The sequence below is a fragment of the Acinetobacter sp. CIP 101966 genome, from assembly GCF_000369725.1.
Classification (GTDB): Bacteria; Pseudomonadota; Gammaproteobacteria; order Pseudomonadales; family Moraxellaceae; genus Acinetobacter; species Acinetobacter lwoffii_Q.
Genome location: NZ_KB850160.1, coordinates 483,370 through 541,040 on the forward strand (window position 1 = coordinate 483,370; position 57,671 = coordinate 541,040).

At 42.6% G+C, this 57,671-nt stretch carries 53 protein-coding genes, 3 tRNA genes and 1 pseudogene (1 of these 57 running past the window's edge); 17 read left to right on the forward strand and 40 right to left on the reverse strand.

Annotation, left to right across the window (positions count from 1 at the left end):
- Positions 1–126: 126 nt before the first annotated feature.
- The 5 genes from F891_RS08285 to F891_RS08305 form a co-directional block, all read right to left on the reverse strand.
- Positions 127–714, reverse strand: coding sequence for a YceI family protein (locus F891_RS08285; RefSeq protein WP_004729881.1), 588 nt, complete (start codon positions 712–714; stop codon positions 127–129).
- A gap of 129 nt (positions 715–843) precedes the next feature.
- Positions 844–1,299, reverse strand: a complete 456-nt coding sequence (locus F891_RS08290) for a GNAT family N-acetyltransferase (RefSeq protein ID WP_004729882.1) — start codon at positions 1,297–1,299, stop codon at positions 844–846.
- A 175-nt stretch (positions 1,300–1,474) separates the two neighbouring features.
- Complete coding sequence (locus F891_RS08295) at positions 1,475–1,690, reverse strand: hypothetical protein (RefSeq protein ID WP_004729883.1); 216 nt, start codon at positions 1,688–1,690, stop codon at positions 1,475–1,477.
- Between the two features lie 134 nt (positions 1,691–1,824).
- On the reverse strand, positions 1,825–3,813 hold the full coding sequence (tkt, locus tag F891_RS08300; RefSeq protein WP_005263115.1) for a transketolase: 1,989 nt from the start codon (positions 3,811–3,813) through the stop codon (positions 1,825–1,827).
- 445 nt (positions 3,814–4,258) lie between these two features.
- Positions 4,259–4,642, reverse strand: a complete 384-nt coding sequence (locus tag F891_RS08305) for a pilin (protein ID WP_005263117.1) — start codon at positions 4,640–4,642, stop codon at positions 4,259–4,261.
- 473 nt (positions 4,643–5,115) lie between these two features.
- On the opposite strand from F891_RS08305, the gene metK reads away from it, so the two are divergent.
- The 3 genes from metK to F891_RS08325 all read left to right on the forward strand — a co-directional run bounded on the left by metK (position 5,116) and on the right by F891_RS08325 (position 8,436).
- On the forward strand, positions 5,116–6,282 hold the full coding sequence (metK, locus tag F891_RS08315; protein WP_004729886.1) for a methionine adenosyltransferase: 1,167 nt from the start codon (positions 5,116–5,118) through the stop codon (positions 6,280–6,282).
- A 331-nt stretch (positions 6,283–6,613) separates the two neighbouring features.
- Entirely contained in the window at positions 6,614–6,958 is a 345-nt protein-coding gene (locus tag F891_RS08320; protein ID WP_005104359.1) for a hypothetical protein, read from the forward strand.
- Between the two features lie 266 nt (positions 6,959–7,224).
- Entirely contained in the window at positions 7,225–8,436 is a 1,212-nt protein-coding gene (locus F891_RS08325; RefSeq protein ID WP_005263127.1) for a YeeE/YedE family protein, read from the forward strand.
- A 53-nt stretch (positions 8,437–8,489) separates the two neighbouring features.
- On the opposite strand, the gene F891_RS08330 is transcribed toward F891_RS08325, so the two are convergent.
- From F891_RS08330 to F891_RS08340, 3 genes are all read right to left on the reverse strand, one after another.
- Entirely contained in the window at positions 8,490–8,999 is a 510-nt protein-coding gene (locus F891_RS08330; RefSeq protein ID WP_004646660.1) for a hypothetical protein, read from the reverse strand.
- 63 nt (positions 9,000–9,062) lie between these two features.
- Positions 9,063–9,842 (reverse strand): TIGR03915 family putative DNA repair protein, encoded by a 780-nt coding sequence (locus tag F891_RS08335; RefSeq protein WP_004279976.1) that lies wholly within the window; start codon positions 9,840–9,842, stop codon positions 9,063–9,065.
- Positions 9,842–11,101, reverse strand: coding sequence for a putative DNA modification/repair radical SAM protein (locus F891_RS08340; protein WP_005263130.1), 1,260 nt, complete (start codon positions 11,099–11,101; stop codon positions 9,842–9,844). Before F891_RS08340 ends, F891_RS08335 begins: the two co-directional genes overlap by 1 nt.
- A gap of 207 nt (positions 11,102–11,308) precedes the next feature.
- Between F891_RS08340 and F891_RS08345 the strand changes: the two genes are divergently transcribed.
- Positions 11,309–12,352, forward strand: a complete 1,044-nt coding sequence (locus tag F891_RS08345) for an NAD(P)H-dependent flavin oxidoreductase (protein ID WP_005263131.1) — start codon at positions 11,309–11,311, stop codon at positions 12,350–12,352.
- A 55-nt stretch (positions 12,353–12,407) separates the two neighbouring features.
- Here the strand turns inward: F891_RS08345 and F891_RS08350 are convergent, their stop codons facing one another.
- The gene (locus tag F891_RS08350) at positions 12,408–13,085 is read right to left on the reverse strand and encodes a hypothetical protein (RefSeq protein WP_004729893.1); all 678 of its coding nucleotides are present in this window, start codon (positions 13,083–13,085) and stop codon (positions 12,408–12,410) included.
- Positions 13,086–13,334: 249 nt separating this feature from the next.
- On the reverse strand, positions 13,335–14,360 hold the full coding sequence (dusB, locus tag F891_RS08355; protein WP_004729894.1) for a tRNA dihydrouridine synthase DusB: 1,026 nt from the start codon (positions 14,358–14,360) through the stop codon (positions 13,335–13,337).
- Positions 14,361–14,440: 80 nt separating this feature from the next.
- On the opposite strand from dusB, the gene F891_RS08360 reads away from it, so the two are divergent.
- Together F891_RS08360 and F891_RS08365 are read left to right on the forward strand one after the other, a co-directional pair.
- The gene (locus F891_RS08360; protein WP_004729895.1) at positions 14,441–15,649 is read left to right on the forward strand and encodes a DUF1615 family protein; all 1,209 of its coding nucleotides are present in this window, start codon (positions 14,441–14,443) and stop codon (positions 15,647–15,649) included.
- Positions 15,616–16,269, forward strand: a complete 654-nt coding sequence (locus F891_RS08365; RefSeq protein WP_004729896.1) for an HAD-IB family hydrolase — start codon at positions 15,616–15,618, stop codon at positions 16,267–16,269. The genes F891_RS08360 and F891_RS08365 overlap by 34 nt, the downstream gene beginning before the upstream one ends.
- Before the next feature lie 193 nt (positions 16,270–16,462).
- On the opposite strand, the gene F891_RS08370 is transcribed toward F891_RS08365, so the two are convergent.
- Both F891_RS08370 and F891_RS08375 read right to left on the reverse strand, forming a co-directional pair.
- Positions 16,463–17,557 (reverse strand): fatty acid desaturase family protein, encoded by a 1,095-nt coding sequence (locus F891_RS08370; protein ID WP_004646650.1) that lies wholly within the window; start codon positions 17,555–17,557, stop codon positions 16,463–16,465.
- 14 nt (positions 17,558–17,571) lie between these two features.
- The gene (locus F891_RS08375; protein WP_034439545.1) at positions 17,572–18,636 is read right to left on the reverse strand and encodes a flavin reductase family protein; all 1,065 of its coding nucleotides are present in this window, start codon (positions 18,634–18,636) and stop codon (positions 17,572–17,574) included.
- Positions 18,637–18,789: 153 nt separating this feature from the next.
- On the opposite strand from F891_RS08375, the gene fabR reads away from it, so the two are divergent.
- Complete coding sequence (fabR, locus tag F891_RS08380) at positions 18,790–19,470, forward strand: HTH-type transcriptional repressor FabR (protein ID WP_004729898.1); 681 nt, start codon at positions 18,790–18,792, stop codon at positions 19,468–19,470.
- 62 nt (positions 19,471–19,532) lie between these two features.
- Here fabR and F891_RS08385 read toward each other — a convergent pair whose 3' ends face one another.
- From F891_RS08385 to F891_RS08410, 6 genes and pseudogenes are all read right to left on the reverse strand, one after another.
- The gene (locus F891_RS08385; protein WP_004729899.1) at positions 19,533–20,333 is read right to left on the reverse strand and encodes an alpha/beta fold hydrolase; all 801 of its coding nucleotides are present in this window, start codon (positions 20,331–20,333) and stop codon (positions 19,533–19,535) included.
- A gap of 136 nt (positions 20,334–20,469) precedes the next feature.
- On the reverse strand, positions 20,470–20,736 hold the full coding sequence (locus F891_RS08390) for a PAAR domain-containing protein (protein ID WP_004729900.1): 267 nt from the start codon (positions 20,734–20,736) through the stop codon (positions 20,470–20,472).
- A 144-nt stretch (positions 20,737–20,880) separates the two neighbouring features.
- Positions 20,881–23,718 (reverse strand): RNA polymerase-associated protein RapA, encoded by a 2,838-nt coding sequence (rapA, locus tag F891_RS08395; protein ID WP_034439398.1) that lies wholly within the window; start codon positions 23,716–23,718, stop codon positions 20,881–20,883.
- 143 nt (positions 23,719–23,861) lie between these two features.
- Positions 23,862–24,506 (reverse strand): RluA family pseudouridine synthase, encoded by a 645-nt coding sequence (locus F891_RS08400; protein ID WP_034439401.1) that lies wholly within the window; start codon positions 24,504–24,506, stop codon positions 23,862–23,864.
- 133 nt (positions 24,507–24,639) lie between these two features.
- Positions 24,640–25,347, reverse strand: a complete 708-nt coding sequence (locus F891_RS08405) for a phosphopantetheine-binding protein (protein WP_034439404.1) — start codon at positions 25,345–25,347, stop codon at positions 24,640–24,642.
- A 123-nt stretch (positions 25,348–25,470) separates the two neighbouring features.
- Positions 25,471–25,710 (reverse strand): annotated as a pseudogene (locus F891_RS08410) (GlcG/HbpS family heme-binding protein); the annotation flags it as partial.
- Between the two features lie 225 nt (positions 25,711–25,935).
- On the opposite strand from F891_RS08410, the gene F891_RS08415 reads away from it, so the two are divergent.
- Positions 25,936–27,168 (forward strand): transposase, encoded by a 1,233-nt coding sequence (locus F891_RS08415; RefSeq protein ID WP_004730312.1) that lies wholly within the window; start codon positions 25,936–25,938, stop codon positions 27,166–27,168.
- A gap of 48 nt (positions 27,169–27,216) precedes the next feature.
- On the opposite strand, the gene hemL is transcribed toward F891_RS08415, so the two are convergent.
- The 3 genes from hemL to F891_RS08430 form a co-directional block, all read right to left on the reverse strand.
- Positions 27,217–28,518, reverse strand: a complete 1,302-nt coding sequence (hemL, locus tag F891_RS08420) for a glutamate-1-semialdehyde 2,1-aminomutase (protein WP_004729908.1) — start codon at positions 28,516–28,518, stop codon at positions 27,217–27,219.
- Positions 28,519–28,556: 38 nt separating this feature from the next.
- A complete protein-coding gene (gene thiE / locus F891_RS08425; RefSeq protein WP_004729909.1) occupies positions 28,557–29,177 on the reverse strand; it encodes a thiamine phosphate synthase in 621 nt (206 codons plus the stop codon).
- A 780-nt stretch (positions 29,178–29,957) separates the two neighbouring features.
- Entirely contained in the window at positions 29,958–30,341 is a 384-nt protein-coding gene (locus F891_RS08430; RefSeq protein ID WP_005104473.1) for an Mpo1-like protein, read from the reverse strand.
- 329 nt (positions 30,342–30,670) lie between these two features.
- Between F891_RS08430 and F891_RS08435 the strand changes: the two genes are divergently transcribed.
- Positions 30,671–32,128 (forward strand): CYTH domain-containing protein, encoded by a 1,458-nt coding sequence (locus F891_RS08435; RefSeq protein ID WP_004729913.1) that lies wholly within the window; start codon positions 30,671–30,673, stop codon positions 32,126–32,128.
- 140 nt (positions 32,129–32,268) lie between these two features.
- On the forward strand, positions 32,269–33,723 hold the full coding sequence (locus F891_RS08440; protein ID WP_004729914.1) for a CYTH and CHAD domain-containing protein: 1,455 nt from the start codon (positions 32,269–32,271) through the stop codon (positions 33,721–33,723).
- A 22-nt stretch (positions 33,724–33,745) separates the two neighbouring features.
- Here F891_RS08440 and F891_RS08445 read toward each other — a convergent pair whose 3' ends face one another.
- Entirely contained in the window at positions 33,746–34,378 is a 633-nt protein-coding gene (locus F891_RS08445; RefSeq protein WP_004729916.1) for a hypothetical protein, read from the reverse strand.
- Between the two features lie 111 nt (positions 34,379–34,489).
- Between F891_RS08445 and F891_RS08450 the strand changes: the two genes are divergently transcribed.
- Positions 34,490–34,891 carry a DUF3144 domain-containing protein gene (locus tag F891_RS08450; RefSeq protein ID WP_004280011.1) on the forward strand — a complete coding sequence of 134 codons (402 nt, stop codon included), beginning with the start codon at positions 34,490–34,492 and terminating at the stop codon, positions 34,889–34,891.
- Between the two features lie 117 nt (positions 34,892–35,008).
- Positions 35,009–36,073, forward strand: coding sequence for an amidohydrolase family protein (locus F891_RS08455; protein WP_004729918.1), 1,065 nt, complete (start codon positions 35,009–35,011; stop codon positions 36,071–36,073).
- Between the two features lie 330 nt (positions 36,074–36,403).
- Here F891_RS08455 and F891_RS08460 read toward each other — a convergent pair whose 3' ends face one another.
- The 4 genes from F891_RS08460 to F891_RS08475 all read right to left on the reverse strand — a co-directional run bounded on the left by F891_RS08460 (position 36,404) and on the right by F891_RS08475 (position 42,535).
- Positions 36,404–37,708 (reverse strand): IS4 family transposase, encoded by a 1,305-nt coding sequence (locus F891_RS08460; RefSeq protein ID WP_004729329.1) that lies wholly within the window; start codon positions 37,706–37,708, stop codon positions 36,404–36,406.
- A gap of 101 nt (positions 37,709–37,809) precedes the next feature.
- Positions 37,810–40,581, reverse strand: a complete 2,772-nt coding sequence (locus F891_RS08465; protein WP_004729920.1) for a M16 family metallopeptidase — start codon at positions 40,579–40,581, stop codon at positions 37,810–37,812.
- Between the two features lie 144 nt (positions 40,582–40,725).
- Positions 40,726–41,547 (reverse strand): PhzF family phenazine biosynthesis protein, encoded by an 822-nt coding sequence (locus F891_RS08470; protein ID WP_004729921.1) that lies wholly within the window; start codon positions 41,545–41,547, stop codon positions 40,726–40,728.
- Between the two features lie 124 nt (positions 41,548–41,671).
- Entirely contained in the window at positions 41,672–42,535 is an 864-nt protein-coding gene (locus tag F891_RS08475) for an IS982 family transposase (RefSeq protein WP_004729973.1), read from the reverse strand.
- 116 nt (positions 42,536–42,651) lie between these two features.
- Between F891_RS08475 and F891_RS08480 the strand changes: the two genes are divergently transcribed.
- Both F891_RS08480 and gloB read left to right on the forward strand, forming a co-directional pair.
- Positions 42,652–43,239 carry a flavin reductase family protein gene (locus F891_RS08480; protein ID WP_004729923.1) on the forward strand — a complete coding sequence of 196 codons (588 nt, stop codon included), beginning with the start codon at positions 42,652–42,654 and terminating at the stop codon, positions 43,237–43,239.
- A 117-nt stretch (positions 43,240–43,356) separates the two neighbouring features.
- Positions 43,357–44,091, forward strand: a complete 735-nt coding sequence (gene gloB, locus F891_RS08485) for a hydroxyacylglutathione hydrolase (protein WP_004729925.1) — start codon at positions 43,357–43,359, stop codon at positions 44,089–44,091.
- A 429-nt stretch (positions 44,092–44,520) separates the two neighbouring features.
- Here the strand turns inward: gloB and F891_RS18545 are convergent, their stop codons facing one another.
- The 3 genes from F891_RS18545 to F891_RS08495 form a co-directional block, all read right to left on the reverse strand.
- Positions 44,521–44,784 (reverse strand): GNAT family N-acetyltransferase, encoded by a 264-nt coding sequence (locus F891_RS18545; RefSeq protein ID WP_212749801.1) that lies wholly within the window; start codon positions 44,782–44,784, stop codon positions 44,521–44,523.
- A complete protein-coding gene (locus tag F891_RS18160; protein ID WP_211100814.1) occupies positions 44,739–44,945 on the reverse strand; it encodes a hypothetical protein in 207 nt (68 codons plus the stop codon). Before F891_RS18160 ends, F891_RS18545 begins: the two co-directional genes overlap by 46 nt.
- Before the next feature lie 388 nt (positions 44,946–45,333).
- Positions 45,334–45,606 carry a hypothetical protein gene (locus tag F891_RS08495; RefSeq protein ID WP_004729928.1) on the reverse strand — a complete coding sequence of 91 codons (273 nt, stop codon included), beginning with the start codon at positions 45,604–45,606 and terminating at the stop codon, positions 45,334–45,336.
- Between the two features lie 433 nt (positions 45,607–46,039).
- On the opposite strand from F891_RS08495, the gene F891_RS08500 reads away from it, so the two are divergent.
- Positions 46,040–46,243, forward strand: coding sequence for a hypothetical protein (locus tag F891_RS08500; protein WP_004280022.1), 204 nt, complete (start codon positions 46,040–46,042; stop codon positions 46,241–46,243).
- Positions 46,244–46,395: 152 nt separating this feature from the next.
- Here F891_RS08500 and F891_RS08505 read toward each other — a convergent pair.
- The 3 genes from F891_RS08505 to F891_RS08515 all read right to left on the reverse strand — a co-directional run bounded on the left by F891_RS08505 (position 46,396) and on the right by F891_RS08515 (position 46,713).
- A tRNA-Leu gene (locus tag F891_RS08505) sits at positions 46,396–46,480 on the reverse strand.
- 39 nt (positions 46,481–46,519) lie between these two features.
- Positions 46,520–46,593, reverse strand: a tRNA-Trp gene (locus F891_RS08510).
- 35 nt (positions 46,594–46,628) lie between these two features.
- Positions 46,629–46,713: transfer RNA gene (locus tag F891_RS08515), tRNA-Leu, on the reverse strand.
- A 548-nt stretch (positions 46,714–47,261) separates the two neighbouring features.
- Between F891_RS08515 and F891_RS08520 the strand changes: the two genes are divergently transcribed.
- Positions 47,262–48,287, forward strand: a complete 1,026-nt coding sequence (locus F891_RS08520) for a site-specific integrase (protein ID WP_005263134.1) — start codon at positions 47,262–47,264, stop codon at positions 48,285–48,287.
- Between the two features lie 145 nt (positions 48,288–48,432).
- Positions 48,433–49,215: a hypothetical protein gene (locus F891_RS08525; protein ID WP_005263135.1), complete on the forward strand. Its 783-nt coding sequence runs from the start codon at positions 48,433–48,435 to the stop codon at positions 49,213–49,215.
- Positions 49,216–49,319: 104 nt separating this feature from the next.
- Here the strand turns inward: F891_RS08525 and F891_RS08530 are convergent, their stop codons facing one another.
- The 8 genes in view from F891_RS08530 to F891_RS08565 are tightly spaced (at most 53 nt apart) and all read right to left on the reverse strand, a layout consistent with a single transcriptional unit that may run on beyond the window.
- The gene (locus tag F891_RS08530) at positions 49,320–49,895 is read right to left on the reverse strand and encodes a glycoside hydrolase family 19 protein (protein WP_005263136.1); all 576 of its coding nucleotides are present in this window, start codon (positions 49,893–49,895) and stop codon (positions 49,320–49,322) included.
- Positions 49,892–50,110: a hypothetical protein gene (locus F891_RS08535; RefSeq protein WP_005263137.1), complete on the reverse strand. Its 219-nt coding sequence runs from the start codon at positions 50,108–50,110 to the stop codon at positions 49,892–49,894. Before F891_RS08535 ends, F891_RS08530 begins: the two co-directional genes overlap by 4 nt.
- On the reverse strand, positions 50,107–50,664 hold the full coding sequence (locus tag F891_RS08540; protein ID WP_005263138.1) for a coiled-coil domain-containing protein: 558 nt from the start codon (positions 50,662–50,664) through the stop codon (positions 50,107–50,109). Before F891_RS08540 ends, F891_RS08535 begins: the two co-directional genes overlap by 4 nt.
- Before the next feature lie 42 nt (positions 50,665–50,706).
- A complete protein-coding gene (locus tag F891_RS08545; protein WP_005263139.1) occupies positions 50,707–51,249 on the reverse strand; it encodes a DUF4376 domain-containing protein in 543 nt (180 codons plus the stop codon).
- The gene (locus F891_RS08550) at positions 51,246–55,901 is read right to left on the reverse strand and encodes a TipJ family phage tail tip protein (protein ID WP_005263140.1); all 4,656 of its coding nucleotides are present in this window, start codon (positions 55,899–55,901) and stop codon (positions 51,246–51,248) included. Before F891_RS08550 ends, F891_RS08545 begins: the two co-directional genes overlap by 4 nt.
- A 53-nt stretch (positions 55,902–55,954) precedes the next feature.
- On the reverse strand, positions 55,955–56,536 hold the full coding sequence (locus tag F891_RS08555; protein WP_005263141.1) for a tail assembly protein: 582 nt from the start codon (positions 56,534–56,536) through the stop codon (positions 55,955–55,957).
- Positions 56,520–57,269 (reverse strand): C40 family peptidase, encoded by a 750-nt coding sequence (locus F891_RS08560; protein WP_005263143.1) that lies wholly within the window; start codon positions 57,267–57,269, stop codon positions 56,520–56,522. Before F891_RS08560 ends, F891_RS08555 begins: the two co-directional genes overlap by 17 nt.
- Before the next feature lie 7 nt (positions 57,270–57,276).
- Positions 57,277–57,671, reverse strand: partial view of a phage minor tail protein L gene (locus F891_RS08565; protein ID WP_005263144.1) — the end only. It continues 400 nt past the right edge of the window; the window shows 395 of its 795 coding nt (coding positions 401–795); its start codon lies beyond the right edge, outside the window; it ends in the stop codon at positions 57,277–57,279.

The window sequence follows — 57,671 nt, forward strand, 5'->3', positions numbered from 1 at the left end:
ACTTTAAAAGCTTTATTTTCACCCGATAAAATACCCATAAAACAAGAGGAAGCTCAAATGAGCTTCCTCTTGTGAAAAATTGTGGGACAGCAATGCCCAGTTGGGTGCTTTTTTAATTTGTCATGCTTATTTTTTCGGAGCAGGTACAGAAGCCTCGGTAGTAATGTTTACTGTAATTTTATCGCCCACATTTGGAACATAACCGCCTACCCCAAAGGCTGAACGGTTAAATGAAGTGGTTGCATTGAAACCAATCGTTTGTAATTTTGTCATTGGGTGCACGCCTTGTTTATTTAAAACTGCGTCCAGTACCACAGGTTTAGTGACATCTTTTACGGTTAAGTTACCGGTGATTTTGTATTTGTTTTTGCCTAAAGCCTGAACTTTAGTACTTTTAAAAGTGATATTCGGATATTTGGCAGCATCAAAAAATTCTGCTGTCTTAATATGGTCATCCAGCGCTTTCACATTCGTATTAATGCTTGCAACCGGGATATTCACATTGACCGAAGAATTCGCAGGTTTTACATTATCAACATTAATCGTACCCTGGATGTCACTGAAGTTTGCAGATGGTGTAGAGAAACCAAAGTGGCTCCAAGAGAACACCGTTGCTGAATGAGTCGGGTCAATCGTATAGGCCACTGGTTTTGCCATAGAAACTGTTGCTACAGATGCGACCGCCAAGCCTAATGCTAATGTTTTGAAATTCATGTTTTTATCTCACGTTTTGGATGTTATTAAGTGTATAGAATCTGGAACTGTTTACAGCCCTAAAGATAAAACGTTTTGTTGCAGCGATGAAACGATAAAATTGTAAGTTATTTTTTTAATTTTTGAGCTTTAATCCATACGGTACTGGATGAATCCAGTTTTCTTGGCGACTTTGTTATACAACGCTTGTGCCTGATGGTTTAATTCATGAGTCAGCCAGTAAACCCGGTCGCAATTACGCTGCTGCGCGACCTGATAGACATGCTGAATCAGCTTGCGCGCCACGCCCTGTCCGCGATAATCAGGATGGGTAAATAGATCCTGCAAATAGGCATAGGGTCTTACTGTCCAGCTACTGTTATGTTCGATGACATGCACAATCCCTACGACCTTTCCATCAATCAAGGCCGCAAAACCGTACATTGAATCTAACTCATAATTAGTTAATTTATCCCAGGTATTTTTACTTACCTCATCCGAAATTTGGGTCTGATAAAAGCGTTGATAGTCTTGCCATAAAAATAGCCATTCCGGCTGTGATATTTGCTCTAGAGATTTGATCTGGATCTGGCACTGTATATTCATGTTTAACTGCTTCTTTGGCTTATTTCTTTAATTTAAGTCGTTTCAATAGTGGTCGCTGAATTTTTATAGCGGCCTAAACTTAGCTTTATCTCATCTGGTGCTCATAAGCAACCTGTCAGATGAAAATCATCCGGCATAAAAAAAGTCCCAATCAGGGACTTTTCATGCATTATGTTTAAAGTTTTTCAACCAGAATACGATCAACCTGTTTTAGGCCAGTCGTCTTTTCATGATTTTTACGACGCACTTTAATGACCTTTTCTTCGGCTAATTCTTGCAGCATTAAATCAACTGCAACCATCGCTTCAAGAGGTAATTCCTGTCCGATCCACTTGAGTTCGCCTGCATCCATTAAAGTAATTTCATCGTTAATTTGTTCATACAAGCTCATGTTCATCTCACTCTTTCATTTCGACTATGGGAGAACTTTCTAACGATTGCCACATGAAAACAACGCTAAAAAGCGAAAAAATAAAAGACGCCCCAAAAATGGAGCGTCTTTTAATAAACCGCCTAATCAGTTGATTATGCAGTAATCTCTTTTACAGCTGCAACCACTGCTTCAGTAGTAATACCGAAGAACTGGAACAGATCTTTTGCAGGTGCAGATTCGCCATAAGTGGTCATACCGATTACGCGACCATCAAGACCCACAAATTTCCACCAGTAATCAACATGTGCAGCCTCAACAGCAACACGTGCACGAATATTTGATGGAAGAACCGCTTCACGATAAGCTGCATCTTGCTTCATGAATTCTTCAGCACATGGCATAGACACGACACGCACGCCTTCAAGCTGTGCATAAGCTTCCATTGCCAGAGATACTTCAGAACCAGTTGCAATAATGATGGCTTTCAATTCGCCTTTTTCTTCAGCCAGTACATAACCACCTTTCGCAGCGTTCTCAATTTGAGCTTGAGTACGGGTTTGGAATGGCAAATTCTGACGGGAGAAGATCAATGCGGTTGGACCTTCAGCACGCGTTAATGCAGATTTCCAAGAAATTGCCGCTTCAACCGTGTCACATGGACGCCATGTGTTTAGATTTGGCGTACCACGAAGGGATGCGATCTGCTCAACAGGTTGATGCGTTGGACCATCTTCACCCAGACCAATTGAGTCATGCGTATACACATGGATCACGCGCTGTTTCATCAATGCAGACATACGTACGGCATTACGTGCATATTCCATAAACATCAGGAATGTTGCTACGTAAGGGATAAAACCGCCATGCAGTGCAACACCATTCGCGATTGCAGTCATACCGAATTCACGTACGCCATAGTGTACGTAGTTACCTGCCGGATTGTCCTGTACGCCTTGCGCGCCTTTCCAAAGGGTCAGGTTAGAACCTGCAAGATCCGCAGAACCACCTAGAACTTCTGGCAATAATGGAACAAGTGCTTGTAATGCATTTTGGCTCGCTTTACGCGTTGCGATCGTTTCAGCTTTGGCATTCACTTCTGCAATATAAGCATCCGCTTTTGCAACGAAGTCAGCCGGTAATTCACCAGATAAACGACGTTTAAGCTCAGCTGCTTCAGCTGGATATTTTGCAGCATAAGCAGCAAATGTTTCGTTCCAAGCTGCTTCTGATTCAGCACCTTTGGCTTTCGCATCCCAAGCTGCATAAACATCTTCAGGAATTACAAATGCTTCATCAGTCCAGCCTAGTGCTTCACGAGTCAAGACGATTTCGTCATGACCGAGTGGTGCACCATGACTGTCTTCTTTACCTTGCTTGTTTGGTGAACCCAGACCAATCACAGTTTTACAAATAATGATGGTTGGTTTAGCAGTTTCAGCTTTAGCTTCTAAAGTTGCCTGACGGATTGCATCTGCATCGTGGCCATCAACTTTAATCACTTGCCAGCCGTACGCCAGGAAGCGTTGTTCTGTATCGTCAGAGAACCAGCCTTCCACTTCGCCATCAATCGAGATGCCATTGTCGTCATAGTAAGCAATCAATTTGCCCAGACCCAATGTTCCTGCCAAAGAACATGCTTCGTGAGAAACACCTTCCATCAAACAGCCATCGCCAAGGAAGCAGTAAGTGAAGTGATCTACAACTTGGATATCGTCTTTGTTAAATTGTGCAGCTAGGGTTTTTTCAGCCAGTGCAAAACCAACAGCATTCGCGATGCCTTGACCTAAAGGACCAGTCGTCGTTTCAATTCCTGGCGCATAGCCCAATTCCGGGTGACCAGGTGTTTTAGAATGAAGTTGACGGAATGCTTTTAGATCTTCAATCGAAAGATCGTAGCCCGTTAAATGAAGAAGCGCATATTGAAGCATAGAGCCATGGCCATTTGACAATACAAAACGGTCACGGTTTGCCCAATTCGGGTTGGTAGGGTTGTGGTTCATGAATTCACGCCAAACCACATCAGAGATATCTGCCATCCCCATTGGAGCACCTGGATGTCCTGAGTTTGCTTTTTGCACAGCATCCATTGCCAATACACGAATTGCGTTTGCAATACGACGTTCATTAAGCGGGGTTGTCATAAATCAGAGTCCAAAATATTCAGAAATAGGAAATGATGAAAAGACTTTCAAAACTGCTGTCTATTGTCTTAAAAAAACAGCGAGGGGTAAAGACTAACCAACAATATTTATCAGTTTATTGAGTGTCTCTTGCCTTATCGTACAATTATTCCACATTTCTTCTTCGGCTTCGCTTCTCTCTACCGGTTTTCAGATTGAATTATCCCTCATTTCCTAGCTAACTTTATTGTCTGTATCTACAATTTAAGCAGATAGACAGGATTGAATTTATGCTGATTTTGTTTCTATTTCATATGTCTCACATCATTATTTTTGAAGAAAATCTATACAATTAACTAAACTAGTCATAATGTAATTTGTACTAAATTTTATAAAATATGGGTAGGATTTTTTGATATACAGGTGAAACCTAATTTGCTTAGGCTAATTTTCAACTTCGGGAGAGTTATTGCCCTTGGCAGTCTTTAGGCAAATAGCGCTGCTGAATATCAGTGGAATAACATTTGCCACTATGAACATCAAAAGCAACCGATTTCCCGCGAATCGCAGCATCTACTCCCTGCTCTCGTATCTTGAACTCTATCCGGCACGTAGCGTTAATGATCACTTTTTCGATATATTGACCATGCCCACCAATCTCGCGTCCGGCATCACAGTGCTGATCCGAAGCAATAAACTGGGTTCGATATGCTCCAGCTTGCTCAAATACTTCGGCCAATTGATTACGCACGACATAAGCTTGATAACTCATAAAAGCCATCGTTACTAAAATCGCGATGATGATGAGTACGATCAGTACTTCAATCAGGGTAAATGCCTTTTGATACATGATTTCTGATCTCCGTACAGTCTTGCTCCAAGAAGTCCATAGCAAAAGATGTCGCCACTCCTAACCAGCTAATGTGGAAGACTTAGCGCTAATATGAAGACACGCTTGAACATCGACAAGACAGTTGGTCGCAAGGCGCACAGTCTGAATCTGCTTTATTGATGTAATGATCACTTGCTTAAGTAAATTTTGAATTTTGAGCTTTGTATTTTTTCTATCGTCTATTTTTTTAAGATTTAATCGGAAATCTAAGCATTTAATTTTCTGACAGTCTGACAGATTAAAATATTGTTGCTTCATATTCCCCAATCAATAATGCTGCCTAAATAGACATATCAATTTTTTTAATTCTATTAATCAATTAAAAACACAATAATTTGAAACAATTTCGACCAATTTTGTCCTGTTAAGCTAGTCCTAGAGCGCAACTCGATGTAACATATCGGGTCTTTAAAATTAACTGTGATAGGACTATGCGCGAGTACGCTGTATTTACTTCGGAATCTGTAAGCGAAGGCCATCCAGATAAAATGGCTGACCAAATCAGTGACGCTATTTTGGATGCAATCTTAAAAGAAGACCCATATGCACGGGTTGCTTGTGAAACGCTTGTAAAAACAGGTGCGGTTGTACTTGCCGGTGAAATCACAACGACAGCAAATGTTGATTTTGAGGCAATTGTACGTCATACCGTAAACGGAATTGGTTATCACCATTCTGATCTTGGTTTTGATGGCTCAACCTGTGCCGTGATCAACATGATTGGTAAACAGTCACCTGAAATTGCTCAGGGTGTAGACCGCCAGAAACCTGAAGATCAGGGTGCCGGTGACCAGGGCTTGATGTTTGGTTATGCAAGCCGCGAAACTGATGTATTAATGCCTGCGCCGATTTCATATGCGCATCGCTTGATGGAAAAACAGGCTGAATTACGCCGTAATGGCACCTTGCCATGGTTACGCCCAGATGCAAAAAGCCAGGTAACGTTTGCTTATGAAAATGGCGTACCAGTTCGTTTAGATGCAGTCGTTCTTTCGACTCAACATGATCCTGAAATCACTCAAGCAAACCTGAAAGAAGCTGTGATTGAAGAAATCGTGAAGAAAATCATTCCTGCTGACATGTTCCATGCAGAGACCAAATTCCACATCAACCCAACGGGTATGTTTGTGATCGGTGGTCCTGTGGGTGACTGTGGTTTGACTGGACGTAAAATTATCGTAGATACCTACGGTGGTATGGCACGTCACGGCGGTGGTGCTTTCTCTGGTAAAGATCCATCTAAAGTTGACCGCTCTGCTGCATATGCAGGTCGTTATGTAGCGAAAAACATCGTTGCTGCTGGCCTGGCTGACAAGTGTGAAATTCAGGTGTCTTATGCAATTGGTGTTGCTGAGCCAACTTCAATTTCAATCAATACCTTCAATACTGCAAAAGTCTCTGAAGAATTGATTATTGCACTGGTTCGTGAACATTTCGACTTACGTCCATATGGCATTACCCGTATGCTTGACCTGATCCAGCCGATGTATAAGCAAACTGCTGCTTATGGTCACTTCGGTCGTGAAGGTTCTGATACTGCCTTTACCTGGGAAAAAACTGACAAAGTGGAAGCGCTTAAAGCGTCTGCTGGTCTATAAGTTTTTCTTAAAAAAAGCCTGCATCATGCGGGCTTTTTTTATGTCTTTCATTTCTTCATCTTTAGAATTATCTCTAGGTCGTGATGACAAATATTTAAATGCCAAGCTTCATACTATAACCTGCCTATCGAATGATACTATTAAGACTTCCCTCTCTGTGAATATCACTATTCCATGAAACTTAAAACAACTTCCGACTGAGCCATTATAGTATAAGTATCGAAAAAAGTTACAGTTAATCAACAAATGTTGATCTATTTGCTAGCATAAATCTAAATAAATGGCTGCTAAATTAGATTGCAGCTCTACAACAACAAAAGGATATTACTCGATGAATAAATTACTGATTGCTTTAGGTTTGGCGACCACTGTTGCCTTAGTCGGCTGTAGTAAAGAAGAAGCGCCTGAAACCGGCGCAACCACAGGTGAGCATTTAGAAAATGCAGCCAATCAAGCCGGTCATGATATGGAAGATGCCAGCCGTGAGGCTGCGGTAGAAACCGAACGAGCAATGGATAATGCCGCAGAAAATACTGCTCAGGCAGCGGACGAAGCAGCTGCTGCAACGTCTAGAGCAGCAGATGCCACTGCGGAAGCAGCACGTAAAGCAACTGCAGCAACTGCAGCGGCAGTTGAAGAAGGTGCCGGAGAAGTTCGGGAAAAAGCTGAAAACTGATTTTAGCATTCAGTTTGATGTTTAAAAGCCTGCGATTGCAGGCTTTTTTATCAGAGATGATTTTAAATATCGAATGATCTAAATTGAAATTGCATTATTTCTTGAGGGGATCAATTTTTTATCTAAGTGAGTGGATAAAATCAGATAAACTGATAAAACTTATCAAGTATTAGAATGAATTAATTGTGATTCACTACGCAAAACGGGCTGCATTTAAACTGAAATTCAGTAGAATACCAGCCTTTATTTTTAAAATTCAATCTCCCATGTCAGTCATTGTTGCTGCTTCCCAACGGTCGAATATTTCGGTCTGGGCAGCTTTTATCTTGCTTATCATAGGTACAATCGGTGCCTATCAAATCGTAGGCTTAAATCAGGCCTTATTATTTTTGGTTGGTGGTGCACTGGGCATGACCCTGTATCATGCTTCATTTGGTTTTACTTCGAGCTGGCGTGTCTTTATCAAGGAACGTCGCGGTCGTGGTTTACGCGCACAAATGATTATGCTCGCTCTGGCCGTTTTGCTGTTCTTCCCGACTTTAGGTGCAGGTGAATTGTTCGGTAATCCAGTCAAAGGCAACGTTAACCCTGTTTCCATGTCAGTTATGATTGGCGCCTTTATTTTCGGTATTGGTATGCAGCTCGGTGGCGGTTGTGCATCAGGTACGCTATATACCGTGGGTGGCGGTAGTGCACGTATGTTGGTAACGCTACTGTTTTTCTGTATCGGGTCTGTGATTGCGACCTCGCACCTTGACTGGTGGTTTGCCCTGCCACATCTTGAACCGATTTCCATAGTAGAAAGTTTAGGCGTCCTCCCTGGATTGCTGTTGAGCTTTATCGTTTTTGCCATCATTGCTGCGGCGACTGTTTATTTCGAAAAGAAACGTCATGGCAGCCTGGAAATTGAGCCAAGCAGTGAACATCAGGGCTGGAAGCGCTTTGTTCGTGGTCCATGGCCTCTGATTTGGGGCGGTATTATTCTGACCTTGCTCAATTTTGCGACTCTGGCACTCGCAGGTCGTCCTTGGGGCGTGACCTCTGCGCTGGCAGTTTGGGGTGCCAAAGGTGCTACGCTTGTGGGTGTTGATGTAGCTTCTTGGGATTATTGGCAAAAAGCAGGCAATGCCAAAGCACTGGCAGAATCATTATGGTTTGATATTACCTCAATGATGAACTTCGGTATCATGCTGGGTGCTTTATTGGCAGCTAGCTTGGCAGGTAAATTTGCGCCGAATTTTAATATTCCAAAGCGCTCACTGATTGCTGCTGTTGTAGGTGGCTTAATGCTGGGCTATGGCGCAAGACTGGCTTATGGTTGTAATATCGGTGCATATTTCAGTGGAATTGCGTCGGGTAGTCTGCATGGCTGGTTATGGCTGGTGTTTGCCTTTATCGGCAATGGCATTGGGGTAAAACTTCGTCCGATCTTCTTCCCGAATGAAAAACCGCAGCCTGAAAAACTGACCGGTTGCTAATGCTTAAAATCAAAAAAGCCCATCTGTGATGGGCTTTTTTCTGGCTTTAGGATTTACAGCGCAGCTTTTAAATTACAGCCATAACCCATGGTCTGCTGAACCTGACGATAAGTCGTATAACGATCCAGAATAAAGGTATAAAAATGATCAGCATCAGAGAAATTAGCTTTTAAATTTTCATTCTTGGCATTGGGCAATTTAATGTCATCGACCAGTTCCAGATTGTAATGTCCCAAACGGAACATATCGGCAAAATAACTATTCATCATATCGCAATAGGCGATTTTACTAGGTTTTAATGCGGTACTGCTAACGAGATGCTGGTTCAAGCTTTGCAGATTATTGACATCTAAAGGAAACTGGTGTGCGAAAGCAATGCTTTCGACTTTCTTAAATTTCTGAAAGTCTTGGGCTAACTGGACATTGAGTGCATCAAAACGTTGCTGCAGTTCCTGTGCGGTCTGAACCTGATATTTGGCTGGATCTACGACCGGTTTTTGTGGTTGTTCCGAACATGCAGTTAATCCAGTGAGCAGCGCTAATGACGTTAGCCATACCTTCATGTTTATACACTCAATTTAAATATACCAATGCTTATTATGCCTGAAAGCAGCTTGATGTACTGTTTAAAGTAATTTCTCATTCATATAACGCCAGTAGCGCTTTGGCACATATTGAATATGCAATTTCATGTTCTTGCGCGCCTGAATATTCACACTGTTAAAATAGTCTTTCCAGAGCTGATCATATAGCAGCTCTTGATCATCCAGTTCAATACTGAATGATTGACTATGACCAATCCGGATTTGTGGATCGATTATTTCAGCGTTCATCTCGACCTGATGCATCTGCCTTAAATCATAATAAATACCGTAATTACGCTGCTCGTCATAAATCAGCCAGCTTTGATCCTGATAACGCTCCTGAAAATGTCGGGAAATAATCGGCAAGACATTAAAATCCGGTCTGACCAGACTCAGAAACAAACCATCTTTGGCTTTTTTAAAGCGTACAAAAGCCTCCATACGATGCTTTTCCCGCCCCACTTGCTTGGCCCATTGCGACATGCCGATCACCGCAGTATGACCATAATCTTTATCGACTGGACGCTGGTTTTGAAAGACATAGACTGCAAAATCAAAAAGAGTCTGGAACGCTGCTTCCTGCTCTGACAAAAACGTATAGTAAAAAGCACGCAAACTGCTGGAAGATACTTTCTGCTTTAATCCCTGCCACACCCGCTGCCCATGCTGATCATTAGAGGCCACATGGATAAATTCATCAAATAAACCTGTTTGTGCTTGAGGATTGGCCGTCACTATCACGTTAAATTCTTTAAACTCGAAAGCACGAAATACACAACTGAGCAGACCAGTCATGCTGCCATCAAAACAGTAACTTGCCACTAGAAACCCAATCCTAATTGAGGTGAAAGTTGCTGCTGATATTTGGATTGTCCTGACATCAAAATTTGCTGGCGAATCTGATGGGACTGCTGATCTTTCTTAAATTTCGGTGTATCTGCACAGCAGATAAAATGCTGCGCCCGGTTATAAGCCACGCCCATGCGTTTTAGCTGGTCAATATGAATCTGTCCAAAACGGCGGGCCTGTACAATTTTCTGGGCAGAACGTACACCTATACCGGGTACCCGTAGAATCATTTTATAGTCGGCACGGTTAATATCGACTGGAAAGGCTTCAGGATGACGCAAGGCCCAACTGAGTTTGGGATCAATATCCAGCTCCAGATTCGGATGCTGCTCATCGACAATTTCATCAGCAGCAAAGCCATAAAAACGCATCAGCCAGTCAGATTGATACAGACGATTTTCTCTTAATAATGGCGGTGCTGAACCGATGGCGGGTAAGGCTTTATCTTCAGGATTAATCGGGATATAACCAGAGAAATACACCCTTTTCAGCTTGAATTCCTTGTAATGCCGGTCAGCCATCAAAATAATGTCCTGATCGGTTTCACTATGCGCGCCCACCACCATCTGTGTAGTTTGTCCGGCAGGTACAAACTTGGGGACTGACTTGATCAGCTTGCGTTCATCTTTGAGCTGGATCAACCGGTCACGCACAATGCCCAAGTCTTTTTGTACTTCAGCATGGGTTTTCTCAGGCGCAAATTTTTGCAGTCCTGCTTCTGTTGGCATTTCCAGATTAATACTCATACGGTCGACATACAGTCCGGCTTCGGTAATGATCTCCTGTGATGCACCCGGAATAGTTTTCAGATGAATATAGCCATTAAAGTTTTCTTCGAGTCTAAGTTTTTTGACCACTTGCAGCATCCGTTCCATGGTGTGATCCGCCGACTTAAAAATACCCGAACTGAGAAACAGCCCCTCAATATAATTACGCCGATAAAAATTCATGGTCAGATCCACGACTTCCTGCACGGTAAATGCTGCACGCTGGACATCAGCGGAACGGCGCGAAACACAATAGGAACAGTCAAAAATACAGACATTAGAGAACAGAATTTTCAGCAAGGAAACACAGCGGCCATCTTCGGTATAGCTATGACAGATGCCATTGCCGGTATTGCCCACACCCTTTTCTTTATTTTTACGATTGCTACCACTGGATGAGCACGACACATCATATTTGGCAGCATCGGCTAAAATTTGCAGTTTTTCACGGATACGATCAGACATGAGCTCAGAGAATATGTGACCAAAAAGCTATTATAAAGTCTTAATTTCTAGACCTATAAATAATCCGTCTCTTTGACGACATAGCGTGTCGCAAGAAATGTAAATAACACGTAACCCATGCTGCAGTATTTCAAAATAAAATAACCAATATGATTTGCTTAATTTTGTGCTCAAAGGCAAAGTAAAAGCATAACAAGGAGCAAATCTATGTCTTTATTAGAAAATCTCGGAATTAAACACCCTATTTTCTTGGCACCGATGGCAGGTGTCTCTACGCCCGAGCTTGCTGCCGAAGTGTCCAATCAGGGTGGCTTGGGTTCACTGGGTCTGGGGGCCAGCAGTATTGATGCAGCGCGACAACAGATTTTAAAGACCCAGGAATTGACAGATTGCCCTTTTCAGGTCAATTTTTTCTGTCATGACAGTATGCCTCTAGATGAAGCTGTAGCGCAGGCCTGGATTGCCCAGTTTAAAGATAAATTTGCCAAATATGGCGCTCAGGCACCCCAGCATTTGAAGTGTATTTATCCGAGTTTTAAAGACAATGATGACTTCCTGAATCTGGTATTGGAAACCAAACCGCGAGCAGTCAGCTTTCATTTTGGGATTCCGCATCCACATCAAATTCAAGCCCTCAAACAGGCCGGGATTCTGACCATGGTGTCTGCCACCAATTTTGCCGAAGCCAAAGCTATTGAGGCAGCCGGAATTGATATCATTATTGCACAGGGGATTGAAGCTGGCGGCCATCGTGGGATTTTTAGCACCAAGTTTGATGCTTCAGTCAAAACCTCGAATCTGGTGAAACTGATCAAACAGCATTCTTCCTTGCCGATTGTAGCGGCAGGCGGGATTATGACGGGTGAGCAAGCGCGTCAAATGATGGATTTCGGTGCAGATGCCGTGCAACTCGGGACTGCATTTGTGCAATGCAAATCTTCCAATGCCAATGAGGCTTATCGTAAAGCCCTATTTTCCAAGCCACTCACTCAAGTCAGTGCCAGCATTTCCGGTCGTCCTGCACGCGGCATCATTAACCACTGGCATATTGAGGTGGATACACCGGAGCGACTGGATGTTCCGGCCTATCCATATACTTATGATCTGGCCAAGCAATTACATGCTGCTGCTGCCAAACATGGGGATCAAGGTTATGGTGCATTCTGGGCAGGTTCGAACGTAGCACAGATTCGTGAAATGGAAGCTTCCGATCTGATTAACCAGCTCATACTGGAAATGAAGCATCTTTAATACTTGAATCATAAAAAAACCTCTCCACATGGAGAGGTTTTTAATTTATCTAGAATTAGCGTGTGACACGATGCCAGGCATCTTTAACTGCAAATTTCGCTTCTTCCCAGTTGAGGCGGGACTCACCTTTTAACTGTTCCCACTTGGTACGCAGTTCAGGTTCGGCACGGTCAAAATCCGTATCATGCTCATACATCGGACGATTTTCATAACCGACCCGGTAAGCACCGCGATAATCACGATCATAATCTAGATCGCCATATGTGCTACGCGTTTCATTGAAATACGGGCGATTATGATACTCATCTCTCCAGTAATTATCTTCTGCTCTCAAATGATCTGGATGTCGATAGTTATCTGCCTCAGGAAAGTTCTCTGGGTGCTGGTAATTATCTGCCTGTTTCTCATGATCAGGTGTCGCAATGTCATTACCTGCAATACCGCCAACAACACCACCGATAATACCACCCACCACTGCACCTGGAGGGCCACCTACCAGACCTGCAACTGCGCCTACCGCAGCTCCACCCAAAGTACCGGCACTGGTCGCAGCCAGATTATCTTCACCTTCATTCATGTCTGGAACACGAGGATTATCTTTGACAGGTGTATTCAAATCTGGACGAGCGTTAGTATCAGTCGGATTGATATTCAGGCCTTCACTGCGTTCTTGTGGCAATTCCGTTGACGTTTTATGGCTAAACTCTGTGACTGGACGATTGGTATTTGTCATTACAGATCTCCCTCAATGATGACGATAAACAAGATGGATCACATCTGGTTTATATCTGGATAGGTTCATCATAGAGGAAGCTTGAGTAAGCAATGTCCAAGTCCTGTCCAGTTTAAGTGAACAAACTGTGCTGCTATGTATTAGACAGGCTGAAGTGTAAACAGAATGCAAAAATCCGCCTGCTCAAGATAAAAAAGGTAGGGATTTCATGCAAAAAATATTACATGATTCGCTGAATTTTGCCCGTCATTACTTGGTTTCCAGTAAATTCACCTGCTCGACCTGTACATCAGTCATGGTTAAACCATGTTCTAGCAGTGCATTAAAATAATCTTCTACCACACGATACTGGTCAGCCGTATTTTCTACCTGATACATGCTTTGACGAAACTCGTTGCTGGAACGCAAACCTTTGGTGTACCAGGCAATATGTTTACGGGAAATCCGGCAGCCGGAATACTCGCCGTAAAATTCGTATAACTCTGTCAAATGTCCCAATAGAACATCTTTCACTTCTGTAATACTTGGTGCATCCAGATGTTGACCGGTTTTTAAATAATGGGCAATTTCACGAAAAATCCAGGGCCGACCTTGTGCTGCACGACCAATCATAATTGCGTCTGCACCGGTATAATCCAGCACGTATTTGGCTTTTTCCGGACTGTCGATATCACCGTTGGCAATCACAGGAATCTTCAACATTTCCTTTACGTCTTTGATTAAAGAATAACGCGCGGTATTCAGGTACATATCTTCACGGGTACGGCCATGTAAAGCTAGCGCTGCAATTCCGGCTTGTTCAGCACGTTTAGCGACACGCATAATATTTTCCTGACCGTTCAAATAACCAAGCCGGGTTTTTAAGGTCACTGGCACATCAACTGCAGCCACAACTGCATCCAGAATACGCGCAACTAGATCTTCATCCTGCAATAAAGCAGAACCGGCGAGTCGGTTACAGACCTTTTTGGCTGGGCAGCCCATATTAATATCAACAATTTGCGCACCATTGGCCACCTGATAACGTGCCGCTTCAGCCAGATCATGGGGATCTGAACCAGCAATCTGCGCTGAAATAGGTGCCAGCTCTCCATCAAAATTGGCACGATATAAGCTCTTTTTACTCATGCGCAAAGTTTTGTCAGATGTCATCATTTCACTGACCGCATGGCCTGCACCAAAGTATTTGCACAAGGTTCTAAACGGACGGTCGGTCACACCTGCCATGGGAGCGACAATCAAATTGTTTGACAGTTGATATGGACCAATATACATATAAATTCATCACTTTTTTGATGGGCATAGTATACTGCATCTGCCTTATTCGCTCATCTTTTCAATTAATTTACGACACCATGAATAAAACTTTCGCTTCTTGTTTTTCTTTTAAGTCATTGTCTGTACTTGCACTTTCCCTGGGTCTTGCCGGTTGTGGCAATGGTTCATGGTGGTCAAAAGATGATGAACCGACACTTGAAGTTGAACATATTCGCAAAGCTATTCCAAACCGTGTCAACCAACGTGAGTCTTGGGCACAAGATATTTATGACATTACCGAACAGCTCGGCATTCCTCAGACCAAGGAAAATGTTTGTACGATTGTGGCAGTGGTTGATCAGGAATCTAACTTTGTTGCAGATCCTACTGTTCCGGGTTTGGGTGAAAAGGCGGTTAAGGAAGTCCAAGGTCGCCTTGATGAAAAATTCAAAGATAAACTCGGTCAAGCGATTGGTGGCACAGTTGCAGGATATTTCCAGGAAGTTCTCAAGAATCACCCAAGTCCTGAAGACAACTACTTGAGCCAGATGCGCCGGGTCAAAACGGAACGTGAACTCGACGAATTATATCGTGAAATATTTGACTATATGTCGAAGCACTATTATGTTAGTGCCCTGACTGGTGCTGCCAAACTGGTCGGCCAGAATATTGGCGAGAAAATGAATCCAATTACCACCTTGGGTTCAATGCAGGTACATATCAGCTATGCGAAAGAACATAAACGCCAAGGCGGCAATATCGCAGAGTTACGTACCGATCTCTACAGTCAATATGGCGGTCTGTATTATGGGATTCATCGCCTGATGATGTATCCGGCGGATTATGACAAGCCAATTTATCGTTTTGCGGACTATAACTCGGGCATGTATTCCAGTCGAAATGCCGCTTTTCAGAGCATGTTAAATGATTTAACTGAAGCCGAACTTGATCTGGATGGCGACTTATTGCTCTATACTAAAGATGGCGCGATCCGTTCGCAGAAGAGTCAATCTGAGCGTGAGTTAATCAGTGTTTTTGCCAAAAATAATTTTATTATCACTGAACGTCAAATCCGAGCTGATTTAAAGAAAGAAAAAGATAAAGACTTTGAAGATACGATGACTTATCGTGGTGTCAGCAAGCTTTATCAGGAAAAAACGGGTAAAGATCCTATCTATGCCATTATGCCTGAAGTGGTCATTTCCGGACCAAAATTAAGTCGTGATTATAATACTAACTGGTTTGCTACCCGCGTCGATGGTCGATATCAAACATGCATGCGCAAAATCAAAAATCTAAAACTCTAGCCTTATTTGATTTTGATGGAACCCTGTATCTACATGATAGCTTTACCGGGTTCATTTTCCATGCCTTAAGAAAACGGCATATTGTAAAACGCGGCATGCAAATTTTGCCATGGATACAGGCCTATTATTTAAATTTCTATCCGGCACACCGCATGCGACCCAAATTGTATGCCAGCATGTTTAAAAACAGTGATGCAGAGGAAATTCTGCAATTAGCTCAGGATTATGCACAACAACTAATATTCAAGTTGAATCCGAAATTATTAGAACAACTTAAACAGCATCAACAATTAGGACATGAAGTCGTGCTGGTATCAGCCTCATTGGATTTGTATCTTAAACCGGTGTGCAGTTATTTAAATATCGATTTAATCTGTAGCGAAGTTGAAATCAAAGCTGGGAAATTGACAGGGTTTTATCAAACTCCTGACTGTAGTAACACACAAAAGAAAATTAGAATTCTAGAAAAATATAATCTGGATAATTATGCTGAAATTTATGCTTATGGGAATAGCAAGGAAGATATAGAAATGCTCAGTCTGGCGCAGCAAAGCTATTTTGAGGGTCAAGATCAACAGCTTCCAAAAATTAATATTTCAGCTCATTCGATGCCATATTAGTCCTTTCCATTCTATCGGGTTAACCTACTAAACACCTTTAGACAACGCTATAAATGGCAGATTAACTTTTTTACTTTATGCCTTGAAATCATCTTAAATAGCTTCGTAATCAGGATTTTTACTTCCTGAAGTATTCGCCTCCTAGCTAAAAAAACCACTTCATTTGAAGTAGTTTTTTTAGCTTTAAGAAAAATTATTTCTTAAACGGAAATGCATATTTCACAATACGTTTGATCACACTACCGTACTGTTTTACCAAGCTGGCATTGTTATAGTTCAAACCATATTTTTCACAAACAGCCTGAACTTTCGGTGCCATTTGACGATAGCGACGTGCAGGTACATCAGGATACAAATGATGTTCAATCTGATGACTTAAATGACCCGTCAAGATATGAAACGCTTCAGAACCAGTCAGATTGGATGAACCACGAATCTGGCGCATATACCAGTGACCACGACTTTCATTTTGCAGTACCGATTTCGGGAATACTTCCACATCTTTGGTAAAGTGACCACAGAAAATGATACTGAATGTCCAGATATTACGCAGACCATTGGCCACCATATTGCCGGTCAAAACCGGTAAAGCCGCAGGACCTGCGATGAGTGGAAAGAATACATAATCCTTAAACAACTGTTTACCAATTTTGCTCTGCATTGGACGCCATTCTTCTTTGGTCTGCTCTTTGCTTTTGCGACCTTTGAAGTATTTACCCAATTCAAGATTCTGAATCGCAACACCCCACTGGAACAATAAACAGAATGGCACTGCATAAATTGGTTGTAGTAAATAACCCGGTTTCCAGCGCTGTTCCGGGAAGAGGCGTAATAAACCATAACCGATATCATCATCCATACCCTTGATATTGGTATAGGTATGATGCTTAAAGTTATGTGTTTGACGCCAGTTGTCTGAAGTCCCTACGATATCCCATTCATAGGTCTGACCATTCAATTTAGGATCATTCATCCAGTCATATTGACCGTGCATGACGTTATGACCCAGTTCCATATTTTCCATGATTTTGGCAAAGCCCAACAGGCCTGTCCCCAACAACCACGCTGGCGGGAACCAGCCTGCAAACAGCAAAGCACGACCGGCAATCGATGAATAGCGAATGGTTGAATAGACACGACGGATATATTTGGCGTCTTTTTCACCCAGATCATCTAGCACTTCTTGTTTAATTGCATCAAGTTCACGTGCAAGTTCATCAAGTTCAAACTGGGTTAATTCACGGTTTTTAGGATTTTTAAAATACTGTAATTTTACTGGCATATTCATAGGATAAAACTCGCTTATAAGTCGATGACAAGGTCAGTCTGCGCTGAGTTAATACAAATTTTGAGCAGGTTACCGGGTTCGGTATTTTGCGCACCGTTGACCAAATTCTTGGTCGAACCTTCTACTTTATTGCAGGCACATTTATTACAAATGCCCATACGGCAACCATGGGTCGGTTTAATATTTTGCTGTTCCAGACTCACCAGAATGGACTGGCCTTTTGGAATGCTGACAATTTTTTTCGACTGGGTCAGGGTGACATTAATAAAGCCGGTATCCGATTGATCCGCCAAGCTCATGCTAAATGCTTCACCTTTAAACTGTTTTGCCTGAGCAAAAAGCTGTTCTGCTTTAGATACAAAACCTGAAGGGCCACAGCAATATACGATGCTATTTTCCAGATTTTGCAGATCGGTCAGATAGGTTTCATCAAGACGTGCAGCAGCTGGCTGTTCTTGAGTGGCATACACATGAAATGAGAAATTTGCATGTTTTTGAGCAAGTTCTTCAAACCGTGCTTTAAATGCGGCATCCTGATCTTTTTTAACCCAGTACCAGAGAGTAACCGGTGCAGATAGTTCACCTTTTTTGCTCAAGCTTTCCAGCATACTGAGCATTGGGGTAATACCACTCCCTGCTGCAAGCAAGATCAATGGACTCGTCTGCACAGGCAAGGTCATATCACCATAAGGCTGACCAAATTCGATCACATCACCTACTTGTGCCTGTTCTGCCAACCAGGTACTGACTTTACCGGCATTGACTTTTTTCACGGTCAATAAAACATGTTGCGCATCTACACGGGTCAAACTATAGCTACGTTCATAACGGATGCCGTTTACCACCACATAGACCGGATGATGCTGCCCTGCTTCACCAAACTTAAATAAGCGATTCACTTGAATTTTCAGACTCAGTATATCCTGTGCGGCATTTTCTTTATGCACGATCTTGCCTAATGGCTGATTCAACGACCATATAGGATTGAGTTTCTGAATCCAGAAATTAATCGCATGCTGATCAACAACACTATCAGACAGTGCATTCAACGGCGTTTTAAGTTTTTGGAGTACATGCATCGTTTGCGACATCACCTTGAGGTTTTGAATTATTATACACATGTATATATATTTGTATATACAACCGTATTGTTTCTATTCATTTCACAAGCTTGACTGGCTCGGTTATAATAAAATGATTCATGCATGAACCTATCGATGAACGAGCCTTCAATGAAAATAAGCAGTGACGCATCTTTATTACAATCGAAAAGCATTGATGAGCCGATTATCGTACGGAGTGTCGGTCGCAAGGCCACCATTACCAAGGAAGAACTGTTTCAGGCTGCGTTGAATCTGATTGGGCCACAAAAAAGTATTTCCTCTTTAAGTCTACGTGAAGTCGCGCGTGAAGCTGGTATTGCACCGAACAGCTTCTATCGTCATTTTAAAGATATTGATGAACTGGCCATTGAGCTGATTGATCGTGCCGGAATTGTATTGCGTCAGATTTTGCATGAAGCACGTCTGCAAGCTTCTCGCCAGAACAGCATCATCCGCAGTTCTGTGGAAGTTTTTATTGCCCAGCTGGATGCCGATGAAGGCAATCTGAGCCTGTTATTACGTGAAGGTTATACCGGTTCCAAATCTTATAAACAGGCAGTAGAACGCCAGTTAAATTATTTTCAGCAGGAACTTCAGGATGATTTGATTCGTCTGGAACGTCTAAACAATAAAAAATTATTTCATCCGGATATTGCCGCCAAAGCGATTACCCAACTGGTGTTCAACATGGGCGCCAATGTGATTGATATGCCTGCTGAAGATCGTAAAGAAATTGCCGAACAGACCATGATCATGATCCGGATGATTCTGGAAGGTGCGCGTCATCTGGAAGATTCTCAGCTGCGTTAATTTCCCGATTTGCACGAAGCTGTATAAAAGAGACGTAATCAACGTCCCTTTTTTTATGATGATTACAAAAGTGCGAGTTGGGTTTTGACCGCCTTTGCAGTGGCTTCCGGATACTCAAGTGGGAACATATGCCCGCCCTCGACCACAGAATAATTAATCCGATAAATCTTCTGCATCCCTTGTGGCAAACCCTGCTGATAAAACTGGCTCTGCTCAGCAGTCATCAGATGAATTGGCACTTCAGGCTGTCGGCGTGGTGTTCTCCACCACCAGGCGGGTACAGTCCGGAAGATTTCCGCTTCTATCTGTTTTGGAATAGTTAACGTCACCCCACCACGTTCAGGTTCTGGCTGAATGCCGCTCTCGATATAATCAGCAAAACACTGCTCATCGAAATTTTTAAATAAGCGGTTAAACCGGAGTGCTTCAATAGCATCCTGTTTCGATGACCAATGATCTTTGCGTTTTAGCGTAATTCCTGCGGGCGTATAGCGGTCAACACTTTTCAGATTCAGCTTTTTAATCAGTTCAAACATGGCGCTATTTTTTCCAATCACAAATGGTGGATCCATAATGACCAGTTTGGAAAATAGTTCGGGACGTCGATACGCCGCCATCAGGGTCACCAGACCACCAAAGGAATGCCCTAAACCAATCACCTGTTGCTGAGGAAACTGCTGCTCGATATCTGCAATGACTTCATCAACCAGATAACGCCAGTCTCGCGTAATTGGATATTGCGAATTCATGCCGATCAAGGGAATCGCTTTGACTTCATAGTCTTGCTGAAAATAGTCCAGAAACTTTTGGTAAGTTGCCGCAGGGATACCATTGGCATGAGTAAAATGTAGGGCTTGCTTCATTATTTTTTAAACGCAGTGCGTATTCATCCTGAAATCATCGAATGAGCTTACTGATCTATTCTTTCATTCGGCAGTGCAAAAATGCTCAAAGCATGACCTCAAAGTCATTTCTCTGTATTTCTTCAGAATTTAAAGTCTATTTCTGAGATACAGTCAAATGTTGCATCGGTAGAAAAGTCGCGCCGCAACTGGCCTTATCCCCCGCGATGACTATCGCTCTTCCTTTGACTGTAATTGATAAGTCGCTAGCAATGGCGGTGACCATGGTCTGGCATTTGGGACAATAATGCTTCATGCCATTTAAATGCACGGTGATACCATTGATCAAAAAAGTGGGTTCACATTCAGTCACCATGCCACCATGACTGGTCTTTGTGCCAAGGGTAATCAGTGCTTTTGACATACTTTGTCATTCTTATTATTCAATAGGCCAATTTTAAACAGGAGAAAAATAACAGGCCAGCATTCTCCGACAAAAAAATAATAAACCCGGATTTTGCCCATAAAAAAAGCAGCCCGAAAGCTGCATTTTTTAATGATTTAAAGCTTAAGGCTTGACCACGACCATCACCTGAATTGCTTCCGGTGTTACCGATAGACCATCCAGCAGGCTTAAACCTTCTTTCTGCAACTTTTGTAAACGTGCAATTTCATCTTCACGGATACTTGGATTGAACTGTTTCAGATAGGTCAGGCGATCAATTTCATATTGCCATTTATTGCCATAGACTTCTTTGGCTTGCTGCTTGAAGCCAGGCAATGCACTGCGTGCCAGTTCAAGTGCCTGCTGATAACGCGCTTCAATCACATCACGACGTGCTTTCACCACCTGACGGCAACTATTGCCATCCAAATGATGTAGATAAGGCTTCAGGATTTCTGGTGCAATCTTCTGGGAAAGATCCTGGCCTTTTTCACTGAGCAAGACACGGATTAACTGTTGCGGCAAGCTAGACGGCAAGTTCAATGCTTTCGGAGCCACCACATCGACCTTGAACCATACTTCAAGTAATACCGAACCCTGTGGCAGTGCTGCAGATTTTAGTACCGCAACGTTAGTGCTACCAAAGCCTTGCGTATTGATCATTTCCATCACACTTTCAGTGAATGGATGTTCCAGTGTCAGGTATTGCGCATCTTCGCGGATTTGTGCCTGATCACGATAGAAAGTCGCTGTAATCCCTTCTTCATCCAACGTCAAACCTTGAACCTGCATTTGATCGGTTGGCTTGATGATCACTGTACCGTTACTTTGCTCGTCAAAGTCGATATTCGTAGACGCCATAAAGCGCTTCATGAAAATCGGCAAAGTGGTATTGTCATCATAGTCTTCAAGCGCGTTGACAATTTCCTGTGCCACCACCGGACGGCAAGAGTTGTACTCAAGCAAACGGTCTCTACCTTCCTGCAATTCAGCTTCCAGCGCTTCACGTTGCACGCTAACTTCTTCCAGCAGGTCTTCAAACTCTTGACCTTTGTCTGCCAATAGACAGTCTTTCAAGCGAACAATAAAATTTTCTTGCAAGGTTTGTGCAGCTGGAGAAATATTGCTGAAGATATTCAGCGCTTCGTTATACCAGCGGAACATACGTTCTTGTGCAGTTCCCACCAGATAAGGCACATGAATCTGAATGCGGTTTTCCTGACCGATACGATCCAGACGACCAATACGCTGTTCCAACACGTCCGGGTTCGCAGGTAGGTCAAACAGAATCAGATCAGAGGCAAACTGGAAGTTACGTCCTTCTGAACCGATTTCCGAACAAAGAAGAATCTGCGCGCCATACGAATCTTCAGCAAAATAAGCTGCGGCCTGGTCACGTTCTAACAAGCTCATGCCTTCATGGAACATCGCCGTACGAATACCGGCATGTAAACGCAGTACATTTTCCAGCGCTTCAACCACTGGACCGCTACGTGCAATCAGTAAGACTTTCTTGTGTTTTAAATCGGTACGCAAACGCTCCATCAGCCACATCACGCGTGGATCGGCTTCCATCCACGAGCCATCTAGCTGGGCTTCTTCAGGCCACATTTGCTCACGTAATTTACCGTCTTTAGACCAGTGTTCTGGTGCCGGTAATGGTGCGGGCTGACAGTCACGTCCCGGGAAGCCCTGAATTGCTTCACGCGTATTGCGGAACAGAATACGGCCTGTACCATGACGGTCTAAAAGTTCGTGAATCGCACGGAAACGCTGTTCAGGATGATCTTCAATCGGATGACCTAACAAGGCCTCAATCGCAGTAAGATGCTCAGCTTCTAGCGGCAGATCTGACATCAGCACTTCTGCAATTTTAGCCGTATGCTGATATTGCGCTTCTTCATCGAGGAAACGATCCAGCGAGTTAAAACGTTGCGGATCAAGCAAACGTAGGCGTGCAAAGTGACTTTCCACACCGAGCTGTTCAGGTGTCGCCGTCAATAACAACACGCCCGGCGTATGTTCAGCCAGTTCTTCGACCAGATCATAACGGTCATTACCGCCATCTTCTTCACTCCACATCAAATGATGTGCTTCATCGACCACCAGCAAGTCGAAACCGGCTTCTAGTGCCTGTTCACGCAAATCTTCATGGTCGACCATCAAATCGACAGAGGCAATAATTTTTTGTTCGGTCAAGAACGGGTTTTGTTCAGGATCATGTTCTTTGATCGATGCAGTACGGGTCAAGTCAAACAGCGAAAACTCAAGATTAAAACGACGACGCATCTCGATCATCCACTGATATTGCAGTGAATCCGGTACTAAAATCAGGATGCGTTCAGAACGGCCGGTTTTGAGTTGTTGATGGATGATCAGACCCGCTTCGATGGTTTTACCCAGACCCACTTCATCGGCCAGTAATACACGCGGTGCAAAACGCTGACCGACTTCATGTGCAATATACAGCTGATGCGGAATCAGGCCGACACGTGAACCCACCAGACCACGCAGTGGACTGCTTTGCATATTGGCCTGCATCAGCAGTGCTTCAATACGCAGGTCATACCATTCTTTATAATCAACCTGACTGGCCAATAAACGATCTAAAGGCTTAGACAGCTGGATAGTCGCACCAATACGGGTTTCATTCAGCGATTTACGTTCTTCAGTTCCCTCTTCCAGAGTACGAACGACATGATAACGTACCACGCCATTGCGGTCTTCAACGGATTCTACAATCCACTGGGTGCCTTCCTGATCCTGTAATTCATCTTTCACATTAAATACGATACGAGATAAGGGTGCATTGCTGCGTGCATAGACGCGGGTTTCATCGCTTTTCGGGAATAAAATGCTGACCGACCGCTCATCAACATCAATAAGAACGCCTAAACCGAGTTCTGTTTCAGTATCTGATAACCAACGTTGACCAATAGCAAATTGCTGCAATTTTTCCACCTTTATCTTAAGTACAAGATTATGAATATTAGGCTCAATCACGAAACGTCATTGGAGCAAAATTCCACACCTTCAAGCAATGTATTTTGACATAAAGCCCACTAAAAAGTGAGCATAATTCACGCCGATTAAAGAAGTATTTCCTAGAACGGCGCCGGACAATAAAATTCGACCAACTGCTCTGTTTGAGGATGATAAAAACTCAAACGTTCCGCGTGTAAACATAGACGTGAGCTGAGCTGTTGCTGTTCGGGTGTCGCATATAAGGTATCGCCAATAATCGGATGTTCGAGATATTGCATATGCACCCGTAGCTGATGTGAACGGCCGGTAATTGGGATCAGTTTCACCCGGGTCACAGGCTGTCCCTGAATATTAAAATGTTCAATCGCCTGCCAATGCGTGATGGCCGGCTTATTATGTGCGGGATCTGCGATATGTAAAGGCGGACGACTTGGATCATACACGACTGGCACATCAATCGTGCCTTCACCTTCGAGTGTACCGGCGACCACAGCCTGATAGGTTTTATCGGTCTGGCGTTCCTGAAACTGGCGGGAAATAGTTTTTTGTCCCCATTTGCTCAGACCAAAGGCCAAAATGCCGGATGTATCGCGATCTAGTCGATGAATTAGTAAAGTTTTGGGTTCGAGTTTGACCAGACGGTTGATCAGGCAATCTTGTAAGTCTTCTGTTTTACCGGGAACTGTGAGTAAACCTGCAGGTTTGTGGATGACCATGAAATCGTCATCACGATGTATCAGATGTTCGGTTAGAAAATTACTCAAAGTTCAATCCCAGGCTGATCGCGAAAAACAAGGCGGCAATGATAGAAAGCTTAGCCAAGAATTACAATGCGCATTTATGTAAATGACGATGAAATTTCCGATTTAGCGCATAAAAATGCTCAATCGCAGCACATCAACCTAAGGATTGTAAAATAAAGCTTGCCAATTTATGCAAAGACGGATGCTTTAGCACATCTTCATAACGGATATTGGCACCATGCGCACGCCATACACCAACCAGACTCACCATCGCTACTGAATCCAGACCATAATTTTTTAGGTCGACATAGGGATCAATTTCCAAGGCATCCATATCCAGCTGTTCTGCGATAGCCAACATAATACCTTTGGTCGACAATACATATTCGGAAGGTGCGCTTAACTCCCATAAGCGAGTCAGGCTATAGGTATTTAAGTGATGTATCCCCTGTGCCGAAATATTTTCAATCCACTGAATATGCTGATCTTGATTTGACAATAAAATCGCATCATCAACCACACCGATTTGATCCGTCACACTCATCAGATGCGGCAAAATCTGTTTCAGCATTGGCGTGACCTGACCGGCAAAAATTAGTTGCGGATGCGTTGAGGCATATTCTCCCAATTGCTGCATGCCTTGCATCAGGTCATCACCATATAGATCAACAATGGGAATATCCAGTGCTTTGGCTTTATTGGTTACTTGGATCAAATTTGCCATCAGTGAACTGTCTTGTATCCCCTGCTGCATACGCAAGTTTTGCAATCCGACTAAAACCAAAACGGATTTAGAGGATGACAATTGCCATTTGGCTTGAGATAGGGCAAGTTGGATTTTTTTGGGCATGGGGTAAAGCATGGGAGAGGATTTTTCTAATCTATGCGAATATATACCTATGCTAGCGTAGATCTAGAAAAATGGTAAGTTCTAACCTCTACACTGATCCTAGACAAAATAATGGACAACCAGCCCCTCTAAACTTTTAATAATATCTTCAAACAACTTGGATGGACGGCGACTCATTGCAGAACATTTGGCTTTTTCGACGGCCAGATTTGCAGTCATCGGTGCTGCACCATCCATACGCTTCATCGCAAGCAAATGACCCGTTTCATCCACCACAGCAATACTGACATTAAAACTGTTCTGAATGGCATATTGATGGGCTTGATCTAATAAAAATTCAGCATCGCTTAAAGTCAAATAATGTTTGGTTTTCATTGATCTATCTCATCCTTTAATTTATCAATTTCAAATCTTATGATGTCTAATCCAAAGAATGAAATAAGCCCGATCACTCGGGCTTATATTCCCTCTCCTTTTAGGCATAGGTATCTACACAATTCCTGAACTTTGCGTTAAATTGAAGAGCATGCTCTTCAATTTAACATCTCTGGCCTGGATCAGCGTCTTGTCAAGCGCTATAACAGCCTTGTAAAGCTCAATATGAACCCTCTTGCTTCACTTGCTCCGGCAATCAAAGACCTGGCTTCTGCCCAAAAGTCGAGTTTCGCAACCACACAAGCGGTCTGGCGATTCCTGAATAATGACAAAATCTCTTTTAGTCAGTTAAACCAGCCAATTGAACATCTTGCATGTGAACAGATCAAGGCATCACCGCATCAATATGCATTGATTGTTCATGACTGGTCTCAGCTACAGTATGTGAAACACCATCATAAAATTCAGCGCCTGCAAAGAACCCATCAATATGATTCAGGCTATGAATTGCAAAGCAGTCTGCTGGTTGATGCAGCCTCGGGACTACCTATTGCGCCACTGGCGCAGACACTATCAGATGCCTCAGGCTGCTATTCCACATTCAGTCAACACTCTGCTGGGCGCAAATCTCATCTAGATTCACTTACCGAACAAATCAAAGTGATTGAACAATATCCCATTGAGAAAACATGTGTTCATATCATTGATCGTGAAGGTGACTCCATTGCCCACCTAAGGGAAATGAGCAGCCAGGGTTTTAAATGGCTGATTCGGGCGAAAGAAGGCCATCGAATTGAGCATCAGGGCAAAACATGCAAAGTTGCAGAAGCCGCAGAACGAGTAGAAACGCAGCAGGTCCAGCCGATTGCCTATAAAGGAAACCGGCATATGTTGCATGTGGGAGAAACTGCTATCCGGATAACACGTGCAGCAAAACCGAAGAGAAATGACGATTCAGGCCAACGGGTTGCTCCCCAGCCAGGGAGTGCGATTGAAGCCAGATTAATTGTTGCCGTAGTGAAAGATGATCAGGATAAGACCGTCGCAAGATGGTCACTAATCAGCAATGTTCCATCAGAGATTACTACGGTAGAGATGACGACCTGGTATTACTGGCGCTGGACAATTGAATGCTATTTCAAGCTGCTCAAGCAGGCAGGTCATGATATTGAAGCATGGCTTCAGACCAGACCTGAAGCCATTTTAAGGCGGTTACTGATTAGCTGTATGGCTTGTGTTTTAACTTGGCGAATCCAGCGTTCTGAAGATGAACACCATCAGAAAATTCGTGTATTTCTCACCCGTCTTTCAGGTCGGCAGCAGAAAAGAGGTAGGTTGGAAAGTGCACCTGCCTTATTGGCAGGGCTTTCGATTTTACTGAACACTCTTCAACTGCTCTCGGAATATTCAATAGATGAACTCAATGAGATAGCCACAATGGCATTAGGTATCTCATAGATGTGTAGATACCTATGCCTTTTAGGAGAGGGTCAGGGAGAGGTCGAATTATCCTTTCATCTCAGCAAAAGTTTCTTTAGCCGCTCGAATCGTGTAAGCAATATCTTCATCACTATGCGCAGCTGAAATAAAGCCGGCTTCAAAAGCAGATGGTGCAAGGTTTACGCCACGATTTAACATGCCATGGAAGAATTTACGGAACGCATCGACATCACATTTCAGCATAGAGTCAAAACTGGTGATATCTTCCTGATCGGTAAAGTAAAGACCAAACATACCACCGACTTGTTGCGTCTTAAACGGAATACCGGCTTCATCCGCAGCAGCTTGCAAGCCAACCAGCAGTTTCTCAAGTTGCGCAGACAATTTCTCATAGAAACCTTCAGCACGTAGATGTTTAAACATCTCAATTCCGGCACGCATTGCCAGCGGATTACCTGACAATGTACCTGCTTGGTATACCTTACCCAATGGTGCAATACATTCCATCACTTCACGTTTCCCACCGAATGCACCCACTGGCAGGCCTGCACCGATGATTTTACCCAATGTGGTTAAATCCGGAGTTACGCCGTAATGTGCTTGCGCGCCACCCAGTCCAACACGAAAACCTGTCATCACTTCATCAATAATAAACACTGAACCATGCTCATCACAGACATCACGAATCGCTTGCAGGAAACCGTCAATCGGTTTCACCAGGTTCATGTTGCCTGCGACTGGCTCAACAATCACGCCGGCAATTTCTGAACCAAATTTGGCAAAACATTCTTTTAAAGTCGCAATATCGTTATACGGAAGTGTCAGCGTATGTTTAGCAAAATCTGCCGGCACGCCTGCAGACGTCGCTTCTCCTTCACCACTGGTCAATAAACCAGAACCTGCTTTTACCAATAATGAATCCGAGTGACCGTGGTAACAGCCTTCAAATTTTACAATCTTGTCACGGCCAGTATAACCACGCGCTAAACGAATCGCGGTCATGGTCGCTTCTGTACCTGAGTTGGTCATACGAACCAGCTCAATCGATGGCATGATCTCGCAGATAATGTCTGCCAGTGTGGTTTCATGAACTGTGGGCGCACCAAAGCTCAAACCGTCTACTGCGGCATCCTGAACCGCTTTAATAATCGCTGGATGCGCATGACCCAAAATCATCGGCCCCCATGAACCTACATAGTCCACATAACGTTTGCCATCGACATCATACAGATACGCACCTTGGGCTTTTTCGATAAAGACCGGCGTCCCACCGACACTATTAAATGCGCGTACAGGTGAATTGACGCCACCCGGGATATGTTTATTGGCTTGTTTGAACAATTGTTCTTGCTTTGGAGATAAGCTCATGAAGGCACTCGACTCAAAATTAAATCAATCAAAAAATTTTATGCTGTAGCTTGAAAAAGCGCAGACCATTCATCTAAACGTTCAGGAATGGCATTCATAGGAAGTCCCAATATATCACTAATCACCGCGCAATAATCCGCACCTGACTCAATGACATCCTTGGAATTTTCAACCGTTAAACCACCAATGGCACATAAAGGTACATTCAATTTCTCTTTGGCCAGTTTTAAGGTTTCAAGACCAATATTACCCGCTTCAGGTTTACTATCAGTAGCATAAATTGCTCCAAATGCCACATAATTCGCACCATCGGCAATGGCCTGTTCAGCCAGCTCAAGTGAGTTATTACAGCTACGGCCAATCAACACGCCTTTAGGCAAACGCGCAACAGCGTCGACAATCGAACCATCATCCTGGCCTAAATGCACACCCACGCCGTATTTAACCGCCATTTCCAGATCATCATTAATCACGAAAGGTACAGCATATTCAGCACACATGGCTTTCATATACTCGATTTCGTAAATTTGATCTTCTTTCGCCACTTTTTTACGGCGATATTGCAAGACCGCAACACCACCATTGGCCATTGCACCTTCCAACTTCGCCAATAAAAGCTCTAATGGATCATCATTGGTAATTAAATATAAACCGCGCATCTTGCTCGCCACTTGCTAGGATGGCTCTATTATAGGCATAACTCGGTTTAATTGCCGCCATCTTGCTGTTTCTGAGACCAGGTAGCAACAGATTTGCAGTTTTTTAGCACAATTTATCAATTAAATCGTAAATATCACCATTTTCAGGGATATACGGACTTTCAAATCTGCGTTTTAATGGCCTTATAACAATAATTATAACGTGTTAATGCTTACGCCCTCCGACAAACGCTTTTAGGATTTTGCAGATAACTTGGTGGAGAAGTTGCAAAATTCTAAGAGCGATTTTTTTGTCTTTTTTTCGCCTGGCTCAAGCGTACTCAAATTAATTAATATTAAAAATACCCATTTTCAGGGATAGCCCAATCGGCACGAAGCGTCTTAAATAGCCTTAGACACAGAAAATAAACAGAAAAATAAATACCTGTGTTGGTAATACCCGATCCTTTCTGGTTTTGAGTCATTCGTTTGTGGGGAAACCTTTCAAAGCCAGAAAGGATCTTTTACTTTCAGCACAAATCCACATGAATTCTTCTATGAATATTTACACAATAGCATGAGCAAAATCTTGAACATTTATTGGTAGCAAACAGGCATAAAAAAAGCCCGGAGAAGGTCGCTCCAGGCTTGGAAAACTGATGTATTAATTAAAATATAATGGTTGATCAAAAAACCTAATCTGCAATACCATAATTATTAGAATAATAATTCTAGACTTGCAAGGCTTTTATCGAAATTTCATGCTTTAAGTGGGCACATTCCGATAAAAGTCATTCTGGCTTAACTGGAAATTTTATCGTATTTAAGGTCGATCAGACTGATATTACCACGCAGGACATCGGCAAACATGCGCCAGTCCGAGATAAAGCTATATACAGGCTGTTTGAAGCTGGCTGGTTTATTGCGCTCAAAGATAAAATGACCGACCCAGGCACAGGCATAGCCCGAGAGTAAACCATATGCAAAATATCGCGGCTTGCCTTGACGAATGGCTTTGGCAAAACAGTATAAACCGATGCTACTGCCGGCCACGTGCAGACGGCGGCTAATAATATGCCGATGCTCAGTCAAATAGAAGCGATAAAATTCATGATAGTTCTTAATCGGCATCTGGGGCTGAACCATCACCTCATTCTTACTTTCTGGTTGTACTTGTACATTCATCTGTCATCATCCTGACGTTTTTTGTTTTACCTTAGCGTATATTTTAGCCAAATAACAGCCTTTTGATGCGCGCTTCAATGCATCTTGCACATCCCCATGAAGGCCTGAATCCGATCGTTTTAGCCTAAAATGAACCGATGAAATCTAAGTTTCAAACTTCTGTTTAAGCTTTTTATGCTCAGTCAAGTCTTACATGCATTTTGATTTTGGTTACAATCTGCTGCGCACAAATCTAAAAATATAATTGCGGCTGCTGTCCGCCTCATTTTAAAACCTTATTCAAGTGAAGATTCAGTACTTAATTGCACTGAACAGATAGGATGATCATCATGGTTGAAGTTGAACTCAAGTTCCAAATTCCTGTGGCACGACGCACTGCGCTGCTCAAGGCACTTGATCCGAAAAAGTCTCAACAGATCCAGCTTCAAGCCAAATATTATGATACTACCGACCGTCAACTGGCCCGGCATGGGGTGGCACTGCGTCAGCGTCTGGAAGGTACACGTTGGGTGCAAACACTAAAAGCGGCCGGGAAAAGCCACATCGAACGCTTTGAACATAATCATGATCTAGGGGAATTAACCGCATCTCCTGAACTGGATTTAGATATTTATAAAAAATTTCCAGAAGCCGGGGCAATTCTCAGCAATGCGCTCAGCAATCAGTTCAACCAGCTCCAACTCCAGTTTGAAACCGATATTGCCCGTACGTTAAGAGTGATTGACTATGAAGATACCCAGATCGAAGTCAGCCTGGATATTGGACAGATCCGCACACAGGATGCTGAGCAAGAAGTACATGAAGTCGAGTTCGAACTAAAAAATGGTTCAATTCAACATCTGCTGGCCTTCAGTTTTGAATGGGTCAAGAAATACCAGCTCTGGCTCGATGTACGTAGTAAGGCCGAAATAGGCAATTTATTGGCCACTTCACAGCGCGTCAGTCCTGCGACCCTTAGCAAAGAATTTCAGATCAGCAAAAAAGACAGCGCCAGTAAAACCATGTGCAGTCTGATTGCACAGCAGATGCAGCATTTATTGCCGAATATCGCGGCGATTGCAGCTCAGGTAGCAGAGCAGGAACATATTGATCAGGCACGACTGGCACTGGATCACTTATATCTGACCTTGCTGCTGTTCAAAGACTGGCATCCACAGCTTTCGGACAAATGGGCACATCAACTGGCGGCCTTTAAGCAGCAATTTGAACATTTGCAACATTTACAGCATATGCAAAACAGCTTGGCCGGCTTCCTGCAAAATCCCACCACGGCAGAAAACCTGAGCAAAGATATTCTGTATGCGCAGGAGAAACTCGGTAATCTGGTCAAATCTACCCAGAATGTGCATCATTATCTGGAATTACTGATGTTCAGTTTAAATGAAAATGAGCATGCCTCGCTGGACTTGAAAACTGCTGCTCAAACTACCTTGCAACAGCAATATAAAGCTTTGCAGGAACAAATGAACCAGACCGATATCACTGATTTTGAAAGTCTGGATCAATTGTCGGGCCGGATTCAGGAGCTCAAATTCAGCTTTCCGATTTTAACCACGATCTATGATGTCAAAAATTTGCAGAAATACAGCAAAGCGCTGAACGATGCTCAACTGGCAGCCAGTGAATATCAAACTTTGGCCTCTTCTGCAGTTTATATTCAGCAGACCGAGCTGGAAGCAAGTGACTGGTTTGTGCTGGGCTGGCTGACCGCCAAGCAGGAAGTCTATGCGCAGAAACTGCTTGAAGCGACCGAACAGTTCTTGGTCAGTCGTAAATTCCTGAAATAAAAATATTGAAATAAATATCACAAGAAAAACTCAAAGCACGCCTTCTCTGGCGTGCTTTTTTGTTGCAGAAGCACATCACACCCCTGCCGATCTTTGGGCTATATTAATCTATAAAACCAACATCGCGGAGGAATGACCCGATGGCAGAAATAGAACTCAAATTCCAGATTCCGCCACAGTCTCGTGTGCAATTTGAACAGGACATCCAGAAACTTCAGCCGACTCGGCATCGTCTGTGTGCACGCTACTTTGATACTGAAGCGCAACAATTACAACAACATCAGATTGCCCTGCGGCAACGTCTGGAAGGCCAGCAATGGATTCAAACCCTGAAAGCAGCGACTGAACAACAATTTGAACGTTTTGAACTTGAGCATGAATTAAAAAGTCCTCCGGAACATTGTGATTTTCAGTTATATCGCAAACATAAACCGGCCAAAAAAATCCTGAAACAGGCGCTCGGTGATCTGGAGACACCGCTTATTCTGCAATTTGAAACAGATGTCGTACGGTATGTACTCACAGAAAGTCATCTGGACAGTAAGATTGAAATTGCCTTTGATGTCGGAGAAATTCGACACAATGATCAAGCCATCGATATTTATGAAGTCGAATTTGAGCTTAAATCCGGCCAGCTGAGTGAATTGATTGATTTCATTCAGCCCTGGGTTCAGCGTTATGCTTTGTGGCTGGATACACGGAGTAAATCCGAACGCGGTTATGCCTTATTACATGGTGAAGAGAATCTGCCGGTTCAGCATCAGCTTCCCTTAGTGCTTGAACAGAAAGATCAGATCATTACGATTTTGCAAAAGATTGTCGTCAATTGTTTGGCTCATCTTTTCCCAAATGCGATGGCGATTGCTGCCGAAAATTATAATAGTGATCATGTGCATCAGGCACGTGTCGCGATTCGGCGTTTGCGCAGCGCATTTAAAATTTTCCAGTCCGTGACCGAGCATGTGCAGCCAGAATGGCCGGAACAGCTGCGGGATATTTTTCAGCAACTGGGTTCTACCCGAGATCGCGATGCCTTGGCAGAAAGCCTGATTCCACAACTGGAAAAAGCAGGTTCCCCCTTACTGAAATTACCCCCACACCGACAAAAACAGCCAGATATCAGTGTGCTGTTCAGAAGTCCTGCTACCGTAGAACTAATGCTGCAACTGTTCAGCTTTAGCCAAGAAAAAACGGATAACAAAGCCAAGTCTTCACATAAGATTTTGTGTAAAGGCCTGAGCAAGCTGCACCAGCAAATCTGTCAGGATGCCGAGAACTATCAAGAACTGGATATTGAATCCCGGCATCGGACACGCAAACGGGTCAAACGCTTACGCTATAACGTAGAATTCTTGCAAAGCCTGTTTCCTGAAAAAGAGGTTAAAGCTTATTTAAAAGCCTTAAAACCCTTGCAAGAAAGCCTTGGGCATTATAACGACCTATTTGTTGCAGACGAATTATTTAGACCTTATGTCAAACAACAGGCCAAGGCCTGGTTTGTGCTAGGCTGGATAAGTGCGGAACAGCAGCGTTTGTCGAACGAAGCAGCAGAGCGTTTACAGCAGTTTGCAGAAAATACTAAGCCCTTCTGGTAAGACCGGGCTTGGTCAAACTGTGCTAGCGATATTTGCCGAATACTTTCCAGATATTATTGTCTGCCAGAGGATCGTTATAACTGTCGCTGCGTTGCTTGCGTGGCTTATCGCGTGCATCGACCAGTTCAAAATGTGGCTCAACACTCAGCACAATCCCATTCACATAAAAACGGGTGCGCGTATATTCGCTCTGGCCATGCTGAAACACATAAGTGCGTAAATCCACAAATTCACGGTGTGCCACCAAAGCTGCAGTATCGTCACTATCAAGCCACTGCCGCATGGCTGCAATCTGCTCGGGTTCGAACTGGCCGCATTTTTCGATCAGGCTGGCGACCCCACGAAAAGTTTTGGATTCCTTGGCGCGGGTTTTATTAATGCGAATCCGGTCAACATGAAAATAAAACAGCGGCAAGTTTAAATGACTCGGCAGATGGATCGCATCCAAGATTTCATCTTCCATAAAAGGCTGAAACAGATCCTGTGCCCTTTCAATCAGCCCGAGCCACTGGCTATAGTATTCATCTACCTGTGACTGGCTGCCATAATAAATCGGCAAGCCTTCAACATTGGCTAGATTTGCCGGTGGCCAAATATTCTGGCGCAATAAGGCAATATCACTTTTTAGGCTTTGTACTGCAATCGCATCCTGCATGGCATTCACTTTTATATGCTTAGGCTATTTTTTAGATTAAGGCAAAGGTTTAGTTTCTGCAAGGCTTTGCCTATAATTAACGATTGAGATTTTAGTGTTAGGAACAAATTCATGGTTCAAAAGATTGAAGCAACCGATGTAACCGAAGAAGAAGCGTTAAATGCGGCATTCTTTGAACGTGCTGATGAATTTATTCAACAAGCCAACGAGTTTTGTCGCGTAGAAAAAGGTTCACAGGAAAAACCGAGCGATAAGCGCGGTCAAGTCAGTGCGGCGATGTTATTTGGTACTGCCCGTTTCAATACCTGGGTGGCAGCGAATAACTTTAAAGATGGCAATGAAATGCGTGATGCCAAAGATCAGGTCATGTCTTATATCTTGCAGCAATTTCAAATGATGCTGGAAGATAACTATGATGAATACTGTGAACAGTTCGAAAACTATTTGCGTTTCCGTCACAATGAAGAGTTTCATGCCAACAAGCATAACCATGATCACAAGCACGATCATTGATTAAAATACGAAAAGCCCCGCGGGGCTTTTTTATTTGCCGTGATTTACTATATTGACTTTGAAATGATTTTTATCCTATATAAGTTGAATAATAAATAAACTAAAATAACGTATAGCATGCAGCAACTTCCCTTCCAGATCATTGACCCACATATTCACCAATGGGATCCGTACAACACCCCACACGCGGCAGCGCTCGCGGTCAAGCTGTTTGGCAAACATCCCAGACTGCTGGACAAAATGGAAAGACTGTTAAAACCCAAAGACGTCATTGAGACCATTGGCCTGACTCAGCACCTGACTGCACCTTATCTGCCTGCAAATTACAAGAAAGATGCAGGACATTATGAAATAGAGCAGATTGTGCATGTTGAAGCCAGCTGGCATGACCATAAAGGTACGGGGGTGGTAAATGAAACCCGTTTTATCGCTGGGCTTCCTTTTGATCAGCACATTATCCAATTGGGTGGAATTGTCGCCACGGCGGATCCGCGGCAGAAAAATTTTAAACAGTTGATTCAATTGCATCGCGAAGCTTCTCCCAAGTTTCGGGGCATCCGTAAAATGGCTGCAGTACATCCAGATAAAGGGATTCATGCCTGGACCGATGAACCGCATCTCTATCGCAACACAGATTTCCTGAAGGGCTTTGAAGAACTGGCCAGGCAAGATTTAAGCTTTGATGCCTGGGTGTACTCTACCCAGATTGCGGATGTTACTGCGCTGGCCAAAGCCTTTCCAAACACCCCTATTGTGCTGGATCATCTGGGTACGCCCGCAGGTTTATTTGGCAAAGTGGGCAAAGCTACAGGCAAGACCGAACAAGATCGCACCCAGATATTTGCGGACTGGAAAGATCAGTTGGCAGAACTGGCCGAATGCAAAAATGTATCGACCAAAATGTCTGGTCTGTTTATGCCAGTCTTGGGACATGATTTTCACACGCAGAAACGGCTGGCAAGTAAACAGGAATTAGTGGAACGTGCCGCACCCGTGATCCAGCATACTTTAGACTGTTTTGGTTCTGGGCGCGTGATGTTTGCATCCAACTTTCCAATGGACAGTGTCAGTAGCTCACTCACCAACATTATTGATGCCTTTAGCGATATTGTGCAGGACTACAATGAAAATGCCTTAAAGTCGATTTTTTATGAAAATGCTAAACGTTTTTATCGACTTTGAGTAGATGAGGACATGCTAAGTTGGATAACAGATTCCAGTCTAAATACGCCTTCAGGCAAAGGACTATGTATTTTACTCACTATTATTTCAAGCTGGATAACGTCTTATTATTATCAAATGGTGATCCATCATTCTTTTGATCAAGATATTGCTTTCGTTTCAGCTTTGATTGGCTGTGGAATATTGATTTTTTTTCTTATTGTATCTGTTTGGAGTCTGCCCCTATCTATCCTTGCGGGCATAATCGGAGGGATTATTTTTAGCCATAGAGCAACCTAGAGCATAAAACTAAAATAAAAAAATCCCCTCACTTGAGGTAATGCCAGTCAGTTAAGAAATTGACTGGCATTTTCTTGGGTATTTCTGTGGTTTTCCTTTCACAACTCGTGGGCAACTTCTAACCCTCCTCTCAGGCAACACATACCTCTTAGATTTCTCCAGTAAACTTTCTAGATGTTTGGGTAAATTCCCTGCGGAGTCTAAAGAGTCAAATCTTAATATATTCAGGATACCGATAGATGCAATATGAAAGCTGATTCTCAAAGGACTGACTTTTGCTCGTTGAGCCATATGTTTCATTTGTCTTCTTAGAATATTATAGGCAATGAAGACCCCCCATAATTCTTGATAAATTAAATCAGGTTGCTTGCTCCTCAAATGCTTGCCTTCCTGTAAATCACTTTTGATTTCTCGGTAACACATTTCTATTTCCCAGCGCTGGGCATAAAGCTTCGCCAAGCCTATCAGTGGATATGCCTTTGAATCCATTAATGAAGTGATATAACGTCTAATTTTCCCTGCCTGCTCAACTTCAATCAAACGCGCTTCCCAATATTCTCCTAATGATGGATTTAGCTTCCTGGCTCTAGCTGAAAGAGGCATTTTGATTTGAAAGTCATGCGGGGAATTACGTTTAATGATCTCATAGCGTAAATTATCTTTTGCTCTCATTAACCAATGACTGGCTTCTACTCGTGTTTGCCAGTCAATCAAGAAATCAGCAGAGAAATAGGCTCGATCAAACAAGGTAATACTATGCGATGGAGGACATAATCGATTTGCCAGTGTAAGTTCACCCTGATCCATGCTACCTATTTGGGCATCAATGATTTCATGGGTGCTGGTATTTACCAGGCAGGTTGCTCTCACTTGTGGATAAGGGGCTGCAGCGGTTTTACCCTTAGATGAGCCAAAGTGTTCAAAATTCTCGTCTGTATAAGGCATAGACCAAACCACCCCGTCAACAGCACATACACTAAGGCCATGAAAGTTTGAGTATTGCTGTTGGGATTCTTCAAACCAGGCTTGGCTGAGTAGAGAAAACAAGGTATTCAAGGGCTCTCGTCCTAAACGTTGTCGTGCTTGCACTGCTGCACTGGGGACACAATATTCTGTTGTACCAAACACAAGTTTTAGTTGCTCTACGACATACCCGATCGGTTGATCTCGAAATAGGGCAAGCCCAATTACCAGCCATACCACATGTTCGGCAGGTAATTTTCTTCTCCTGATAGAAGCCTTACCTGTTTGATGTAGGCTTTCTTTAATCCAGTTTAAATCAATGAGTTCACTGAAATGGCTGAGTGAAGGCAAAGAATGTTGAAGGGTGCAATCTAAATTTTCAGATAAAGTCATAAAAAAAATGAGCGTATTGGCATACACTCATTTTTACTACATTTTTCTAATGTCTGCTTAACTGACTGGCATTACTCACTTGAGGGGATTTTTTATCAACACTACGATGTTTTAACTTGCTTACCGTACTGATCAGCCATCACTTCCACCAGCTGGTCCGGCTTGATGTATTTTTTGATCATGGCATCAATATCGGCTTTGCTCAGTTGAGCAATCGCCTGATCACGTTTTTCCCGGTAAACCAGATTACGGTCTTTTTCCAGCTGTGGGATCAACATAGTGTGAATACGACGATCATCCTCGAGTGCAGTTAAACGCTGTTTCAAGATACTGGCTTTTGCCGCTTCCACTTCCTGTTCAGTCACGCCACGTGTCAGCAGTTCATTCAGTACCTTATGCACTGCCTGAGAAACCTGTGCGGATTTTCCAGCCGTATAATTGGCACTAATCATCATTGCACCCACATCTGCCCATTCATCGAGTTGCACATCTGCACTAAAACCATAGACTAGTGCATTTTTCTCGCGTAACTCTTGTGCCAGTCGTGACGACAGCTGTGAATCACCCAGAATATATCGAAATACCTGTAATGCAGGTGCATCGGCATGATCAGCACCGACCGGCATGCTCATAAATGCCTGATAACTCCCGAATTCACGCTGCTCAGACAAAGCATGAATTTTCTGGGCTGGGTAGCTTCGATATTCCGATTTTAGACGCTCATAAGGCTGTGCAGCTTTCCAGTCTGAAAAACTGTTTTTCAGTACATTTTGCATCGATTTCGGATTAAATTCGCCCGTAACCGCTATTTGCGCATGCTGGGTTTTTAAAAACTGCTGATACAGTGCCATAACCTGTTCGCGAGTCGCTTTCTGATACTGTTTTTTGGCCAATTCCGGCTCGAAATGAAAACGCAGATCGCCAGGCTGATAAATCTCGATCGTTCGAGCCATCGTCAAGCTCGACACGGTATCTGGTTCAGTATAAGGACGATCCAGACTGGATAAAGTCTGCCCCTTGATTAAATCAAACTGACTTTGCTCAAATGCCGGCGTTTTCAGCACATCAACCACATACTGGAAAAACTCCTCAAACTTTTCTTTTTTGGCGCTGATCTGCAAGGTCAGGCCATTGCCGGATGCACCGGCAGTTGCCGAACCACCTACTTCAATAATTTTATCGGCAATCTGCTGCAAGCTTTGAGTTTTCGATGAGCGCAACATTAAATAAGCGGTCAGATCCAGAATCTCGCCTTTATTCATCAGGCTTTGTGCAGTACCAAAATCCAGTGAAATTGTGGCATAAACCTTGTCATCGCGGGTAGTCGTCGGAAACAACGCGTATTTAATGCCATTTTTCAACTTGCCACGCTGAATCTGTTTGTCTTTACTGTACAAATACTGTTTGGATTCCTGGACATATTGCTTCACTTCAGCCTGATAAACACTGACATCTTTCAGTGGCTCTTCTGCTTCAGTCTGTTGATCCAGAGTTTTTGCCGGTGCTTCTGTTTGTGCCAGTTCCTGCGCTTTTTTCTGATCTTCCGGGGTAGGTAAAATATTGCCAGAAATCCGGTATTCAGGTTTTAAAAAATTCTTATAGACCTGATTGACCTGATTCACATTCAGGTTTTGAATCGCGCTCAGATCTTTAAAATACTGGCTCCAGTCACCCGAATACGCCACTGCATAATCACTTAAACGTGAACCTAAAGCAGTCGCACTATTTTTAATATTGTCGGCCTGATTTCGGGTCAGATTTTTAGCCCGGTTTAATTCTGCTTCGGTAAATGGCTGGCTCTTTTCTACGCCTTGGATCAGCCCCTTTTCAATATCCTGTGCCTGATGATTCGGAGCATAGATTGCTCCCATAAACACCAGATTAAAGTCTTTATCCAGCCAGGTACTGGATTGCACCGCTGTTGACTTCCCAGTTTCCACCATATTCTGATAGAGATGTCCACTTGGCTGCAAAGTATAGAGCGTTGGCGAAACAGCCAAAGCCGTTTTAATGCTTTCTTCGGATTGATTCAAATAAAGATTAAACTTGGCCAGATCACTGCCTTTCTTTACTGTAAATTCACGCTGTTTGATTTGCTCTGGTTTAAGCGCTGGGACTTTCACTTGCGCTGGTACATTTCGGGATTGAATCGGACTGAAATGCGTATCCAGCTGTTTTAAGACTTCGGCCTTATCAAATTTGCCCGAAATGACCACAAAGGCATTATTCGGTGCATACCATTGACGGTAAAAACGGTTCAGCTCCTGCATATTGATGGATTGCAGCTCATTTAGGTCACCAATCGGCAAACGGCCTAAATACTGATTGCCATAAGCAGATTTAAACACCTGATCGATCAATACTGAAAATGGCTGATCCAGACGAATTTCACGCTCGCGTTTTACAATATCAATTTCAGTCGGTACATATTTTTCCTGAAGCACCAGCTTGTCCATGCGTTCGGCTTCGAGAAAAATGACTTCACTCAGCGCAGTTTTTTCAGGACGGATCACATTGGTATATTTGGTCGAGTAATAGTCGGTACTGGCATTAGTCATCAAGGTATATTGATCCAGTCGACGCTGGAATTCATCCCCTTTGACATTTTCTGTGCCTTTAAAGGCCAAATGTTCCAGCAGATGGGCCAGTCCGCCCTTGCCCTGAGGATCATTCAGGGAACCGGTCAGATAGACCGTATTCATAAAAACTTTATTTTCTTTATCATTCGGTGCCAGGATAATGCGCAGTCCATTATCCAGTCGGTATTCTTCAATATTCTGTTCCGTTTTCACCAAAACAGGCTGTGCAAAACTTAGTACACTACAGCCAGACAATACAATAGCCAGACTTAAATTTTTATAACGTAGCAACATTCTTCATCCAAATTATAAATATAAATTTTTATTCGCGCCCATCTTAGAGAATGATTCTTTTTCTGAATAATCTATTCCAAGCCGAACCATCAAAATAACATGCCGCCTCACCTGACGACATGTAGATCTATGTAATTATAAAAATTATAGATAAATTTCAGCCTGCATATATAGCTTGCCGTAACCTGAAATTTCAATTCGTTCCTGATCTTGCAAGGCACAATACAACACCCCACCACGCGCTGATGCCTGATAGGCGACCAGTTCATTTTTACCGAGTTTCTCAGCCCACAGCGGCGCAATTCCGGTATGAATCGAACCGGTTACCGGATCTTCATTGATGCCATTACTCGGTGCAAAATAACGTGAAATACAGTCGTATTGGGTATCTTGTGAAGTGATCGCGACGTCTAGATAGGTATTTTGAGCAGTAATTGCTGTACGCTTGCCATTCAACTGTTTTAACAGTTCAAAATCAGGTGTTTCATCCAGCACATCCTGTACCGATTCATATTCAATAATATAGCCCTGCGCGTTCAGATAAACCTGTTTAAACGGTTTATTCAGGGCCTGTCTTAAAGCTTCAGGATATTCAGCAACGGGCTCTGCACGACGGATTGGAAAATTCATTCTGATCTTGCTATCCGCATCCTGATTGACTACAAAAATGCCTAAATCTTTTACATGAAAATGAATCGTTTTCCCCGTATCAAATTGATTGAATAGTACAAAGCTGCTGGCCAATGTCGCATGACCACAAAAATCCACCTCCTTAGTTGGCGTAAACCAGCGGATCGCATAATTATCGCTATCGATAACTTTAACAAAAGCTGTTTCAGACAGATTATTTTCCAAGGCGATATTTTGCATCAAACCATCTTCGAGCCATTCATCCAGCACAATCACGGCTGCGGGATTGCCTTTAAACAGTTCCGTGGTAAACGCATCGACCTGGTACATTTTCATTGTTTGAATTCCTGAATATAACGATCTCTAGTTTAAAAGCTTTTTTGCAAGAATGAACTTGAATATGTTAATGATCTCATTAATCTAGCCTATTAAATAAATAACCTGAGTTCGATGAAATATTTTAGCTTTTTAGCAAGTTTTGGAAAGTTGGCTTATTTGGATTTAAGCAATAAGCCACTATAGCAGCCATAATATTCACCATAAAGTTATTCACCGAACGATGACGTGAATGGTCAATTTGATGTAAGTTTTTTAACTGATCATTCACTGTTTCGATCAATCCTCTTCTGCAAAGCAATTGTTTTTCTTCTTCAGTTTGGATGGGTTTATTTTTCATATTCTTGCGTGACGGGGTTAATAGTCTGAGCCCCCTTGCTGCTAAAGCTTCAGTTTTTGCTTTACTCAGATAGCCTTTATCGCCCAGTAAAATACCTTTTAACTCTTGGGTTAAAGATTCAAGTACAGCAACATCATGAACACTTCCCGATGTAATCTTGAGATTAATAATTTCACCCAAGTTGTTGATAACAATATGGACTTTAAATCCATAAAACCAACCTGTGCTACTTTTACCACGACCAGCTAAGCCTTTAAATACACGATGTCTTTTAATTCTAAGATTATGGCAAACGACCAATTTAGTCGAATCAATAATACAAATTCCGGTATCTTCTCCTTTAACTTGATGGAAGAAACTACTCAAAGCTTGCAAACAACGCGGCATAATTTCAATAAAACGATTGTAACTAAGAAGCTTGGGAAAAGCTGATTTCCAAAATGGGATGATCATATGACAATAAAAATATTTGAAAAATCTAAACCCGGATTTATGAAATAAAATGACAATGGTCATGACTTCAGACAAGCTTAAAGCTGACTTTTTCATTGTTGTTTTTTGATCAGAAATTAGAGCTTTCTCTAAAGATTCATTAAACTTTTTGCAGAAATCATCCAAGATACAAAATAATTCGGTAATATAGTCCATGAAAAAGCCTTGCTCTGAAATGTTTTGTCTTCGTAACCAAGATATTACAGATGCTAAGGCTTTTTTTTATTTATTTTTTATGTCGAACTCAGGTTAAATAGACCAAATGGTGCTGCATGATAAACTCCCATATTCAAAGTGTTCCCTTAGAAAAAGCTTATCGTCTGATTACCCATGGCCCTACTGTACTGGTATCTGCTCAAGATCAGCAGGATACAGATGTTATGGCAGCAGCCTGGGCATGCGCATTGGAATTCAGCCCCGCAAAAGTGACTGTGGTTCTGGATAAAAGCACCAAAACCCGAAATATTATTGAAAATTCAGGTTATTTCGCGCTGCAAATTCCAACATTGAAACAACTGAATATGGTCTATCGTCTGGGTACGCAGAGCTTGCATGATGTGCCGGACAAACTGGCACAATCCGGAGTAGAACTATTTCATTTTCCTGATGCTGATATTCCTGTAGTACAAGGCTGTGCGGCCTGGATACTCTGCGAGCTGATTCCTGAGCCGCATAACCAGCAAATGCATGACCTGTTTATAGGCAAGGTGATTGCAGCCTATGCCGATGATCGGGTCTTCCGCGACGGCCACTGGCATTATCATGAAGTGGATGAAGAATGGAAAAGTATTCATCATGTAGCCGGCGGGCATTTTTATACCATCGGCAATGCTGTAAGCATTGATGATCCAGCATCATAAATTTTTCAAATTTAGGATAAATGAAAATAATCGCGGATGATCAGATGATATCAACCAGCCCCAGAGCATGCGAAATTATGCTACTTTATCTTTAATCTTCATTTGATGTGATGCGCTATGATGCCTTTTAAAATTCACTGTATTGATGTCCAGAATTCACTGCAAAATTATATCTGGTTGCTTGAACATACTGCGTCGCATCAAGTGGCCGTGATTGATCCAACCGAAGCAGAATTGGTACAAGACTATTGTGCTGAACACGGTCTAACCATAAGTCAAATCTGGCTGACTCACTGGCATAAAGATCATATTGGCGGTGTGCCGGGGCTGATCCAGGAACAAAATCTGCCCGTGTATGGCCCACGAGCAGAACTAAGCAAAATTCCCTTTATCACCCATCCGCTTGAGCATGAAGAACAGTTTAATTTTCATGGAATAGATATCCAGGTGATTGCTGTACCCGGGCATACACTCGGCCATATCGTTTATTTTATTGATGCAATTGATGTGCTGTTCTGCGGGGATACTTTATTTGCCATGGGCTGTGGCCGAGTTTTTGAAGGAACATTTGAACAGATGTATCATTCACTGTCCCGTCTGGCTGCCTTGCCGCCGCGCACACAAGTGTATTGCACCCATGAATACACATTATCGAATGCCCAGTTTGCCAAACACGTCGAACCAGATAATCCTGAAATTCTGGAACGCTTCGAGCAGATCGAGCGTTTACGTATGCTAGGCCAGTGCACGCTGCCAAGTAGTATTGAAGATGAATTGCAAACCAATCCTTTTCTGCGTGCAGAAAGCGTGGAAGAATTTCAGCGTTTAAGAACCCTGAAAGATCAATTTTAAACCGGATTCAAAGCTGAAGATCAATGCTTCAGCCGACTCACTTATTTGTCATTTGCGATGCATAGAATGTCATTGAAAGGAACGTACAACTTTTACACAAATCGGAACACGTTGAACTTCCACTTAAAAATGACTTTCTGTACCATTTTTCCTTTCTTATGATCAACCACGTCTCCTATTTTTTAGGAACTAATTTTAGTTCTAACACATGAAATAATGACTTATAAAAAATAGTAGGATGTTTATTAAAATTGGATAAATTCACGGAATATTGCTCAAATAATTATCGTGGAACCTAACAAATGAATAAAAAAGCCCAATTTACTTGAATTAGGCTTTCACCAATAATATAAGTATATGATTTATATAAAATAAAAAAGTATTCCGTATGAAGTGTATTATGTTAATTTTAGGAAATCTCAATAATTATTAATTAGCTTCAATAGTAAAACTTTGCTTTTCATAATTACCTAAACACCATTTGAATTTTTCTAATACTTTTGCATTTACTTGACTGTCCTCATATTCAAATTCATGAAAATCAAATTTTGCATAAAAATTTCTGAGTTCTTCGAATGGCAGGCAATACACTTCTTTTAGATTTTTCTTTTTAGCTGTTTCTACTAAGTACCCAACTAGCTCATTTGCTAGAGATAGTCCTCTAAACTCATCCAGTATATAAATTCCCCCAATTTCGACTTCATCATCATTGAGGTAAACAACCCTGCCAACTCATCGTTATAAGTAACGATTGCAATAATTTCATTGTCTAAAGAGCTTGGAACAAAATCTATCTTTTGATACTGAGCATTTATCCATTCAAGATCGTTTGCAGTTGCTAATTGTATTGCCAATTTTTATTCCACCAAATTAATTCAACTCTAGATTAGAAATAAGGTAAAAGCCTTTAATAGCTCATATACTTCAAAATCCACAGCTCATCAGTCTAGTTAATTTAGATTGGAGTTACAGACTAAATTTATAAAGCAGCACCTATATGTTTATAAAAAGAACTATCTCTAAATCTACAACTTATTTAACATAATGGGCATTACAAGAAGTAAGGTCTGTAAGCCCCAAATAGAAATGTCTGCTTTCAGAGCATGACATTAGTTCTGTCGTTCAACTTTAAAAGTGACATTGGCTATGTGGATCCCGAATGATGATGTGTAGGATAGCAGTAACCAGGTTCTTAGATTCTATTTACTAGAATTGACAACATATGTGTTGCATGAAGCAATGTTAAAGAATCTGGTTACTTTGTGCATAAGTATCCAGTTCACCTTGAGTCACGACACGCACCGCCTGCATTTCATCAATACGTACCAGTAGTAAGCCACCTAAAGCGGGTTGATAACGACGGGCACAGCCAAAAGGCGTATAGGCCACTTTCGACTGAACACTAAAGTTCAACCAGTCTTCATGTCCCAACATCACAGCAACCGGATCAAGTCCCTGCTGCTGCATCAATTCAATTTGTTGATTCACATAGTGCTCAATGGTCAGTTCAGTCATGGTACGAGTATTCAGTTTTAGAATTACATTTCAGACAGTATAAAGCATGCAAATCAGGTTAAAGATCAGAAAACCAGCAGCTGGTATTCTTTTAATAAATAAGTCGATTGGATTTTAATTTTCTCATTGTAGATCTGAAATTTTCTATTTCATACGGTTGATAAAATTATAAAACAACCTGTTTCACTAATAAATTATTGAATTAGAAAATTAATTATCCAAATTTATAACTTATAAAAACTTAATATTTAGTTACAACCTATTCAATATTATAAAAATCATTTACTTAACGCTTAAATTGATTTTTTCTTAATCAACCAATGTTCACTATATACGCAAATTCATTTAAATTAATTTAAATAAAGGCATTTGCCCTTTAAAAGATAATTTTTCACCCTTATTTAAGATTTAACAATGATGAAGGAGTGATCTCGTGAAAAAAGTGGTTAAAGCGAAAAATTTGATTGCATTTCGACTATGGTTAGAAAAATTGGGATATTCGGTACGCACCCTGGCGGATGATCGTGGTTTCAGTTTCAGCTTCAAGAAAGAATATGGCCTGGTGACCTGTGATCTGGCAGGTAATGCCCTGGCACTACAACTAGGCGAGGAATTTGAAGATCACTTAAAAGCCTGATAGCTTCTATTTAAGAGCAGAAAAATAAATTAATCTTTCCACTGATTCAACAGCGCTATTCTCCAGTTATTCAGCCCATTTCGATGGGCTTTTCTTTGTTCACTAAATTTCAGGCAATAAAAAAGCAAGGCATCAGCCTTGCTTTAATATGATGGTGGGGACGGAGAGACTCGAACTCTCACACCTCGCGGCGCTGGAACCTAAATCCAGTGCGTCTACCAATTTCGCCACGTCCCCATCAGGGTACCAACTTAGCGTTGGATTTCTTTCAAACTTTGGCAGAGGATCAAGGATTCGAACCTTGACGAACGGTTTTGGAGACCGTCATGCTACCATTACACCAATCCTCTACTTCCACCCAATATCCAGTTACCCAAATATCGATTGGTGGGGACGGAGAGACTCGAACTCTCACACCTCGCGGCGCTGGAACCTAAATCCAGTGCGTCTACCAATTTCGCCACGTCCCCAATGGCTGTGTATATTATAGAGATAGACCGGCATTGACAAGCGATTTTACAAGCGATCACAGTCTATTCCGCCATAAAATAAACAGTTAGTTCTATTTTTTAATTTTTTATAAAATTTATGCCGAAAATTTGATTCATTTTAGGATATGACCGCCCATTCGTTATTTTTAATCATTTCGATTCAATTCCAATATTTCAAATTAAAACTCAAATGACCTTCTAATCTTGATCAGCATGGACATTCAGAATGCTGAAACTATTATTGATAAATAATGTCTGAGCCAGTGCATGAACTCAAAATAGAATACAGCATAAATAACAACGGCTTTGCCAAATTTCAGGCAATAAAAAAGCAAGGCACTCGCCTTGCTTTAATATGATGGTGGGGATAGAGAGCATATCGTCATTAAATTGAAACCCTTATTCTGTAAGGGTTTTTATTTTAACCATTGATTTTTAATAAATTAATGTTGTACTAGAATGTATTGTAATGTGATTTAATACATCATCTAAACATCTGATTTGCACCAAATCTGCACCACGACATTATGAAGATACCAAAGGCTATTCAGCGCGGTGATAGTTGGCGTATTTGCGTCAATCATCAAAACAAGCGCCACACCTCCACCCATGATACAGAAAAAGAAGCATTAGAGTGGGCAGCTCGTAAAATTATTGAACTTAAGGATGCGGCCAAGGCATCAAAAGGTGAATTACCTAAACACACCTATCAAGAAGCTATTGAGTATTATCTTAAGAATGTTACACCTAAAAAGAAAGGTGCCAGATGGGAAACCCTGCGCTTAAGAAAATTGATGCGTGACAATCCTCAGTTGGTATCCAAAAACCTGACAGATCTTAAATCATTTGATTTTGTGAAATACCGCGATGCCAGAATCAAGGATGTAACCGCTACAACTGTTTCAAGGGAAATGGAATTGCTTAGTGCTGTGCTGCATTGCTGCATCCGTGAATTGGGCTGGCTGCACTCCTCTCCCCTTACTACAGTGTCTCGACCAAAGCTGCCGCCACCGCGAAATAGACGTGCAGCAGATCATGAGATTGAGGCTATTTTAAATGCCTGCTCTTATGTTGAAGGTGAGCCGGCTAAAACCAAAGGGCAAGAAGTTGCATGGGCTATGCTGTTTGCACTTGAGACGGCAATGCGCCTTGGTGAAATCACAGCAATGACCTGGAAGAATGTTCACATTGATAAAATGTATGTGCATCTGCCAGACACCAAAAACGGCCTAACCAGAAATATTCCCCTATCCGAACGTGCTGAAGAATTGCTGCGCCACATTAAAGGCATGAATAGTCCACGTGTTTTGAGTATTGATTCAGATTCCCTTTCGGCTTTATTTAGACGATACCGGGATAAATGTGATATTCATGATTTGCGGTTCCATGACTTGCGACATGAGGCCACAACACGTATGGCTCAGATTATTCAAAACCCAGCCGATCTAGCTAAGATTACCGGACATACGGATATTAATATTCTGGTGAATACCTACTACAATCCAACTGCTACCGAGGTTGCACAACGATTAAGAAATGGGCTTAGGGGATAATAATGAAAACATGGACCTGCTTTTACATAGAGCACACGATTAAGAATGGAAGGATTTTTAGGAAGGAATCTAGATGGGGATTGAGGTTTGGGAGAATTGATTGATGTTAAATTTATGTGGTTTATATTAAGGCAGATTTCTTAAAATGTTTTTAGTGAAAAGTTGTAATCGGAAATATAATGTTAAAAATTCGAAAACTATTAAAATTGGTACTCTCCATGAATATAGAGAGACTGAGAGCTTACAAATTCTGGATAAAGAAGAAGGTTTTTTTGATATCTTTTTTGATCTAAAAGACAAATATATTGAAACTGATTTATTTAACTTTCTTAACTATTCCCACAATAGCCATCTGAGTGCTCACATTAAACACCTTCATTTTAAAGATAATTATCAAAACTATATAAGAGTTGATTATGATGGAAAATATAGCTGGATTAATAACAATAGATTTATATTTTGCATCTCTAAATTAAACTCTCATGAAGAATCTACCACTATTTTCCCTGACTATGATGACTATTGGTATGTCAGTTTTTTTAAAAAACAGCAGTTAATCAAGTTATTAGAGGTTTCATTATTTAATGAAGTTAAAAACAGAATTGCTAATAGAGAAAAAATCTTTACTAAACAGGATGTTAATGTAGGTAATTTGACAATTAAAAGTCATTCGCAAGATATTATTTATAGTGATAGAAGCTTGTATTTAGATAATCACAATATGGATTCTATGAAAGATAAAATTATGGATATCTTTCGAGATATCAAATATCTAAAACCTGATAGATTTAAAAAAGAGGCAGAGTTTAGAATTGTTTTCGATTTCTATGAAAATCAGGAACTATTAACTCCTTTGGTGAAAAGTATAATTATTCCAGACTCCATCTCAGATATAATCAAACAGCCAAATATATTTGAGCAATCTTAATCATATCTATTCTCACATTCGCCTAATTGAATAAGCTGTGCATCCAATAATTATTTATTAAAGTAAAAAACAAAGCCCTCATTTGAGGGCATTTATCTATTTTATTAAACAAGTGCTCTTAGTTTTAATAAGTGCGCTTTACGATCTGCCAGACCATTAGTGCCACCATTGATGCGGCGTGTGATGGTCAGCACATCATCTTTGTCAGCCAAGGCATTCAAGCCATTATCAGACCAGAACTTGCAGGCCACCATAAGACCGATGCTTGGAATGGCCACAACCTCAGGATTGTTTTCAAAGTCGATGCCGAGCTGCTGGCCATACTTGCGATAGTTTGCGCGGCCAGTTAATTGAATTGGCCCACGACCTTTAAACCGCTTGCCATCGCCTGCCTGTGTATTACCTAAATCCTTTCGACCTTCATACGCCGCACCTGATGCAATTTCTTCCATGTATCGGAAGTTGCCAGATTCATGCGCCAGTTGTGAAAGGAAGTGAATAAGACGAAGTGAATTATCCAAGATGCCATAGGTCCGCATGTGAACATTGGCAGCAAGGCCGAGTTCTTCAGCACGTGATTGGCTGGCACCTAATTTTTTAAATACTGCAGTCAGGGTGTCACGGCCAATAATACCGTCATCGTGTACACCTACTGCCTTTTGCAGCTTCTTGATATTCATGTGTCACCTTTAGCTTTAGGCTGTGCAATCTTACGGCCAATGTACGCCAGTGCCGGTAAAATCACTGAAAGTAAAATAGCATGGTATTCAGCAGGGATAAGCTGCGTGTTGATGCCTTCTTGAATTAAAACAGGAAGCACACCCAATAAAAAAGCTCCGATAATTGGGAGCTTTACAGATAAATATTTCCAGACATTTTCGGGGATGAGTTTCATTTTTCCTCTCTCATATTTCGCTCATATAATTTGTTGCGAATTTCTTCAACCGTTCTTAAGAGTTGGTCAGATTGTTTTTCAAGGACTTGGATGGACTGGCTATTTGTCATCGTCTGAGTGTTTACCGTGTCTGTCTTGGATGTTTGAGTATTCCATGCGACTACAAACAATCCAGCCAAGAAAATGCCACCAAAGCGCACAAGACTTGTGGTGTTATCAATCTTGGTTTTGCTTTCATGTAGCACCCTGATCTGCATATCCATTTCTTTAAACTTCGGATCAATCTCATTTCGGACTTGCTTGATCTCGCTTTTGAAGTTCGACTTGGCTCGATCTAAGTCATCTTGCAGATTGTCCCGAGTCTGAGTTAAGTCATTCCGGGTCTGCTGATGCTCTTTATTGAGTTGCTCTAACTGCATATTCATGCGATCAAGCTTTTGGGGCATTTCAGCTAACTTATCCATGCTTTTAGATATGTCATTGATCTTGTCTGAGATGGCAAGAAGCTGCCCTGCTGTTGCTACTGGTGGATCAGATGAATAGTCATTTGACATTGTGCCCCCTAAATTTTGGTAATAAAAAAGCACCCGAAGGTGCTATAAATTAACTGCTTCAACCTGTTCTTTAGTTTCAGCTTCAAAGATTAACTGTCTTGCAATACGCCCTCTTTCGTGAACGCTTGCAATGTGGGCTTGCAATGCCGCATAGAGTTGCTGCAATTGTGATGCGCTTAACTCGGCTGTTGTGTTGTCCGCTAGAGTCCATACTTGATCTAACCCAGCCGCAGCCGCGCCCATAATTCGACCCTGAGAAACCTGATCTGAATCATAAATACCGCCATCAAACTCAAAGCCGCCAAACTCCAATTGGTCGCGCATGGCTTTAATCTCGGCCCATTTCTGAGCCTTGATTTCATCTAGGGTGCGCGGGTCGATCCAATCCTTTAGATCGTAATTAAATATGTGGTATGAGGATGGTTGAGTGGGCATTACTACCCACCCATCCTGATAATACATATTTGGCTCAGGAGGGTCTTTAACCGCAAGACACCCTTCAGGAGTATTCATCTCTACAACATCGTCAGGGGCGCTTATTGACTTAATAAATCGCCCCGTAGCTTTTTCCACTATCGCTGTCACTTCTTAATCTCCATTACTGCTAATGATGCTGAAACTACAGAAGGCCAATACTCAGCAGGTGTAGCCGGCCTACTCATATACACTCCGGCCGGACTGTTCCTTGTTGTTCCTATGCCGATGCGCAGGGTATATGTTGTGTTTCCTGTGCCTGCATCATCCAAGTGGATAGGCATGTTCACAAATCCATTAAACTGAGCAATTGTATCCCCAAGCAAGACTGTGTTGGCGGGTACGCGCATTCTCCGGATAATGCTTCCGTTTTTCAGCAAAATAAGCCCTACATATAGCGTTTGGTTTGAATTTGCCAAGGCGGTTTGATTGCTTGACCATACTACTGCCTGTAGATTTTTAAACTCTACGTTACCTTCAATGCGACACTTACCTCCAGACCTGTTCAGTGTGATGCTTATAAGGTCGCCAAAGGCATTCGAGGTATCATCCAGAGTTACAGTACCTCCTGCGTATGTGCCGGGAGTTCGCGCGGTCATACTTGAAGGCCATGTATTTGGCGTATCGTTGTACGAGGCAATTGGCACCGTAACAGCGTTATCTTTAATCTTCAGCGTATCAACCTGTAGATCGCCAATCTTCGCAGTAGTCACCGCCAAATCATCAATCTTTGCAGTCTTAACCGCTAAATCTTCAATATGCGAAGTTTTGACAGACTGATAGTCCATCATTGCTGATTTCAAGTAAGCTGAAACAGGAAACACCGTACCCGTAACAGGATCAGTAAAAGGAGTATTGCGGAAAATGAATGGGTAATAACCAGTGCTACTCCCTGAGCCAATCGCAAATGAATCAAAGTTCAAAATGAAATTGGATTCTTTACCATCATTGGCACCACCCCAACCTGCGACCTTTCCATTTACGTCAAGCTTGATGTACTTTTGCGCATACAAGCCGTCTACACTTTCAGACACGGTTTGAATCGACGCTGTGTTATTACCAACCGAAGTTTGCAGAGTGTTGATCTGGGTTGCAGTAGCCGACTGTTGCGTTGTCAATGTATTGACTTGGTTTTGCACCGTTGCGATGTTTTGCGTTGCAGTATTCGCCTTGCCAAGTGCCTCATCCGCTGTGGCTTGAGCCGTTTGTGTTGATGCCTGAACAGTATCCACGCGTGATGATAAGGCAGAATCCGCACCAGCCAAAACGCTTATTTCTGAGCGAATAGTTGCTAGATTCTGTTGTAGATCATTACCCACTTGAGCCTGCAGGGTATCAACTCGCTGCCCCAATGCGGAATCCGCATTAGCCCTAGCAACAGTTTCAGCCTGAATGAGCGCTGTATTATCTCCAATCTGAGCAACTGTAGTGTCAATACGCTGACTCAGAGCCATATCGTTTTCAATCATTGCTGATTGCAAAGTCCATGTACCCGCAAAGCCTTCGGTTGATCCAATCAGGTCTTCAGTTGAACCAATTAACTTCGGATTGACTTGTGCGTATACACCATCAATTTTGGTTGTATTGGCGCTGATTTTTCCTTCATGTTCAGCCACTTTTGCATCGGTTTGAGACAATGCGCCAGTACTAGCCTTATCACCTAACTCTAATGTAATAGCATCAAGTCGTGTTGCATTGGCACCTGATTGAGTTGCAGCAACATTCGCAGTAGATAAAGCAGTTGCAGCGGTTTGATTTGCTGTATCTGCTGTATCGGCTGCCTGATTTGCAATTGCACTGGCCTGACTAGCTAGACTTGCTGCTGATCCAGCCTGAGTTGTTGCAGTCTCAGCCTTGTTTAATGCAGTGGCTGCATTGGTTTTTGCAGTACTTGCGTCACTCGCTGCTGTAGTTACACGACTATCCAGCGCTTGCACTGCTTGCGTATTTGCAGATGTTGCAGTTACCGCTGTGTTCACCTGCTGCTGAACATTGGCAAGCGCCTGATCATTGCTACTCTTGTAATTGTTCAAGGCGTTTAAATTAGCAGTATCACCACTTTGACGATCTTCAATCTCCTGAGTTAGACCATCATTCAAGTCCTGTACTGCCGAGATGCGTTGCTGGGTCTCCTGATTTAATGCAGTATTCAGCTGGTCTGCCTGAGTCTGTACTGCTGTGATATTGTCAATCAAATTGCCGATATCACCATCAAGCCCCGCAATTGTGTCGATCTTATCAATCTTGGTTTGCAAGTTTTGGTGTAATTGCGACTCAGTAATTTTTCCAGACAAAATATCAAGCACAGCAGATGCATCGGCTGAGGTTGTTGCGCTTGTGTATTGCGACCACGGCCCAACATTCCCAATACGGTCAATCAGGCGACCACGGAAATAACGCTTTAAATTTGGCTGCATACCTTGAATTACGTGTGTATCTGTTGGATAGGCAAACAAGCCCAGCTGCGCAGCATTGGCACCGTTTGCAGTGCTTGCAATCTCAATTTCCGTATAAGCAGTATCGAGTGCACCAGTCGCAGGGAAAGACCAGTTTAAACGGTAGCCAAACAAAATACCTGTTGCTGCAATATTAGCTAGGGCAGGCGGCAAACCTTGCTTGCCTGACAACGTAGTCAGCATTGAGTAAGTTGGCAGAGATGCAACATCAAACGCTGAAATCGCAGTGACACGCGCTTCATAGTTACCTGCATAGATACCCTGTACTTCTACTGAGTTGCTGCCTGTGATTGGCAATTTAATCCACGAGCCATCATCTTTACGCCACTCAACTTGATACTTTGTAGCACCTTGCGCTTGATCCCAAGTAATCACCATGGTTTCAACAGACAAGCCTTGCTGAACCATGTTTTCAGATGAAATTAAAACATTGGTGACAGGCGCTTGAATGGTTGGATTGATGATTGAAATCGGACGCTCATCAATGAAAGCGCCAAAATCGATTGCATCGTATTTGGCTGATTCATATTGAAGGCCGGTAATTGAAAACTGATGCTTGTCATCCTGAGTAATACTCATGACGCGAAATTTCATGGTCTTCAAATCTTGTGCATCAACCGCCCAGACATTTTCAGGCGCAACAGCATCAAATGCCGTGGTTACGGTGATATTTCGACCATTTACGGATGATACGATTCGACCCTGAGCCTTGCCATTTTCACCGTTTACGACAAGCCGATCTCCCACACGACACACAACATCATCACGATCTAAAGTGATAATTTTACGGTCAGCACTCACAGCAGAAATACGGCCACCATTGGCCCGACCAGCGAACAACTCATCTGCAATTTCAATCACACGACCCGGCTGTGGAATATAACCATCAAGACCGACTTTAAAAGACACAGTGCGTGTTTCTAGCTGCTCAGACTTTAAAGCCCAAAGCCCTGCACGCTGTGCCTGCCCTTCTGAGGTACATCCCCATGCATCAATCTCAGCAATACGCACACCGAGCTTTGCAATAGCTGCTTCATCACGCACATAAACATATTCGGTCTTGTAGTGATTTGCAGGATTATCCCAAGCCACTTTTGCAACCGTATGTCGATCGCGAGCACGTGTTCCTGAATATTCAAACAGGCCATCAATCACATTGGCGCGTGTGTAAGTAAAATAAGTGTCTTGCGGAATATCGGCATCACAGACAATTGAATTGCCATCCCAATAACTGATTGCACGGAATACGCCCGCCAGTTTACTCAGAATTACATAAGCATCTTCAGTGGATTGCAGATACACATTGCAGGTAAAACGTGGCTCTTTCCCACCCTTGCCATCATCCACCATTTGATCGCAGTATTGTGCAAGACGATACAGGGACCACTTGTCCAACATTGCAGATGTTAATCTATCACCCAAGGCATAGCGTTTAGCAGTGCAGATATCGTAATAAATCCATGCCGGATTGTTGGTATACGCACGTTTAAAAGTACCGTCCCACATGCCTGCATAGGTGCGTGCAACTGGATCGTAATTTGACGGGACTTGAAGCTTAATACCTTTTAAATCGACTGCAACTTTTGCCACATTAGAAAATGTTTCAGCATCATATTGCAGGCCAAGCATGGCGGTATTTGGATAGCTTAACTTCAGATCAATCACTTCAGTCAGTGCATCCACATACATTTTGTCGCTGATATATTCTGATGTTGAATTTGGCGTTAATCGACGCACACGAACTGTCCAACCGGTATCAGACTTTGGCAAATCAATACGATGTGAGCGCTCATAATTTGCAGAAGTTTTATCTGAAATTTGAGTATTTAAGACTTCTGTCCATGTGCCGCCATTCGTTTGCAGATCAATCGCATATTGAATCGTGATACCTTTAACATCGCCATTATCAGCATTCTGCTGACGCAATGGCCCCCACTTAAAGCGAGTGCGCACAGCGTCCAGATCAGTATTGGTGAGTGAGCGAACCCAAGGTGAATCAGACTTCAGCTCCACATTGATTGCAGTTTCAGAGGAGATATCTGGAAAGCCTTCAATGTGGGTCTGGTCATTAGTACCATGACGAAAATCAGCCTGCACATCTTCAAAGTTCCAGCCACCCGCCGGATTCTGTAGTGGTGTTTCTTCCAGGTAAACCGATTGCAGGCCATTTGCTAGACCCTCAACTTCACCTTCAGATAAGCCATATAGAATTTTAATATAGGTCTTGGACTGTGCTGAGTCGGGTGCAATCACTGGCTTTCTTGATTTGCCTTGCCCTGCTTTTGCGCCTTTAATTACTGCGTTCATACATTTCCCTAGACAATAAAAAAGGCGCTTAATGCGCCTGTGTTTTTAAGTGTTTACATTAAATCTTCTGGATACTGTCCAGCACTTGCAATAAAGCCACCAACCTCACGCTGACCATAAAGCACTGGTACTGGATTGCCTTGTGCGACCGTGGTAACTGCCCCACCAAAACCTTTGTTTGCCTTGTTGCCGTCTTGGTTTTGGTCTTGGTTGTCAATCTTTGGCATGAGCATCATGGCAATACCACCAACCATCATGCCTACACCAGCACCAATTAATGCAGCACCAACCGCACCCGCCGAACCAAAGGACATACCAGTCACAACAATCCCCACAACCACCAATACAGCACCGATAATGGTTTGAAAAGCACCACCCGCACCTTTTACCTTTGGCACTACTTTAATGACTTTAGCACTGGTGCTCATATCCAACTCAGTTTCAGAGATATTTTGCTTATCCTGAAAAACTGCAAACTCTAAACCCTGCTCATGCGCATGTAGCATGAAATGCTCAAAGCCCGGCACCTGCACCGATAAAGCACGCATGGCTTCGCGAGTATTATCAACAGCTAAATGAAACTCTTTGCCGAACTTCTTAGCCAAAATGCCGTATAGCTTAATTGTTTTGAGCATATCGAACCACCTTTGCAACTCGTTCTTGCCATTGTGAGCCAAACACTTCACGCACTGATTTGCGGCCATACGGATGATGTAAAATGATTGATGAGCCGACACATGATTCTGTTTGCTCGGACTTCAATTCGGTCTGATCGCCTAGCCAGATCAGCGCATGGTTGACATGCTCAGTACGACCAACTCGACACAGCATCACATCACCGTACTGCAAGTCGTTTACTTCAACAAAGCCCGCTTCACCAAATCCGTCTAAATACAAAGACTTGCTTTCTTTGTGTTCCCACCACGCATCTTCGCGCTCAAAATCAATTAATTTGATGCCTAGTTCACGCTCGTAAAAATCACGCACGATTGAATAGCAGTCTTGAATGCCGTGAATATAGTTGCGACCGACTAGCGGCGCTTTATATCCACATGGCTCATACACCTGAAACTCAATATCAGGATAAGCGCAAATCACCCAAGGCTTTTCATGCAGCTCAATTTGAATTAAATCAATCTCAGACGCACGTGCAGAAGCATTTGGATGTGAATGTACATAGGCTTGAATCTCGCCTAAATCCTCTGCTTTGGCTAAATCCTCGTGATGGATCTCGAACTGATCTTTATTGTCTGAAATATTGCGACACGGGATATATTCTTTACTCACAATCACACCGCAGCATTCTTCTGGGTAAACTTCAGCAGCATGTGACTGGATTGCTTTTTTAAGTTTTGCGGTTAGTTTCATACACCACCTAAAATAATGAGCTGGCAGGGAAAGCACCAATGCGTAGGACATTGCCTTTGCCGAAATGACACTCACAACCCCTTGTTCTTTTTGAGCACTTGTCGAGCGCAGGATTGTCAGTAGGTTCATCCCTGTCCGTAAACATTGCTGCGCCTGTATAGCCACATTGTTCGCTGCGATATTCCCATGCGCAATAACTGGAAATCTGCCGAACCGGAATCTTTAGGCCTTCAAAGTCAATCGGGTTTGAAAGCTCAAAAGTGACTGCCTGAGCATTTTCAGAGGTCTTTTGTTCGATATACCAAAGCTGTTCTTTGGCTTCATTTGATGCAGTCGAATTGCCAGTGCTAAAGTTTTCAGCGTCAAGATACTTGGCAAGCGTGGTAATAACTTTGAGTTTTG

Coding starts and splice junctions, on each gene's coding strand:
- F891_RS08285 (WP_004729881.1), bottom strand. CDS start 714: ATGAATTTCAAAACATTAGCATTAGGCTTGGCGGTCGCATCTGTAGCA.
- F891_RS08290 (WP_004729882.1), bottom strand. CDS start 1,299: ATGAATATACAGTGCCAGATCCAGATCAAATCTCTAGAGCAAATATCA.
- F891_RS08295 (WP_004729883.1), bottom strand. CDS start 1,690: ATGAGCTTGTATGAACAAATTAACGATGAAATTACTTTAATGGATGCA.
- tkt (WP_005263115.1), bottom strand. CDS start 3,813: ATGACAACCCCGCTTAATGAACGTCGTATTGCAAACGCAATTCGTGTA.
- F891_RS08305 (WP_005263117.1), bottom strand. CDS start 4,642: ATGTATCAAAAGGCATTTACCCTGATTGAAGTACTGATCGTACTCATC.
- metK (WP_004729886.1), top strand. CDS start 5,116: ATGCGCGAGTACGCTGTATTTACTTCGGAATCTGTAAGCGAAGGCCAT.
- F891_RS08320 (WP_005104359.1), top strand. CDS start 6,614: ATGAATAAATTACTGATTGCTTTAGGTTTGGCGACCACTGTTGCCTTA.
- F891_RS08325 (WP_005263127.1), top strand. CDS start 7,225: ATGTCAGTCATTGTTGCTGCTTCCCAACGGTCGAATATTTCGGTCTGG.
- F891_RS08330 (WP_004646660.1), bottom strand. CDS start 8,999: ATGAAGGTATGGCTAACGTCATTAGCGCTGCTCACTGGATTAACTGCA.
- F891_RS08340 (WP_005263130.1), bottom strand. CDS start 11,101: ATGTCTGATCGTATCCGTGAAAAACTGCAAATTTTAGCCGATGCTGCC.
- F891_RS08345 (WP_005263131.1), top strand. CDS start 11,309: ATGTCTTTATTAGAAAATCTCGGAATTAAACACCCTATTTTCTTGGCA.
- F891_RS08350 (WP_004729893.1), bottom strand. CDS start 13,085: ATGACAAATACCAATCGTCCAGTCACAGAGTTTAGCCATAAAACGTCA.
- dusB (WP_004729894.1), bottom strand. CDS start 14,360: ATGTATATTGGTCCATATCAACTGTCAAACAATTTGATTGTCGCTCCC.
- F891_RS08360 (WP_004729895.1), top strand. CDS start 14,441: ATGAATAAAACTTTCGCTTCTTGTTTTTCTTTTAAGTCATTGTCTGTA.
- F891_RS08365 (WP_004729896.1), top strand. CDS start 15,616: ATGCATGCGCAAAATCAAAAATCTAAAACTCTAGCCTTATTTGATTTT.
- F891_RS08370 (WP_004646650.1), bottom strand. CDS start 17,557: ATGAATATGCCAGTAAAATTACAGTATTTTAAAAATCCTAAAAACCGT.
- F891_RS08375 (WP_034439545.1), bottom strand. CDS start 18,636: ATGCATGTACTCCAAAAACTTAAAACGCCGTTGAATGCACTGTCTGAT.
- fabR (WP_004729898.1), top strand. CDS start 18,790: ATGAAAATAAGCAGTGACGCATCTTTATTACAATCGAAAAGCATTGAT.
- F891_RS08385 (WP_004729899.1), bottom strand. CDS start 20,333: ATGAAGCAAGCCCTACATTTTACTCATGCCAATGGTATCCCTGCGGCA.
- F891_RS08390 (WP_004729900.1), bottom strand. CDS start 20,736: ATGTCAAAAGCACTGATTACCCTTGGCACAAAGACCAGTCATGGTGGC.
- F891_RS08405 (WP_034439404.1), bottom strand. CDS start 25,347: ATGCTTTACCCCATGCCCAAAAAAATCCAACTTGCCCTATCTCAAGCC.
- F891_RS08415 (WP_004730312.1), top strand. CDS start 25,936: ATGAACCCTCTTGCTTCACTTGCTCCGGCAATCAAAGACCTGGCTTCT.
- hemL (WP_004729908.1), bottom strand. CDS start 28,518: ATGAGCTTATCTCCAAAGCAAGAACAATTGTTCAAACAAGCCAATAAA.
- thiE (WP_004729909.1), bottom strand. CDS start 29,177: ATGCGCGGTTTATATTTAATTACCAATGATGATCCATTAGAGCTTTTA.
- F891_RS08430 (WP_005104473.1), bottom strand. CDS start 30,341: ATGAATGTACAAGTACAACCAGAAAGTAAGAATGAGGTGATGGTTCAG.
- F891_RS08435 (WP_004729913.1), top strand. CDS start 30,671: ATGGTTGAAGTTGAACTCAAGTTCCAAATTCCTGTGGCACGACGCACT.
- F891_RS08440 (WP_004729914.1), top strand. CDS start 32,269: ATGGCAGAAATAGAACTCAAATTCCAGATTCCGCCACAGTCTCGTGTG.
- F891_RS08445 (WP_004729916.1), bottom strand. CDS start 34,378: ATGCAGGATGCGATTGCAGTACAAAGCCTAAAAAGTGATATTGCCTTA.
- F891_RS08450 (WP_004280011.1), top strand. CDS start 34,490: ATGGTTCAAAAGATTGAAGCAACCGATGTAACCGAAGAAGAAGCGTTA.
- F891_RS08455 (WP_004729918.1), top strand. CDS start 35,009: ATGCAGCAACTTCCCTTCCAGATCATTGACCCACATATTCACCAATGG.
- F891_RS08460 (WP_004729329.1), bottom strand. CDS start 37,708: ATGACTTTATCTGAAAATTTAGATTGCACCCTTCAACATTCTTTGCCT.
- F891_RS08465 (WP_004729920.1), bottom strand. CDS start 40,581: ATGTTGCTACGTTATAAAAATTTAAGTCTGGCTATTGTATTGTCTGGC.
- F891_RS08470 (WP_004729921.1), bottom strand. CDS start 41,547: ATGAAAATGTACCAGGTCGATGCGTTTACCACGGAACTGTTTAAAGGC.
- F891_RS08475 (WP_004729973.1), bottom strand. CDS start 42,535: ATGGACTATATTACCGAATTATTTTGTATCTTGGATGATTTCTGCAAA.
- F891_RS08480 (WP_004729923.1), top strand. CDS start 42,652: ATGATAAACTCCCATATTCAAAGTGTTCCCTTAGAAAAAGCTTATCGT.
- gloB (WP_004729925.1), top strand. CDS start 43,357: ATGATGCCTTTTAAAATTCACTGTATTGATGTCCAGAATTCACTGCAA.
- F891_RS08495 (WP_004729928.1), bottom strand. CDS start 45,606: ATGACTGAACTGACCATTGAGCACTATGTGAATCAACAAATTGAATTG.
- F891_RS08520 (WP_005263134.1), top strand. CDS start 47,262: ATGAAGATACCAAAGGCTATTCAGCGCGGTGATAGTTGGCGTATTTGC.
- F891_RS08525 (WP_005263135.1), top strand. CDS start 48,433: ATGTTTTTAGTGAAAAGTTGTAATCGGAAATATAATGTTAAAAATTCG.
- F891_RS08530 (WP_005263136.1), bottom strand. CDS start 49,895: ATGAATATCAAGAAGCTGCAAAAGGCAGTAGGTGTACACGATGACGGT.
- F891_RS08535 (WP_005263137.1), bottom strand. CDS start 50,110: ATGAAACTCATCCCCGAAAATGTCTGGAAATATTTATCTGTAAAGCTC.
- F891_RS08540 (WP_005263138.1), bottom strand. CDS start 50,664: ATGTCAAATGACTATTCATCTGATCCACCAGTAGCAACAGCAGGGCAG.
- F891_RS08550 (WP_005263140.1), bottom strand. CDS start 55,901: ATGAACGCAGTAATTAAAGGCGCAAAAGCAGGGCAAGGCAAATCAAGA.
- F891_RS08555 (WP_005263141.1), bottom strand. CDS start 56,536: ATGCTCAAAACAATTAAGCTATACGGCATTTTGGCTAAGAAGTTCGGC.
- F891_RS08560 (WP_005263143.1), bottom strand. CDS start 57,269: ATGAAACTAACCGCAAAACTTAAAAAAGCAATCCAGTCACATGCTGCT.